This window comes from Streptomyces sp. NPDC059816 (assembly GCF_042732055.1).
Classification (GTDB): Bacteria; Actinomycetota; Actinomycetes; order Streptomycetales; family Streptomycetaceae; genus Streptomyces.
Map to the genome: position 1 here is coordinate 265895 of NZ_JBHWIQ010000006.1, position 57671 is coordinate 323565.

Sequence of the window (57671 nt, forward strand, 5' to 3'; positions counted from 1 at the left end):
GTACGGGGGGGGGGGGGGGGGGGGGGGGGGGGGGGGGGGGGGGGGCGGGGGGGGGGGGGGGGGCGGCGCCCCCCCCCCACGGTCACGGGTGCGGGCGGAAGGCGCGGGACGCTGCGGCGATGGCGTCGGCCAGGCGGTCGAGGACGGCACAGGCCTGTTCGTCGGTGAGGGTGAGCGGCGGCAGGATGCGCACGACGCTGGCGTCCCGGCCGCCGAGCTCCACGATGAGTCCGCGCTGGAGGCAGGCCCGTTGGACGGCGGCGGCCAACTCGGGGGCGGCGGGCGGCGGCCCGGGCGCGGTCAGCACCTCGGCCGCGGGGTCGACCAGTTCGATGCCGATCATGAGTCCACGGCCCCGTACGTCTCCGACACAGGGGTGTTCGGCGGCCAGCGCCTGGAGTTGTCCGACCATGCGGGCGCCGAGGACGGCGGCGCGGTCGGCGAGGCCGTGTTCGCGGACGTACGCGAGGGTCGCGGTCCCGGCGGCCATCGCCAGTTGGTTGCCGCGGAAGGTTCCGGCGTGCGCACCGGGTTGCCAGACGTCGAGGTCCTCGTGGTAGACGATGACGGCGAGGGGGAGGCTGCCGCCGATCGCCTTGGAGAGGACCATGACGTCGGGGGTCACTCCGCTGTGCTCGACCGCCCAGAAGGCACCGGTGCGGCCGACGCCGGTCTGCACCTCGTCCACGATCAGGGGGATGTCCCGGGCCGCGGTGAGGGCCCGCATCCGACGCAGCCAGTCGTCGGGGGCAGGGATGACGCCGCCCTCGCCCTGCACGGGTTCCAGGATCATCGCGGCGGGGTGGGGGACCCCTGACTTGCGGTCGTCGAGGAGGGATTCGGTCCAGCGCGCGGAGAGTTCGGCGCCCCGGGGGCCTCCGGTGCCGAACGGGCAACGGTAGTCCTGCGGGTAGGGGAGCCGGGTGACGCGTACCTCCGGCGCTCCCCCGGATGCGGCGAGCGCTCCGGCCGTCATGCCGTGGTAGGCACCGGTGAACGCGAGGACGCCCTCGCGGCGGGTGGCGGTGCGGGCGAGCTTGAGGGCGGCTTCGACGGCGTCGGTGCCGGCGGGCCCGCAGAACTGGATGCGGGCCCGCCCGGCGAGTCCGGCGGGCAGCGTACGGAAGAGTTCCGTGATGAAGGCGTCCTTGACGGGGGTCGCGAGGTCGAGGACGTGGAGCGGGGCGCCGGAGTCGAGGACCTTGCGGATCGCGGCCAGGACGACGGGGTGGTTGTGGCCGAGCGCGAGGGAACCGGCGCCGGAGAGACAGTCGAGGTACCGACGGCCGTCGGCTCCCTCGATGGTCAGTCCACGGGCACGCACCGGGACGATCGGCAGGGCGCGGGCGTACGTGCGCGCCGCGGACTCCCGGGTCGACTGCCGGTGGAGGATCCCCTCGTGTGCGGTGGTCACCGCCGAGGGCTCGGTCACGGCCACGCCTGTCGTTCCTCCCGCTGCGTAGGGGCCGGTGCCCGCCCCGTCGAGGGGCGGATCGGCACGGGGGCCGAACGCGCCTGTGGCGCGCCCCCCGTACCTACCAACGACGGGAGTTGCCCTGGATCACGGGCCGATCCGAAGATCCTTGCCGTGACGGAACCGTTGCCGTTCCGTCGGTCGTCCTGCACGGCACCGACATAGTGTGGGGGAGCCGTTCGGCCGGAACGGACCCGGTGGCGCCCGCGAACACGGCGCCCCGCTCGAACGGTTCCGCCAATTCCACCGGCCCCGGCAGTACCCACCGTCCCGAACCAGGGGGAGTCACACCATGCGATCCATACGCCCGCTCTTCACCGCGCGCCGTGGAGGGAGCGCGCACCGCAGGAGGCCGGTGACGGTCGTGGTCGCACTCGGCGCGGCGCTCGCACTCACCGCGACGGCCTGCGGCTCCGAGGACGACACCGCGGGTGGTCAGTCGACGGCGCAGGAGACCCCGGCGGACGACGGCAAGATCAAGATCCCGGACGACATCAAGAACCGGCTCAAGGACCACGGGATCGACCTGGACAAGTGGCGGGACGGCGCTTGGAAGGACTGGGACAAGGACACCTGGCTGCGCGAGGCGCAGGACTTCGTCAACCCGATCATCGACGGTCTCTGGGACCCGGACCGGATGCGGGACGCCGAACAGCCCGACCAGGGCGTCGAGGAGGGGGACATCTCCGACGACCAGGGGGTGACCGACCCGACGCCGAAGCCGGTGGACGCACAGCCGGTGAGCGCTCCGTACCAAAAGGACGCGCCGGAGGCGGGCAAGGTCTTCTTCGACGGCCCCGACGGCTCGATGGTCTGCTCGGCGACGGTCGTCAAGGACCCGGCGAACCCCGGCAAGTCCAACCTGGTGTGGACGGCCGGGCACTGCGTGCACGCGGGCAAGAGCGGCGGTTGGTACCGCAACATCGCCTTCGTGCCCTCGTACAACGGTGAGGGAAAGTCGGCGGCCCAGTTGGAGACCGCGTCGCGTGAGGACGTCGCCCCGCTCGGGGTGTGGTGGTCCGACTGGGCGCAGACCTCGACGCAGTGGATCGAGCAGGGCGGCCCGACCGGTGGCGCGGGCGCTCCGTACGACTTCGCGGTGCTGCACGTGACGCCCGAGAAGGGCAGCGGCAAGTCGCTGGAGGAGACGGTGGGGACGGCGCTGGAGGTCGACTTCGACGCCCCGGCGGTGGCGCAGATCGAGAGCCTGACGGCCAAGGGCTACCCGGCCGCTGCTCCGTTCGACGGGCAGCAGATGCGCCAGTGCCAGGACAAGCCGGGCCGGCTGTCGCTCACGGCGGACGCCCCGACGATGTACCGCATCGGCTGCACCATGACCGCCGGTTCCTCGGGCGGCGGCTGGATCGGCCAGGGCTCGGACGGCGAGTCGGTGCTGATCTCCAACACCTCGATCGGCCCGGTCACGGCCGGCTGGCTGGCGGGTCCCCACCTGGGCGCCGAGGCCAAGGGCGTGTACGACTCGGTGAGCAAGAAGTTCGCCGGACAGTAGCGGCAACGACACCGTGCCCCGTCCGACCTCCGGTGGAGGCGGGCGGGGCACGGTCCTGTGGTCAGCCGGTGCGGGTCGCGCTCAGGCGGTGACCTGCTGCGCGGTGGCCTGCTGCGCAGTGGCCGCGGGCACGTACGGCGCCAGTTCGGCGGCGAGCTCCTCGTGGACCCGGACCTTGAGCAGGGTGCCCTCGGCGGTGTGCTCCTCCGAGGTCACCTCACCCTCGGAGTGCGCCCGGGCGACGAGCTTGCCGTGGGTGTACGGCACCAGCGCCTCGACCGCGATCTTGGGCCGGGGCAGTTCGGAGTCGATCAGCGCCAGCAGCTCGGGGATGCCTTCGCCGGTACGGGCGGACACCGCGAGGGAGTGCTTCTCGATCCGCATCAGCCGCTGGAGGACGAGCGGGTCCGCCGCGTCGGCCTTGTTGATCACCACGATCTCTGGCACATGGGTGGCGCCCACGTCACGGATGACCTCCCGGACCGCGGCGAGCTGCTCCTCCGGCGCCGGGTGCGAGCCGTCCACGACGTGCAGGATGAGGTCGGAGTCCCCGACCTCCTCCATCGTGGAGCGGAACGCCTCGACGAGGTGGTGCGGCAGGTGTCGGACGAATCCGACGGTGTCGGCGAGGGTGTAGACCCGGCCGCCGGGGGTCTCGGCCCGGCGCACGGTCGGGTCGAGGGTGGCGAACAGGGAGTTCTCGACCAGGACGCCCGCCCCGGTCAGACGGTTGAGCAGCGAGGACTTCCCGGCGTTGGTGTAGCCCGCGATGGCGACCGAGGGGACCTTGTTGCGACGCCGTTCCTGGCGCTTGATGTCGCGGCCGGTCTTCATCTCCGCGATCTCGCGGCGCATCTTGGCCATCTTCTCGCGGATGCGCCGCCGGTCCGTCTCGATCTTGGTCTCACCGGGACCGCGGGTGGCGAGCCCGCCGCCCTTGCCGCCGCCCATCTGACGGGACAGGGACTGGCCCCAGCCGCGCAGCCTGGGCAGCATGTACTGCATCTGCGCCAGCGCCACCTGCGCCTTGCCCTCACGGGACTTGGCGTGCTGGGCGAAGATGTCGAGGATCAGCGCCGTCCGGTCGATGACCTTGACCTTGACGACGTCTTCGAGGTGGATGAGCTGGCCGGGGGAGAGCTCACCGTCGCAGATGACGGTGTCGGCACCGGACTCGACGACCAGGTCCAGCAGCTCGCGGGCCTTGCCGGAGCCGATGTACGTGGCGGCGTCGGGCTTGTCGCGGCGCTGGATCACGCCGTCGAGCACCTGGGCACCGGCCGTCTCGGCGAGGGCGGCCAGTTCGGCGAGGGAGTTCTCCGCGTCCTGCGCACTGCCCGAGGTCCAGACACCGACGAGGACGACCCGCTCCAGCCGGAGCTGTCGGTACTCGACCTCGGTGACGTCCTCCAGCTCGGTCGACAGGCCCGCGACGCGCCGCAGGGCCGCCCGCTCGGAGCGGTCGAGCTGCTCGCCGTCCCGGGCGCCGTCGATCTCGTGGCTCCAGGCGACGTCCTCTTCCATCAGGGCATCGGCCCGAAGACCTTCGGTGCTGTTCAGCGGGAGTGTCTGCGCGTCCTGGGAAGGGGAAGAAGAGGAGGTCATTTGATCCTTACGTCGATGGGGAGCGGTGCGGGGAAGGGCCTCGGGCCCCACCCCGTGAATGCGCTGACGGAGACGTACCCCGTCAATCGGTGAACGTGCGGGAGCGTCCGGAGATTCCCGGAACCCTCCCGGCCCGGACGGCTTCCCACCGGGCCGGCGCAGCGCCGCCGACCTGACGATGGTCGCACGGGACGGGACGTCTCGTCACTGGGGTTTTCCGTTCGGTCGAACGGAGCCCCGGTCCGCGGCGTCACGACCGGGCGGCCCCCGACTTCTTCTTCGCGGGCGCGGCGGCGCTCCACTCGGGGTGGCCGGGCATGGGCGGGGTGGTGGTGCCGTACAGCCAGTCGCCGAGGAAGCCCCGCAGGTCCCGGGCGGCGACCGCCGACGCGAGGTCGACGAAGTCCTGCGTGGTGGCCGTGGAGTCACGGTGGGTGGTCACCCAGGTGCGCTCCAGCCGTTCGAAGGCGCGGTGGCCGATCTCCTGGCGCAGGGCGTAGAGGACGAGGGCGGCCCCGTCGTAGACGACCGGACGGAAGATGCTGCCGCCCTGACCGGGGGCGGGCACCTTCGGCTTCGCGGGCGGGCCGCCGGCGGCCCGCCAGGCGTCGGAGGCGCGGTAGGCGGCGCGCATCCGCACGTCCAGCGCCTTGTGGCCGTGCTCGTCCGCGTGGAGGGCCTCGTACCAGGTGGCGTGGCCCTCGTTGAGCCACACGTCGGACCAGACGCGGGGGCTGACGCTGTTGCCGAACCACTGGTGGGCGAGCTCGTGCACCATGATCGACTCGATGTACCAGTCCGGGAACCGGCCGCCCAGGAAGAAGTCCCGTTCGAACAGGCTGAGCGTCTGCGTCTCCAGCGCGAACCCGGTGTCCGCCTCGGCGACCAGCACCCCGTACGTCTCGAAGGGGTAGCCGCCGAGCTTGCGTTCCAGCCAGTCGATCTGGTCGGGCGTGCGGCGCAGCCAGGGTTCCAGCGCGGCGCGGTCCTTGCGGGGCACGACGTCCCGCAGGGGCAGCCCGTGCGGGCCGGGGCGGTGCCGGACGGTGGACGCCCCGATGGAGACCTGGGCCAGTTCGGCGGCCATGGGGTGCACGGTGCGGAAGGTGCGGGTGGTGGTGTCGCCGTGTTCCTCGACGCCCGCGGGCAGCCCGTTCGCGACCGTGGTGAGCGCGCGGGGTGCGGTGACGCGGAAGGTGAAGTGGGCCTTGTCCGAGGGGTGGTCGTTGCACGGGAAGACCCGGTGTGCGGCGTCGGGCTGACCCGCCGTCACCAGTCCGTCGGCGGTGCGGATCCAGCCGCCCTCGCCGTCCTCGCCGGGTGACGGGTCGCTGGTGTGGCGCACGGTGACGCCCAGTCGGGTCCCGGGGAGGACGGGGCGGTCGGGGGTGACGACGAGGTCCTCCCCGGCCTTGGCGAAGCGGGCGGGCGCCCCTCCGACCTCGACCGCGTCGACCTCGCCGGCCGTGTGGTCCAGGTGGAACCACTCCAGCCGGGCGGTGGCCCGGGCGTCGATCCGGGTCACGCCCGTCACGGGGTCCTCGGGCGAGCCGGTGTAGGTGAGGGACACGTCGTAGGCGTGCACGTCGTACCCGGGATTGCCGAGGTAGGGGAAGAGCCGGTCGCCGACGCCCGCCGGGGCCAGGGGCGCGGGGGCGCTGGCGGCGATCAGACAGACGGAGGCGGCGACGGCGAGCAGCGCGCCCCTGGTGCGGGGCGCCTTGGGGCCCGGGGGGCGGGACGGTCGGGGGGCCCTGGTGCGGGCGGTGAGCTGCATGGGTCACCGCTACCAGCGGGCGGCCCGCGTGCGCCGGCGACTCGCGCCGCGCCCACCCGAACGGGTCGGTGGGCGCCTGCGCGGGTCGCCGGGCAGGGCGCTACGAGGGGGCGACGGCCGGGTGTTGGGCGCGGCTGACGTCGTAGACCCCGGCGACGTTGCGCATGGCCTTGATCAGGGCGGGCAGCCGTGCCGCATCGGGGAGTTGGAGGGTGTACGTGTGGCGGACCTGTTGGCGGGAGGGGGGTTCGACCGTGGCCGAGACGACGGCGACGCCTTCCTGGGCGATGGCCTCCGTGAGGTCGGCGAGGAGGTGCGGGCGTCCGAAGGACTCGGCGACCAGGGTGACGCGGTACTCGGCGGTGTCGCCCCAGCGCACTCCGACCTCGGGGCGTGAGACCTCCTTCATCCGGGTGACGGAGGAGCAGGCGACCCGGTGGACGGTGACGACTCCCCCGCGCACGGCGAAGGCGGTGATCTCGTCCGGTGGTACGGGGGTGCAACAGCCCGCCAGGCGTACGGAGGCGCCGGGGATGTCGACGAGGGCGCCCGCGCCCGCCGGGCGGGAGGAGGGGGCCGGCTGGGGCGCCCTGGGGGTGGCCTCGGGGGTTTCGGCGACCTCGGGGTGATCGGTGAGCCAGCGTTGGATGGCGATCCGTGCGCCCGGGGCCACGGCGTGGTCCAGCCACTCCCGGGACGGGCCGGACGCCGTGTCCTGGCTCATCAGCAGTTGCACCGTGTCGCCGTCGCGCAGCACGGTGCCGAGGGCCGCCAGGCGGCCGTTGACCCGGGCTCCGATGCAGGCGTGGGCGTCCTCGCCGTACTGCGCGTAGGCGGCGTCCACGCAACTGGCCCCGACCGGGAGGCCGAGGGTGCGGCCGTCGGTGCGGAACACGGTGATCTCGCGGTCCTGGGCGAGGTCCTCGCGCAGGGCGGACCAGAAGGTGTCGGGGTCGGGGGCGGACCGCTGCCACTCCAGGAGGCGGGAGAGCCAGCCCGGTCGGGTGGGGTCGGCCCGCTCGCCGTCGCTGACCCTGGCGCCCTCCGCACTTGCGGCGCCGGCCGGCCCCCCCGGCAGGGCCGTGCCCTCGTCGGCGGCGGTCGGGTAGGGGCTGCCGAGGGCGACGACGCCGGCCTGCGCCGTCCGGTGCATCTGCTGGGTGCGGACCAGGACCTCGACGACCTCGCCGTCCCGGCGGGCCACCGCGGTGTGCAGGGACTGGTAGAGGTTGAACTTCGGTACGGCGATGAAGTCCTTGAACTCCGAGACGACCGGGGTGAAACAGGTGTGCAGTTCGCCGAGGACGGCGTAACAGTCGGCGTCCTCGGCGACGAGGACCAGCAGCCGTCCGAAGTCGGCGCCGCGCAGTTCGCCGCGCTTGTGGCGCACCCGGTTGACGGAGAACAGGTGGCGCGGCCTGATCTGGACCTCGGCCGGGATGTCGGCGTCCCGCAGGACGGCGCGCACCGCTTCGGCGGTGTCGGCGAGGGGGTCATCGGCCCGTGCGGCGTTCTCGCTGACGAGGTGTCTGGTCTGCGTGCACTCCTCGGGGTGGAGGATCGCGAAGACGAGGTCCTCCAACTCGGTCTTGAGGGCCTGGACGCCGAGGCGTTCGGCGAGCGGGATGAGGACGTCCCGGGTGACCTTGGCGATGCGTTCCTGCTTCTCGCGACGCATCACGCTCAGGGTGCGCATGTTGTGGAGCCGGTCGGCGAGTTTGATCGACATCACCCGGACGTCGTTGCCGGTGGCGACGAGCATCTTGCGGAAGGTCTCGGGTTCGGCGGCGGCGCCGTAGTCGACCTTCTCCAGTTTGGTGACGCCGTCGACCAGGAAGCACACCTCGTCGCCGAACTCCCGGCGCACCTGGTCCAGGGTCACCTCGGTGTCCTCGACGGTGTCGTGGAGCAGGGACGCCGTCAAGGTGGTTGCCTCGGCCCCGAGTTCGGCGAGGATCAGGGTGACCGCGAGCGGGTGGGTGATGTACGGCTCGCCGCTCTTGCGCATCTGCCCCCGGTGCGAGGACTCGGCGAGCAGGTAGGCGCGGTGCAACGGTTCGCTGTCGGCGTCCGGGTGGTGGGCGCGGTGGGCCTCGACCACATGGCTGATGGCGTCCGGCAGCCGGTCCCGGGTGGCCGGCCCCAGCAGGGCGGCACGTCCCAGTCGGCGCAGGTCGATGCGGGGGCGACCGCGCTTGCGGTGTGCACCGGGCGTGAAGGACAGGGGGGTCGCAGGGTTTGTGGCCTCCGCGCTCATGGGCACCTCCGGCTGCATCGACCGGCGGTGCGGAACGGTCGCCTCCAGCGTTCAACTGCTGGAGGTGTGCGGGTGTTCTCCCGTCCGGGCCGGTGCTTGATGCTACCGAGCCCACCACGCCCCCAGGACCCGCTCCCGTCGAGCGTGAAACGGATCACCCATTCGAGGGAGGGATCACGGGTTGGCGGTTGTGGAAGCGCGGCAGTCCGTTTCGGCCACCGTACGGGGAATCAGCCGTTCGGAGCAGCCGGGATGGAGCGGCCCCGGGAGCGCCTCAGCGCAGACGCGCCACGCGCCACACCGCGAGCACGACCACCACGCTGACCACGACGACGTACAGGGCGATGATCCGCCAGTCGACCCGTCGGCCCGAGCCGCGCTGCGGGAGCCCGGGCCAGGTGTAGCCGACGCGGCGGGCGGCCATCATGCCCCACCCGGCGGCACAGGAGCAGATCAGCAGCCCGAGCATGGCGACGACCGCACCGCCGTCCCCGAACTCGAAGGCGAGGGGGAAGGCGAACATCAGCGAGCCGAGCGTGCCGAGTCCGACGATGGGGGCGAGCTGCCACAGCCGCAGCTTGCCTCGGGGGCGCAGCTCGACCTCGACCTCGACGCCGGAGTCGAGGTCGAGATCCTGGGGGGCCAGTCCGTCCACGGTGCCGGGCTCGGCCGTCGCGTCGGGGCCGTCGGAGGTGAGCCCGTCGACGGCGGGCGCGGGCACGTGCGGCAGCCGGGCCGCGTCGTCAGGTGCGTCCCGCTGTTCTTCTGGCGCGGTGTCTCGTCGAGGGCCGGCCTCCATCGCCACGCGCCCTCCCACTCCGGACTCCACTGGTCGATCGTCGCTCGATGATGGCACGGCACCGGGGGCCCCGATGACGGGCGGGGCGTCCCGATGCCATCACGTGATCAGGCTGTGACCGCTCGTTCGAGCAACGCCAGCGCCCGTTGCGGGAGTTCCCCGTGGTCCGGCGCGGCGCCACTGAGCCAATGCACCCGGGGGTCGCGCCGGAACCACGAATCCTGACGGCGCGCGAAGCGTTTGGTGGCGCGTACGGTCTCGTCGCGCGCTTCCTGTTCGCTGCACTCCCCCGCGAGCGCCGCGAGGACCTGCTGGTACCCCAGCGCACGCGAGGCGGTGCGGCCCTCGCGCAGACCGTGTTCCGCCAGGGCGCGCACCTCGTCCACGAGGCCGGCGTCCCACATCCGGTCCACGCGCGCGGAGATGCGCCCGTCGAGCTCGGCGCGGGGCACGTCGACCCCGATCTGCACGGTGTCGTAGACCGAGTCGTGACCGGGGAGGTTGGCGGTGAAGGGCTTCCCCGTGATCTCGATCACTTCGAGGGCCCGGACGATCCGGCGCCCGTTGCTCGGGAGGATCGCGCGACCCGCCGGCGGGTCGGCCGCGGCCAGCCGGGCGTGCAGGGCACCGGAGCCGCGCAGGGCGAGTTCCTCCTCCAGGCGGGCCCGTACGTCGGGGTCGGTACCGGGGAACTCCAGGTGGTCGATGGCGCCGCGGACGTACAGCCCGGAGCCGCCGACGAGGATCGGCCAGCGGCCGGCGGCGAGCAGCCGGTCGATCTCGGCACGGGCCAGCCGCTGGTACTCGGCGACGCTCGCGGTCACCGTGACGTCCCAGATGTCCAACAGTCGGTGCGGGACGCCCCCGCGTTCCTCGGGCGTCAGCTTGGCGGTACCGATGTCCATCCCGCGGTAGAGCTGCATCGAGTCGGCGTTGACGACCTCGCCGCCGAGTCTCTGGGCGAGGAAGACGCCCAGATCGGACTTTCCTGCTGCGGTCGGCCCGACGACGGCGATGACCCGCGGCGCGGGGGGTGCGGTACTCACCGCACCAGTCTCGCAAACCTCACGACGCTTCCCGAACGAGTTACGTGACGGTGCGCGTACGACGTCGTTGCCTGTTGCGAGGTCCTGGCGCCGTCGAGCGAGGAACGGGGAACTCTGGCGGCGCAATGGGCCGCACGGGAGCGGCGAGGGATTTCACCAGAACGAGCAGGTTATGGAGCACTTCATGAGCGTTTTCGCACGTTTCCTCCGTAAGTCGAAGAAGGCGGCCGATCCGGCGGCGGGCCGGGCGGACGGAACGGACGGGTCGGGTGCCGACCCGGCGGCCTCCGACGCGTCGGACACCGGGACCGCCGCCGTCACGGAGGTCGCCGGTGACGCTCCCGCCCCCGCGCGGTCCGAGCCGGCTCCCGCGGCGTCGGTGGCCGAGCGCGGCGCCCCGACCGAGTCGGTGGAGATCCCCCAGCAGCAGTCCGCGGAGCGGGCCGCCGACAACGAGGCGGGCGAGGGCGCCCGCAAGTAGGCACGCGTGACCGCCCGGGAGCGTTCCCGGGCGGCGGCACCCTGAGGCTCCCGGGGTCGGTCGGTCCCGGACGGGGAGGCCGTCAGCTCCAGGAGGCCACGAAGTAGCCCACCCCGTAGGGTGCCGCTTCGTACAGGAGCCGCCCGGTCAGCCGGGCGCCGTCCGCGGCGCCGTCGAGCACCTGCCAGGGGGACCGCCCCGAGATCATGAGGTCGCGCGCGAGAGCGGCGTCCAGTGAGGGCAGGAACGTCCCGTCGTCCGTCCGCCCGAGGGCGCGGGCGAGGTCCGCGTCGACCCGTTCGGCCCGCTCGTCCAGGTAGCCGGGTGCCTTGAGGTTCCGGCGGGCGCTGCCGTCCCCCAGTACCAGCAGGGCGACGCGGTCGGCCGACCCCGCCGTACGAGCGCCGTCCCCGTGGTTGGCCCGACGGTCGCGGTCGGACCCCGCCGACAGGCCCCGCACCGGTCCCGTCCAGCCCGCCCGGTCGAGCAGCCAGGCGCCGACGGCCAGCGACAGCGGCAGACAGGGCCCCGGGGCGTCAGCGTCGGGTTCCGCCCGCCCCAGGCTCACGTCCAGCGGAACGCCGAAGGTGCGGAAGGTGCCGCGCGCGCCCTGCGGGTACCCGATCTGATCGTGGCCGTCGGCGGGACCGACGGCCACGATCAGATCGGGGCGGGCCGCCAGGACGTCCCGCAGCGCTTCGTCGCACGCCGCGCGCAGACCGTCGAGTTCCGGCGCGGCTCCCGAGGCGACCTCGGGCACGAGCAGGGGCGGACAGGGGCAGACGGCTGCGGCGACAAGCATGATCGGCAGCGTAGCCCCGGCACGGGGGTGACTCCCAGTCCGCCCGGGGCCGGGCGGCTCAGCCGGCGTCGCAGGCGCTGCCGCAGGCACCGCCCGGTGCGGCGGGCAGGGGCTGGGGGACGCCGATGCCGGGCAGGCCGAGTAGGACCCCGGCCGGCTTCGCGGTCTCCTGCGCGTTCCGCTTCTCCCAGGCGTCGCCCGCACGGGTGCGGCGCACCTTCAGGGCCTCCCCCTCGGCGAGGAGGTGGTGGGGCGCGGCGTAGGTGATCTCCACGGTGACCACGTCACCGGGGCGGACCTCCTCGGCGGGCTTGGTGAAGTGGACGAGGCGGTTGTCGGGGGCGCGGCCGGACAGCCGGTGGGTGGCGCCGTCCTTGCGGCCCTCGCCCTCGGCCACCATGAGGTCGAGGGTGCGGCCGACCTGCGCCTTGTTCTCGTCCCAGGAGATCTCCTCCTGGAGGGCGACCAGGCGCTCGTAGCGGGCCTGCACGACCTCCTTGGGGATCTGGTCGGGCATGTCCGCCGCGGGGGTGCCGGGGCGCTTGGAGTACTGGAAGGTGTACGCCTGCGAGAAGCGGGCCTCGCGGACCGCGTGGAGGGTCTGCTCGAAGTCCTCCTCGGTCTCGCCGGGGAAGCCCACGATGATGTCCGTGGTGATCGACGCGTGCGGGATGGCCGCGCGGACCTTCTCGATGATGCCCAGGTAGCGCTCCTGGCGGTAGGAGCGGCGCATGGCCTTCAGCACGGTGTCCGAACCGGACTGGAGCGGCATGTGCAGCTGCGGCATGACGTTCGGGGTCTCGGCCATGGCGGCGATCACGTCGTCGGTGAAGTCCCGGGGGTGCGGCGAGGTGAACCGGACGCGTTCCAGTCCCTCGATCGCGCCGCACGCGCGCAGCAGCTTGCTGAACGCCTCGCGGTCGCCGATGTCCGAGCCGTACGCGTTGACGTTCTGCCCGAGCAGGGTGATCTCCGAGACGCCCTCGGCGACCAGGGCCTCGATCTCGGCGAGGATGTCGCCGGTGCGGCGGTCCTTCTCCTTGCCGCGCAGTGCGGGGACGATGCAGAAGGTGCAGGTGTTGTTGCAGCCGACGGAGATCGAGACCCAGGCCGCGTAGGCGCTCTCGCGGCGCGTCGGCAGCGTGGACGGGAACGCCTCCAGCGACTCGGCGATCTCGACCTGGGCCTCCTCCTGGATGCGGGCCCGTTCCAGCAGCACCGGCAGCTTGCCGATGTTGTGGGTGCCGAAGACGACGTCCACCCAGGGGGCGCGCCGGACGATGGTGTCGCGGTCCTTCTGGGCCAGACAGCCGCCCACCGCGATCTGCATGCCCGGGCGCTTCGTCTTCATGGGGGCGAGCCGGCCGAGGTTGCCGTAGAGGCGGTTGTCGGCGTTCTCCCGGACCGCGCAGGTGTTGAAGACGACGACGTCGGCGTCGCCGTCGGAGCCCTCGGGGGCCCGGACGTATCCGGCGCCCTCCAGCAGCCCCGACAGCCGTTCGGAGTCGTGGACGTTCATCTGGCACCCGTAGGTGCGCACTTCGTACGTTTTCAATCCGTCCACTGTTCCGCCAGCCACGTCGTTACCGCTCACCCGTCCAGGGTAAGCGCTCCGGTCGACCACCCCGCCGACCCGCCCCGCCCACCAGGGCGCCCCGATAGGGGCGCGAGGAACTGCGCGAGCACCCCCCACCCACCCGCAGGGAACAACGAACCCCCGGGAGGCCCCCCCACGGACCGGCCGCGCTCAGTCGCGGACGTAGTCGCGCAGCGCCGCCGGCTTCAGCCCCGCCGCATCGGCCGCAGCAAGCACCCGCGTCAGATCCTTCGCGAGGTTCGGGGTGAAGTGCAGCAGGACGATGTCACCACGGCGCAGGTCGGGCGCGGCGGGCGCGGTCCCCCAGTCGGTCTGGTCGTGCGTCCAGGTGACCACCGCCTTGGAGCCGCAGGCACGGGCGGCGACCGCGGTGTCCCCGTTGAGCGCGCCGAACGGCGGGCGGGTCAGTCGGGGCTCGGCCCCGAAGGCGGCCAGGTGGCGGTTGCGGGCCCCGCAGAGCTCGGCGCGCTGGCCCGCCGCATCGAGGGTGGTGAGGTCGGGGTGGGTGACGCTGTGGTTCTCCAGGCGGGACGGCCCGTGGTCGAGCAGCTTGCGGTAGTAGGCGGCGTCCCACGAGTACGCGTCCGGCAGCACGAACAGGGACGCGGGCACCTGGCGGTCCAGGAGGATCTTGGCGGCCTCCGGGTCGTGGTACCAGCCGTCGTCGATGGTGATGAAGACGACGGGGTCCCGGGTGTCGACCCGGTTGATGACCGGGGCGGGCGAGGGCCAGGCCGCGGCGGTTGCCCCGGCGGCGGGTGCGGCGACGGCCTGGGTCGGCGCGGTGGGGCCCGCCAGCGCCAGGGCGGCGAGGAGCGGGGCGAGGACGGCGAGTGCTGCTCGGGGTCTCGGCATGGCCCGCATCATTGGTCCAGTCCAACGGTGGTGTCAATGGTCCGTATCCCGGCGGGAGTTGCCGGGTCGCGCACGGGAACGCCCGGGACGGCCACCCGGCGGGGCACGCGGGACCATCTCGGACTTTGAGTAGGCGTACTCATCCCCCGGCCCGGCCGGCGCGCATAGCCTCGGCCCGGTGGAGCGGACGGCGCGGGAGGCGACATGAAGTGGCGGCGGGGATGGGGGGCACCGGTCGCGGTGGCCCTGGCGGTACTGGTGAGCGGCTGCGTGACGTCCACCCGTGAGGACCGCGGGCGGGCCCAGGAGTTGGCCGAGGAGGTCTACCCGGGAGAGCTGACCGTGATCGGCTCGCGTTCCCTCTTCCCCGCCGACAGCGGTTCCGAGGTGACCTTCGCGGTCAAGGACGACCCGGACGCGGTGGTCCGGCTGCGCATCGACGACGAGAAGGGCACCTGTGACCGACGTTCGGCGTGCGGGCCCGCGCTGCGGGCGGCCCGGGGGAAAGCAGAGGCCGAAGCGGGGGCGTGGCGGGCCCTCCAACGGGAGTTCGCGCGCTGCGACTTCGACGTGCTCGGCATCAAGCCCTTCGGCGGCACCCTCACCGAGCCGTGGATCGCGGCCGAGGTGAACGACGGGAACGTCGACGTGCTGCTGCTCAAGATCGGCACCTGTCTGGAGCAGTACGGGCAGCTCGTCCCCCGACAGCGCCCCCGGCCGGCCCCGACCCCCTCCCCCGGCGCGTCGCCGGGAGCCCCGCGGGCGGCGGTGCCCCCCGCGACGATCACGGTCAACATCGTCGACCCCTCGGTGGTCGGGGACCTCCCGCAGGGCAGGAAGGACCGGCCCACCCTGGTCGGCAAGACCTCGACCGAGCTGTACGCGGCCCTGGCCCGGCGCACCTACCACGCGGCGGCCTACCGGTGGGCCGACAGCGGCATCGAACCGCGGCCCGAGTACGCCCGCCCGGTCATGCCGTTCGAGGAGAAGCAGGAGTTCCTGAAGGCGGTGCACACCCACGTCACCGGCTGGCTCAGGCCCCACCAGCCGGACGCCGTGGTCTCCGAGTACGGCGGCGTCTGGCGTCTGGTCGAGGGGCGCACGGACCGGTTGGAGGGGTACGTCAAGTACTGCGACGAGCCCCACGGCGAGCGGCCGGCCTGTGTCGGCGACCACACGCTCCACGTCACCACCGACCTGTCGGGACGGCTGGTCGGAGAACCGGTGGGCACCCGCAAGCCCAGCGCCGGCGGCGGCCCGGGCGGCTCGTCGCCGGCCGCCCGAGCCTGGCCAGCACCGCGGTGACCTGGCAGGATCGCGCCATGCTCCCCGCTCTGCCCCGCATCGACCGTCGCCGTGCCCTCCGCGGCGGCGCGGTGTCGCTCGTCGTGCTCGGTCTGCTGCTGTGGTGGGTGCTCCCGCTGGACGAGGAGACGCCGAGCGGCCGGGTCACGGTGAGCACCGGAGTGCACTCCGGCGTCTACGAACGCTACGGCCGGCTGCTGAAGGCCGCGCTGAAGGAGGACGCGCCGAGCCTGGACGTCCAGCTGAAGCCGAGTGAGGGTTCCCAGCAGAACGTGCAGCGCCTCGCCACCGGGACCGCCGACTTCACGGTGGCCGCCGCCGACGCCGTGGAGGAGTACCGGCTCGCCGGACGCCCCGGCGCGAACCGGCTCCAGGGCTGCGCGCGGCTGTACGACGACTACGTGCAGCTGGTCGTCCCGCGCTCCTCCTCGGTGCTCACGGCCGAACAGCTGCGGGGCAAGCGGGTGGCCGTGGGGCAGGTGGGGTCGGGGGTGCGGCTGATAGCGGACCGGGTACTGACGGCCGCGGGGCTCGACCCCCGGCGCGACATCGAGCCGGTGTCCATCGGCATCGACACGATGACCAGCGCACTGAAGGCCGACGACATCGACGCCTTCTTCTGGTCCGGCGGTCTGCCCACCGCCTCGGTGCGGGAGCTCTCGGAGGAGTTCGACATCCGCTTCGTGGAACTGGGCGACCTGGTGGACGCCCTCCACGACCAGGGCGGGGCCTCGCGCTACTACCGGGCGTCCGTGATGCCCGCCGACGCCTACCCCTCGGCCCAGCAGGGGGCGACGGTGTCCACCCTGTCGGTGGCGAACCTGCTCGTCACCACGGATCGCAGCAGTCGCGAACTGACCGAGCTGCTCACCCGTACCGTGATAGACAGCCGAGACCACATCGGTAGCCGTGTCCACGCCGCCCAACTGGTCGACCTACGCACGGCCTTGTACACGGACCCCCTGCCGTTGCATGAGGGCGCCCGCAACTATTACCGCTCGGTGAAGCCGTGACCGCACCGGGTGCCCGGTCCTTGCGCACGGAGCGCGACCACCGTCGAAGGCAGCGGCCCCGGCCGGTCACTCCTCGCGGGCCCGGGGCACGCTGACCGTCACCCGCAGCCCGGCCGGCTCGCGCCTGGCGTAGGCGATCGTGCCGCCGCCCGGGGCCAGCAGGGCCCGCGAGATGGACAGTCCGAGCCCCGAACCCTTGACGTTCTGGTGCTGGGCGCTGCGCCAGAACCGGTCCCCCACCCGGCCCAGTTCCTCGTCGGTGAGTCCGGGCCCGGCGTCGCACACCTCGATCCGCGAGCGGGCCCCGGCGGCGGCGACCGTGACCGTGACCTCGGCGCCCGGGGGCGAGAACTTGAGCGCGTTGTCGATGACCGCGTCCAGCACGCTGGACAGGGCGATCGGGTCCGCCCACGCGGTGAGCGCGGGCGTCCGCTGCCGCAGCCGAACCCCCTTGTCCTCGGCGAGGGGCCGCCACGCCTCGGCCCGCTCGGCGGTCAGCGCACCCACGTCGACCAGCCTCAGATTCGCCTCGGCGTGCTCGGCCAGCGCCAGGTCCAGCAGATCGTCGAGCACCTGGGCGAGCCGCTTGCCCTCGGTGCGCACCGAGGCGACCTCGGCATTGCCCTCCGGTAGTTCCAGGGCGAGCAGTTCGATGCGCAGCAAGAGCGCGGCCAGCGGGTTGCGCAGCTGGTGGGAGGCGTCAGCGACGAACGCGCGCTGTTGCTCCAGCACGGTCTCGACGTGGTCGGCCATCTCGTTGAACGAGCCCGCCAGCCGCCGCAGTTCCGGCGGCCCGCCCAGGGAGGCGACCCGGGACTTGAGCCGGCCGGTGGCGATGTCGTGGGTGGTGGCGTCGAGGATGCGCACGGGGCGCAGCACCCAGCCGGTCAGCCGGAGCGCCGCCCCCACCGCGACGAGCATCGCGGCGGCCTCCCCCGCGGCGATGAACAGCCAGCCGCGCAGGGTCTTGGCGCGCATCTGCTCGGTCGGCGAGTCGGTGACGACGACCGCGAGGACGTCCCCGTCCCGGATGACCGGGGAGGCCACGACGAGACGGCCGTCCTGCCACGGCCACACCTGGTCGGGGTCGTGCCCCGGGCGCGACAGCAGGGCCTCCTGGAAGGCGTCGCGGATGTCCCCGTGGTCGGGGATGCGCCAACTGGCCGGTGCGTTCGCCATCGGCCCGTCGTCGCGGTAGAAGACGCCCGCTCGGATGCCGTACACCTGGTGGTAGCGGGAGAGTTCCTGGCGCAGGGTCTCCTTCCGTTCGTCGGTGGTCGACACCCGAGAACCGGAACTGCGGGCGGTCACGAACTGGGCCAGCGAGGCGAACCGGGCGGTGTCGTCGATCCGGTCGATGACGACCTTCTGCTGTTGCTGTGCCGCCACGCTCGCCCCCAGCGGGAAGCCGAGGGCGAGCAGGACCCCGGCCATGAGGACGATGAGCAGCGGAAGGAGGCGTGCGCGCACCCGCGGCCTCTACGGCGCCGGGGCGACGAGCCGGTAACCCACGCCCCGCACGGTCTCTATCAGGGCGGGCATGCGCAGCTTGGAGCGCAGGGAGGCCACGTGCACCTCCAGGGTGCGCCCCGTGCCCTCCCAGCTGGTGCGCCACACCTCGCTGATGATCTGCTCACGACGGAACACCACTCCGGGGCGCTGCGCGAGGAGGGCCAACAGGTCGAACTCCTTGCGGGTCAGCGGCACGGGGACCCCGTCGACGGTGACCCGCCGGTTGGGCAGTTCGATGCGTACCGGGCCGAGTGCGAGGTCGTCGGTCGCGGGCGCCGCCTCGTCGGGGACGATGCGCCGGCTGACGGCGTGGATGCGGGCGAGGAGTTCCCCGGTGTCGTACGGCTTCACCACGTAGTCGTCGGCACCGAGGTTGAGGCCGTGTATCCGGGAACGCACGTCGGACCGGGCGGTGACCATGATGACCGGGACGGCGCTGCGCTTGCGGATCTTGCCGCAGACCTCGTAGCCGTCCTGGTCGGGTAGTCCCAGGTCGAGCAGGACCACCGCGAATGGCGGCTTGCCGGGCGCCGCGTCGGGCAGCAGTGCGCGCAGCGCTTCCTCGCCGCTGCGGGCGTGCACGACGCTGATGCCGTGCCGGGCCAGGATCGCGGACAGCGCGGCAGCGACGTGGTCGTCGTCCTCCACGAGGAGGAGTCTCATGCCGGCTCCCTCCGGTTCGTGGCATGCGTGGCGCTCCGTGGGCGCGGAGCGCGCACAGGTGCTCCACAGCATCCATGCGGATCGGAAAGGACCACGTCAAGGGGCATGGGACGCCACACTCCGACCGTTACGTACCCGGTACGCGGCCCGGCACTCCCCCTCACGAAGAGTGAGTATCGGCTATCAGATCGTTATGCTCAAGTTCCGCTCAGATGTACTGACGATGGCATTGACGCATCACTACTGTCCTCACAACCGAGGAGGACGGAGGGATGGCCGATGACTGAAGTATCGGTGACCAAGGACGCCGTACCCGCGGCCGAGGACCTGGTCGTACTGAAGGACGTGAACAAGCACTTCGGCGCCCTGCACGTGCTCCAGGACATCGATCTGACCATCGCCCGCGGTGAGGTCGTCGTGGTGATCGGCCCCTCCGGCTCGGGCAAGTCGACGCTGTGCCGGACGATCAACCGGCTGGAGGCCGTCGACTCCGGCGACATCACCATCGACGGGCGCCCGTTGCCCCAGGAGGGCCGCGAACTCGCCCGGCTGCGCGCCGATGTGGGCATGGTCTTCCAGTCGTTCAACCTGTTCGCCCACAAGACCGTGTTGGAGAACGTGGTGCTGGGCCAGACGAAGGTCCGCAAGACCGACCGGAAGACGGCCGAGGACAAGGCGCGCACGCTCCTCGACCGCGTCGGCGTCGGCAGCCAGGCGGACAAGTACCCGGCGCAGCTGTCGGGCGGTCAACAGCAACGCGTCGCCATCGCACGGGCGTTGGCGATGGACCCCAAGGTGATGCTCTTCGACGAGCCCACCTCGGCCCTCGACCCGGAGATGATCAACGAGGTGCTGGAGGTCATGCAGCAGCTCGCCCGCGACGGCATGACCATGGTCGTCGTCACCCACGAGATGGGCTTCGCCCGCTCCGCGGCCAACCGGGTCGTCTTCATGGCCGACGGCCGCATCGTCGAACAGGCCGCCCCGGAACAGTTCTTCAACAACCCGCGCAGCGACCGCGCCAAGGACTTCCTGTCGAAGATCCTGCACCACTGAGAGCGCCGCGCCACCGCGGGCCGGCCCTTCGGGAGCGACGGCCCGCTCCGCGGTACCCGCCCGTCCGGGCGCCGCGCTCCGGCGCGGTGCCCGCCCCGCCGACGGCGCGGGTCCACCGACCCCGTCGATCCCGCCGACCCGAAGGATCTCTCATGAAGCTCCGCCAGTCCGCCGCCGTGGCGGCGATCGCCGTGCTCGCGCTCACCGCCACCGCCTGCGGCGGTGAGTCCGGAAACGCCGGCGACAAGCCCGGGGGCGGTGCCGAGGGCAAGGACGCCCCGAAGCTGCCGACGTACGTGGTGGCCAAGGACGTCTCCATCGACTCCCCCGTCCTCAAGAAGGCCCAGTCGGCCGGCAAGCTCGTCTTCGGCGCCAAGAGCGACCAGCCGTTCCTCGGCTTCGAGGACACCGACGGCAAGCGCTCCGGCTTCGACATCGAGATCGCCAAGATGGTCGCCGCCGACCTGGGGTTCGCGCCGGACAAGCTGGAGTTCAAGACCGTGGACTCCAACGTCCGCGAGACCGCCATCTCCAAGGGCGAGGTCGACCTGTACGTCGGGACGTACACCATCAACGACGAGCGCAAGAAGCAGGTCGGCTTCGCCGGACCGTACTTCCTCGCGGGCGCCGACCTGCTGGTCCGCAAGGACGAGTCGGCCATCACCGGTCCGGACACCCTCAAGGGCAAGACGGTGTGTTCCATCAAGGGCTCCACCCCGCTCCAGGAGATCAAGAAGCCCAAGTACGGCGCGAAGACGATCGAGCTGTCCAAGTACTCCGAGTGCGTGCAGCAGCTCCTCAACAACGAGGTCGACGCGGTCACCACGGACGACGCCATCCTCAAGGGTTACGCCGCCCAGCGGCCCACCAAGCTCAAGGTGATCGGCAAGCCGTTCACCAAGGAGCCCTACGGCATCGGCATGGACAAGGGCGACAAGGCCCTGCGGGACGCCGTGACCAACGCGCTGGAGGCGCACCAGAAGAGCGGCGACTACAAGAAGGCGTACGAGGCGACGCTCGGCCTGTCCGGCTCCGCCTACGTCGAGCCCCCGGCCCTCGAACGCTACTGACGCCGCTCGCTGACTCGTCGGGCGGCGGCGTCCCATCGCGCCGCCGCCTGACGGCACCGGTCCACCGGCAGCACTCCGGCCGCCCCGGGCCTCCCACGAGGAGCCGCCCGGCGGTGGCCCTCCCTGCCCGCCCGCCGCCCACGAGGACGTCCCCGTGAACGTACTGCTCGACCATCTCCCGGAGTTCCGCGAGGGGTTCATCGGCACCATCCTGCTGACGCTGGCCAGCGGACTGCTCGCCCTGGTGCTGGGGGTCATCGTCGCCGGATTCCGGGTCTCCCCGATCCCGCCGCTGCGACTCTTCGGCACGGTCTGGGTGACCCTGTTCCGCAACACCCCCCTGACCCTGCTCTTCCTGGTCGTCTGGTTCGTGGTCCCGGTCATCTTCATGCCCGGACTGAACCCCTGGACCAAGGCGCTGCTGGCGCTGGGCTGCTACACCTCGGCGTTCGTCTGCGAGGCGGTCCGCTCGGGCATCAACACGGTTCCCCTCGGCCAGGCGGAGGCGGCGCGCTCCCTGGGCATGACGTTCTCCCAGACCCTGCGGCTGATCGTGCTCCCGCAGGCCACCCGGACGGTGCTGCCGCCGCTCAGTTCGATCTTCATCGCGCTGACCAAGAACTCCGCCATCGCCGGTGCGTTCAGCGCCACCGAGTTGTTCGGCGTGCAGAAGCTCCTGAGCGACAAGGGCTTCGACATCGCCTGGATCTTCCTGTGGGTGGCCCTCGGCTACCTGATCGTCACCTTCACCATCAGCGGCTTGTTCCGGCTGCTGGAGCGACGCCTGGGGGTCGCCCGATGAGTTCCAGCGTCCTGTACGACACACCGGGCCCGAAGGCCCGGATCCGCAACCGGCTGTTCACCGTGATCGGTTCGGCGGCCGTGGTCGGTCTGGTCGCGTTCGCGATCTACCGACTGAACGTCAAGGGCCAGTTGGAGCCCGAGGTCTGGAACATCTTCAACAACGCGGGCGTCCGCGCCAGGATCCGCGACGGCCTGCTGAGCACCCTGACGGTGTTCGCCCTCGCGGGCGTGCTGTCGTTGCTCCTCGGGGTGCTCCTCGCGGTGGCGCGGCTCTCCGACCACAAGGCCGTCTCCACCGCGGCCACCTGGTTCATCGAGCTGTTCCGGGCGATCCCGCTGCTGATCACCATCTACGCCCTGTGGGTGCTGTTCCTCTCCTACCGGAGCGACCTCGGGGCCATCGGCGAGAACAGCGCCTTCTGGGGCCTGGTCATCGGACTCACCGTCTACAACGGCTCGGTCCAGGCGGAAGTGCTGCGCGCCGGCATCAACGCCGTACCCCGCGGACAGGTGGAGGCCGCCTACGCGCTGGGCCTGCGCAAGTCGCAGGTGATGGTGATGCTCCAACTGCCGCAGGCGATCCGCTCGATGCTGCCGTCGATCATCAGCCAGCTGGTGGTGACCCTGAAGGACACCTCCCTCGGTTACGTCATCCTCTTCCCGGAACTGCTCTACGAGGCCCGGAAGATGGCCACCACCATCATCGTGAACGACGAGAACCCGATCACCCCGATCGTGATCGTCGTGGGCACCATCTACGTCGCCCTCTGCCTGGCCCTTTCCTCGCTGGCCAGTTGGATCGAGAGGCGGGGCAGCCGGGCCAAGACCGGTCCGCAGATCACGCCCGCCGGCGGACAGCTGGCCGACGGGGCCGTCCCCGGGCCGACGACCGGCAGCGGCACGGGCGCCGCCGCGGCGAGCAAGGTCGATCTCCCCTGAGCGGACTGCGGGCGCCCCGGCCGCCCCGGTGACACCGTGCGTCCCCGGGCGGTCTGGGCGGGTGCCGGCCGGTCGCGTACCGTGGGCCCCTGACGTCGTGCGACCCGTGCGTTGGGCCATGGAGGCAGTGGGGTCATCGCCACTGTCTCCGTCACTTGACGCAAGCACCGGCAATGGGTTGCATACGTTCTGTGATCGTGCACCCCGTTCCTTCGTTCCGCCTCAGTACGTCCCGTACACCTGACCTGACGTCGCGGACTCCACTCCGGGCAGGGGGCGCCACTCCGTGGACCCGGTGATCGTTGTCGGAGCGGGCCCCGTGGGGCTCACGCTCGCCCTCGCCCTCGCCCGGTCCGGCGTCCCCAGCGTCCTCCTCGACGAAGGTCCCGGCAAGGAGGAACCGCGCCCGGCGCGCACGGCGGTGCTGCACGACGACACGGTGCGGTGGGTCGAGCAACTGATCGGCGCGTCCTTCACCGAGGCGGGCACCGGAACCCGCTGGACCGGCTGGCGGGCCCTGCGCCGCAAGCAGTCCGCCCAGCACCTCGCCTTCGATCACACGACCCCCTCTCCGCTCCACCTGGCCCAGCACTCCTTGACGGCCGCGCTGCGCGAGGCGATCGACGGGCAGAGCCTCGTCAAGGTCGCCGTGGACAGCCGGGTCGACGGCGTCGAGCAGGACGGATCGGGGCTGACCGTGCACACCCGCGGCCCCAAGGGCACCTGGTGGCGCGGGAGTTACCTGGTGGGCTGCGACGGCCCCCGGTCCACGGTCCGCAAGCTCCTCGACATCCGCTTCCCCGGCCGCACCGCCGTCGAACGCCACGCGGTGGCCACCCTGCGCACCGAACTCCCCCGCCCCGGCGAGGCATTGGTGCACCGGATGCCGCCGTGGCGACTGTCGGGCACCGAGGTGACCGGCCGCCCCCTGCCCGACGGGTCGTGGCGCCTGGACTGGCTGTTGCCTCCGAAGAACGAGCTGGTCACCCCGGACGCCCTGGTCGCCCGGGTGCACGAGACCCTGACCGGTTGGAACGACGGCAGCGCGCCCGCCTACGAACTCGTCGACACCGGGGTCCACACCGTCCACCACCGGCTCGCCCGCAGATGGCGGGTCGGCCGGGCGTTCCTCGCGGGGGACGCCGCCCATCTGCTCGGCGCCCTCGGCACCCAGGGGCTGGACGAGGGCCTGCGGGACGCGAACAACCTCGCCTGGAAGCTCGCCCACGCCTGGCACCACGGACCCGCCGACGGCCTGCTCGCCAGCTACCAGACCGAACGCCGCGCCGTGGTCGCCGCCCGGCTGCGCGCCGCCGACCAGGCACTGCCCCTGCTGCGCGGCGGAGGCGGGCTGCGGTCCTACGTGCCCGGGGCCGCCCGGGGGCACGACGCCCTGCTCACGGACGGCCACCTGGGGCGCGGTGCGCTGGGCGCGCCCGGCACGTACGCGGGCTCGCCCCTCACCCCCGCGCCGTCCCCGTCGGCGGCCTTGGTGGGCACGGCTCCGGGCGAACCGGTGGCGGATGTGGTGGTGACCGCCGAGGACGGCACCTTCGTGCAGCTCCGGGACCGGCTGGGGCTCGGCCACCTGGTGGTGCTGCTGGTCGCACCGGGCACCGGCGTCTGGGAACGACGGCACTGGGCGAGCGCGGGCCTCATGCCCCGGCTCACGGCCGCCGTGTCCGCGCTCCCCTGCCGGGCCGAACTCCTCGTGACGGAGTCCTACCTCGACGCGGCGGCCCACACCGTGCTCCTCGTCCGTCCGGACGGGCATCTGGCGGCGACCTTCAACGGGGTGCAGCCGGTCGAGCTGTACGCGGCGGCGGACGTCGTGCTGGGCGGGGCCGAGCAGCCGGCGGAGGCCGCCGACCCGGCGTGAGCGCCGGTCGTCGGGTGCGAGCACGGGCCGTCGCGGTGGGAGCACCGGCCGTCGCGGTGGGAGCACCGGCCGTCGGGGTGGGAGCACCGGCCGTCGGGGTGGGGGCGCACGCGGGGGCAGGCGTGCTCAGGACGGCTACCGGGCGTCCGCGCGGCTGCTCCCAGGGGGAACGTCCGCCCCGTGACACTCGGTTGACCGCCTCCCGGCACCGTGGTGTACTCCGGAACGTGACCGACACCGATGTGCGCCTGTGGCGGAGGGTCCACATGGACCTGGTCCGCTACGCGGGCTGCGTGTGTCGCTGGTCCTGACTTTCGCCCCCTCCTGCCACTCCGCCGCCGTTCGGTCCGGTTCCGTACGCGGGCACGTCCTCGTGCACTGCGTCCCGTCGACGGCGGGCGGGTGGTTCCTGCGAACCTTCAGGACGGCACCGTGCCCCCTTCCGCGCCCGTAGCCCCCTCCCCGTACTCCGCCCCGTCCCCGCGGACGCCGATGCAGGCGGAACTCCTCGACTTCGTCCGCCGTGTCGCCGCGGACGAGGACCTCGTCGCTTCCCTCCCCCTCGACCCCGAGGGCCGCACCTGGGTGCGGCTCGAAGGCCCCGGCGGCAGCGAAGCCTGGCTCATCGGCTGGCCGCCCGGCACCGGCACCGGCTGGCACGACCACGCCGAATCCGTCGGCGCCTTCCTCACCGCCCGCGGTGAACTGCGCGAACACTCCGTCAGTGCCCGACTGCCCACCGAGGGCTGGCTGACCCTCGAACTCGGCGAGGGCCTCGACCGCACGCGGCGGCTGACCGCGGGGAAGGGGCGCTCGTTCGGACGGCACCACGTGCACGAGGTGCTGAACGAGTCACCGACCGAACACGCCGTCTCCGTGCACGCCTACTACCCGCCGTTGCCCCGGATCCGGCGGTACAGCCGCTCGGGACGGGTGATGCGGCTGGAGCACGTCGAACTCCCGGAGGACTGGCAGTGAGCGACGCGAACAGCACGACCGGCGCGGTGTCCGTGGACGTGCACCTGGAGCGGGTCCGCTCCGGTCTCGACCGGCTCGCCCCCGAGGACGCGCACGCCGCCGCCGGGGCGGGTGACGCCCTGCTGGTCGACATCCGGTACGCCGCCCTCCGGGACCGGGACGGTCTGATCCCGGGGGCCCTGGTGGTGGAACGCAACGAGTTGGAGTGGCGCCTCGATCCGCTCGGCAGCCACCGTGCGGCCGAGGCGACCGGCCACGACCTGCGGGTGGTGGTGGTCTGCAACGAGGGGTACGCATCGAGTCTGGCCGCCGAGTCGCTGCACCGGCTCGGGCTGCGGCGGGCGACCGACCTGGTGGGCGGCTTCCAGGCGTGGCGCGCCGCGGGGCTGCCCGTCACCGGCCCGGCGGAGCACCTGACGGCCGCACCGGACGGCGGCTGACGCACCCGACGGCCATCGGCCCGGGGCGGCGACCTCCCGCCCCGGGCCGATGGCGTACCCCGGAGCTTCGGCCGGTCAGTCGTTCTCCTCGGGGCCCTGGGGCAGGGCGGCCGTGGCTCCCCGGGGGAGCAGCAGCGCCGAATCCGCGTGGAGCGTGAGGTGCGCCGGGACGAGGTGGGCGGCGTCCAAGGGCGGGTCCCCGGTGCCGGAACCGCGGGCGTACCGGGGGTGGGCGCCCCCGCTGATCTGCCAGCGCAGGCGGTGCCCGACGGCGAAGCGGTGAGCCGTGGCGCTCATCGGCACGGTGATCCGTGTGAGCTCCCCACCCGTCGTGCGCAGGCGCCCCAGCCCGTCGCAGACGTTGACGTCCTCCAGTCGGCCGTTGTCCCGGGCGCCCGCGGTACGGGAGAGCAGTGGGCCGCCCAGGGACGGAGTGGGGTCGGCGGGGTCGTAGCGGAAGGAGGTCAGCGGGAGGGGGTCGGTGGGGGGCTGGCGCGTGAGGTGCCCGTCCCGGGTGGGGAACCACGCGGTGGTGGACGGGTCCGCGGGCCATGCGTCGAGGTCGCGCCAGTCGTCCGCACCGCCGAGGTGCACGCGCACCCCGGTGGGACGCAGACCGGAGCGGTCGGCGTGCAGATGGGTGCGCAGCCAAGCCAGGGTTTCGGTGAACACTTCGGGCCAGCCCTGTTGCAGGACGGAGGTGTGGGTCCAGGGGCCGACGAGCAGGGCCGTCTCGCAGCCGGCCCGACGCAGTCGTGCGTACTGCTCGAAGGTCTGGTCGACCCATACGTCGTGCCATCCGGTGATCAGGCTGGTCGGCACGGTTTGCCGCTCTGCCGCTCTGCTGCCCGTGCCAGCGACGCACCGTCCCAGTACGGGTCCACGGCGTCCGGATGTGTCAACGCCGCGTCCTGTCAGGGCGTTCCACCCCCGAGGGCGGGTGCGTACGATCCGCGCAGCGGCCGGGCGCCGGTGACCTCGCGCAGCCGGCGCGCCAGACGCAGGGTGGCCTTGAGGAACGCCCCCGCCCCCCGGTGCTGGTAGGTCATCCCCACCCCGATGGCGAGGGCGTTCTCCAGGCGGAGCGCGCCGTCGCGGGTGTGGAACAGGGCGTGGGGGTCGTGCAGTCCCACCTGGATCGCCATCGCCTTCAGCTCCGGCGGCGGGGGCCCACTGCACGTAGCCGAGGTAGCTGGGGCCGACCGTACCCAACCGACCGGTGAACCAAGGCTGTTCGCGTTGCCAGGCCGCCGCGGCCCGCCCGTCGGCCGCCTCGTTGCGCCACAGGTCGAACTCGCCGCCCGAGCCGCCGAGCCGCCGGTGCCGCGGCAGCTCTGGATGACCACGTGGAAGCCCTGTTCGGCGAAGAGCAGGCCGTACTGGGCGGACCAGGGCACGCCCCGACCGTAGGGCGAGCGCACCAGGAGGGTGGGCCGGGAGCCGGCGCCAGGTCGACCGCATCGCCCGGGCGGCCAGCGGAGGCTTGCCCGAGGGCAGCGACCAGGTCGGTGCGGACCGGGGGTTGCGCGTGCGCGACGCCATCGCCGCGCGGCGATCACCGCCGCCGCCGTCGCCGTCGCGGACGCCGAGGGGCTGGAGGCGGTCACCATGCGACGGGTGGCGGCAGAGGTCGGAGCGGGCGTGATGTCGCTCTACAGCTACGCCCCCGACAAGGAGACGCTGCTGGAGCTGATGGTCGACCGGGTCAGCGGGGAACTGCCGACCGGGGGCACGCCCTGCGGGCACTGGCGCGCCGAGGCGAAGGCCATCGCGCACCTCCAGCGTGCCCTGATGCTGCGGCACCCCTGGCTGCCGGTCGCCCTGTCCAGCCGTCGGACCCCCGGGCCGAACACCCTGGCCTTCCTGGAGTACGCACTCGCCGCCCTGCGGCCCTCCGGCCTGGACGGTGCGACGCGGGTGGAGGTCTTCGCCCAGTTCACCGCGTTCGTGACCGGGCACGTGACGTACGAGATCGCGCAGGCCGCGGCCTCTCGGTCCTTCGACCGGACCGCGGCCGAAGCCCGCTACCTCGCCGTCGTCGCCGCGGACGGCCACCACCCGGAACTCTCCGAAGCGCTCGCCGCTCCCCAGCGGCCCGTCACCCCCGAAGCCACCTTCGACCGGTTCCTCAACCGGCTGATCGAGGGGCTCGGTGCCCCCGACTCCGGCGCCCGGGGCTCCGACCCCCTCGAAGCCGGCGCCGGTGCTCCTGAATCGGGTGTCCCCCGCGCCGGGACCCGCTGACCCGGAGCGCGGCTCGCCCGCCGGAGCTCGCCCGGGGTCACTCCCCGTAGCCCGGGTCCCACGCCTGCGGGTCCTCGCCCTCTTCCTCCAGGGCCGCCCGGACCACCCGTAGCGCCAGGCCCTCGGAGTAGCCCTTGCGGGCGAGCATGCCCGCGAGGCGGCGCAGCCGTTTGTCGCGGTCCAGCCCGCGGGTGGTGCGCAGTTTGCGGGCCACCAGCTCGCGGGCGGTGGCTTCCTCCTGCTCGGGGTCGAGTTGCGCCACGGCCTCGTCGATCACGGCGGAGTCGACGCCCTTGGTCCGCAGCTCACGGGCGAGCGCGCGGCGGGCGAGGCCCCGGCCGTGGTGCCGGGACTCCACCCAGGCGTCCGCATAGGCACCGTCGTTGATCAGGCCCACTTCTTCGAAGCGGGTCAGCACCTCTTCGGCGACCTCGTCGGGGATCTCCCGCTTGCGCAGGGCGTCCGCGAGTTGCTTGCGGGTGCGGGGGGTCCCGGTGAGCAGACGCAGACAGATCGCGCGCGCCTGCTCGGCCGGGTCCCGGGGCGGCTCCCCCTGCTCGGCCCTCGACGAGGAGGGGGAGCCGCTGTCGTGGTGGCCGCGACGGCCTCGCCGCCGGGGGGCAGGGCCGTCTTCCCCCTCGGCCGGGTCCCCCGGCGGGGCGGCGCGTCCGGGGCGGCCCGCCCCGGACCTCCCGTCCCCCGCCGCGCCCCACCGGCCTTCCCGCTCCGCGGGGCGGAGGGGGGAGTCCTCGGGGTCCGACCATTCGGTTCGCCGTGTCACGGGCTAGCTCTTGGCCGCCGTGGCCTTGGCCTTGGTGGTCTTGGCCGTCGGGGCGGGGACCGTCTTGGTCTCCTCCGCGGGTGCGGTGACGGCCGCGTCCGCCCCCGGCTCACCGGCCGGGACCTCGAGCTTCACTCCGACGCCGAGCTTCTCCTTGATCTTCCGCTCGATCTCATTGGCCAGATCGGGGTTGTCCTTGAGGAAGTTGCGCGCGTTCTCCTTGCCCTGGCCGAGCTGGTCGCCCTCGTACGTGTACCAGGCACCGGCCTTGCGGACGAAGCCGTGCTCCACGCCCATGTCGATCAGCCCGCCCTCACGGCTGATGCCCTGGCCGTAGAGGATGTCGAACTCGGCCTGCTTGAACGGCGGCGCGACCTTGTTCTTGACGACCTTGCAGCGGGTGCGGTTGCCCACCGCATCGGTGCCGTCCTTGAGGGTCTCGATGCGACGGATGTCGATGCGGACCGAGGCGTAGAACTTCAGGGCGCGGCCACCGGTCGTCGTCTCCGGGGAGCCGAACATCACGCCGATCTTCTCGCGGAGCTGGTTGATGAAGATCGCCGTGGTCTTGGACTGGTTGAGCGCGCTGGTGATCTTGCGCAGGGCCTGGCTCATCAGTCGGGCCTGGAGGCCCACGTGCGAGTCGCCCATCTCACCCTCGATCTCCGCGCGCGGTACGAGCGCCGCGACGGAGTCGATGACGATGAGGTCGAGGGCACCGGAACGGATGAGCATGTCCGTGATTTCCAGGGCCTGCTCACCGTTGTCCGGCTGGGACAGGATGAGGTTGTCGATGTCGACGCCGAGCTTCTTGGCGTACTCGGGGTCGAGGGCGTGCTCCGCGTCGATGAAGGCGACCTGACCGCCGGCCTTCTGCGCGTTGGCCACGGCGTGGAGGGTGAGGGTGGTCTTGCCGGAGGACTCCGGCCCGTAGACCTCCACCACGCGTCCGCGCGGCAGTCCGCCGACCCCGAGGGCGACGTCGAGGGCGGTCGACCCGGTGGGGATGACCTCGATGGGCTCGTTCGGCCGCTCGCCCAGGCGCATCACCGCGCCCTTGCCGAATTGTCGTTCGATCTGTGCGAGCGCGGCGTCCAACGCCTTCTCGCGGTCGGTTCCTGCCATGGGTTCCACCCGATTTGCTTGAGTCGATCGCTTCACGTCAAAGACGCTAACGCCTGCCACTGACAACGCGCCCCGACGCCGGTCCGACCTGTGGATAACTCCGGCGACCACGGCCTCCGAGGACACCGCCGAAACCTCTCGGCGGCCCTGGAGACCGCCCCGAAACCGCCCGAGAACCCCGGCGATCGGGGCGGGGAACCGGTCGGCCACGCGCTTCGGACCACCCCCATCAGAATGGATGTTCGATTTTGGTGTCAAGCGCACCACGCGGCACCACCGAGCCTACGTCGCACCCCCGGAACACCCCTGACACGCCCCGACAAGCGCCTGACAAGCCCTGACGTGCCCCGACACGCACGGGGGGCGGTGGTCGGAGCCCGTCCGACCACCGCCCCCCGTGCGGTACCCCCGCGTGCCTCGGGTGCCCCGGCGTCAGCCGCCGGGCACCCCGTCGGCGTCCGCGGAGCGGGTCCGCGCGGTACGGGCCGCCGAACCGCCCAGCAACCCGCGGACCCGGCTGAACGCGCCTCCGGTCGTCTTGCGCGGGTGGCCCTGGACCCGGGGGTCGTCCGTGACGTCGTACCGCCGGACGTACGTGCTGAGGAACGCCTGGAGGGTGGCGACCGCCGGAATGGCGATCAGCGCGCCCACCGCGCCGAGCAGCGCCGTGCCGACGATGACCGAACCGAAGGCGACGGCCGGGTGGATGTCCACGGTCCGGGCGGTCAGCTTCGGCTGGAGCAGGTAGTTCTCGAACTGCTGGTACACCAGGACGAAGATCAGCACCCACAGCGAGTACCAGGGGTCGACCGTGAAGGCGATCAGCATGGGCAGGGCGCCCGCCAGGTACGTGCCGATGGTCGGGATGAACTGGGAGACGAGGCCCACCCACACCGCCAAGGCCGGCGCGTAGGGCACCGTCAGGGCCTCGAACAGGATGTAGTGCGCGACGCCGGACACCAGGGCCATCAGCCCGCGCGAGTACAGGTACCCGCCCGTCTTGTTGACGGCGATCTCCCAGGCCCGCAGCACCTCGGCCTGCCGGGCGGGCGGCAGCACCGAACACAGCGCCCGTCGCAGCCGCGGGCCGTCCGCCGCGAAGTAGAACGCGAACAGCAGCACGGTCAGCAGGTGGAACAGCCCGCCCAGCACCTGCGCGGAGACGTCCAGGACACCGGTGGCGCTGTCCTGGATGTACTTCTGGAGCCAGTCGGAGTGGACGAGGCTGTCCTGGACCTTGACCCGGTTCAGTTCGGTGCCGAACGTCGTGTTGGTCCAGTTGATGACCGAGTCGAGGTACTTGGGGAAGTCCTCGGAGATGCTCGCGATCTGGCCGGCGAGCATCGATCCCATCATCGTGACGAAGCCCGCCGTCACGACCACCAGCCCCAGGAACACGGTCGCCGTGGCGAGACCCCGGCGCATCCCCCGCGCCGCCATCCAACTCACGGCGGGCTCGATGGCCAGCGCCAGGAAGAACGAGATCAGGATGTTGATCAGCAGGCCGGTGAGCTGGTGGAACGCCCAGCTGCCGAGCTGGAAGCAGGCGTACAGGGCGAGGGCCAGCACGATGGCGCGCGGCAGCCAGCGGGGCATCTTGACGCTCCGGTCGTCCACCGGGGCCGCTCCGTCGGACCGGGCCGCGGGCGGCGGTGCCGCCCCGGTGGACGGGGTGGGGTCCCGGGATATCCGTGCCGCCCGGGAGGTGTCCGCGCCGTCGGCCGGACCTGCCGTGCGCGTGCTGTCGTCCGTGTCATCGATGGGTGCCACCGTGCAAGTTTCGCCTACGCCAAGCGGTTTCCGCCCCACCCTTGCGAACCGGACACCCCGACCCGTGCGCGGCGGCGGCCGGTCAGCGCAGGTGCGCCGGCACGCCGACCGCCTCGCACACCGCCCGCCACACGTCCTTCGCCTCCCACCCTGCCGCGAGCGCCTGGTGCACCGTGCGCCCGTCCAACTCCGCCATCACGTGGTCACGGGCGAAGGACTCGGCGTACCCCGCACCGAAGTGGTCCGCCATCCGCTGCCAGAAAACCGTCAACCGCATGCCTCCAGTATCCCGCCCCTGAGGGTGCAGCCGGACCGGTACGGCTCCCCGCACGGCGCTCGGCCTCTACGGTCGTGACATGGCCGAATCCGGAGCTTTCCCCCTGCCCTCGCAGCCCGCCACACGTTCCACCGCCCCGGCTCCCTCAGCCGCGCAGCCCACCCCGGCGCACACCCCGCTCGCCCGCGCGGCGGACTTCCTGTGGCTCACCGCGCGGGTGCTGGAGCAGCGCAGGTTCGCGTACGAGTTCCTGGGCGCGGCCGACGCCGACGCGGTGGAGACCGCCCTCGACGCGTACCGCACCGAGGACGGCGGCTACGGGCACGCCCTCGAACCCGACCTCAGGGGGCCGGTGAGCCAGCCCCTGCACGCCGCGCACGCGCTGCGGGTGCTCGACTCGATCGGGCGGTGCGGCGGACAGCGCGTGGAGCGGCTCGGCCGCCACCTGACGTCCGTGTCCACCCCGGAGGGGGCCCTGCCCTCGGTGCTGCCGACCCAGCGGGCGTACCCGTCGGCGCCGTTCGTGCCGGTCGTGGACCATCCGCCGGGGGACCTGCTGGCGACGGGCCCGGTGGTGGGCCTGCTGCACCGCAACGACGTCTGGCACGCCTGGCTGTTCCGGGCGACGGACTTCTGCTGGCACGCCGTGGAGTCGCTGGAGAAGTCGCACCCCTACGAGATCGAGGCCGCGATCGTGTTCCTGGACTCCGTTCCGGACCGCTCGCGCGCGGAGGCCGCCGCCGACCGGCTGGGACGGCTGGTGCGGGAACAGCGGCTCGCGGTCCTGGACCCGGAGCGGCTCGACGACTTCCCGGTGGCCCCCGGGTACGCCCCCAAGGAGCACCACTACCCGCATCACTTCGCGCGCTCCCCCCGCTCGCTGGCGCGCGCCTGGTTCACGGAGGCGGAGATGGCCCGGTCACTGGACGTGCTGGCGGCGCAGCAGCAGAGCGACGGGGGCTGGCCGATCCAGTGGCGGTTGTGGGCGCCCGGCACGGCGCTGGAGTGGCGCCCCATCGTCACCCTGGAGGCGTTGCGCACCCTGCGGGCCCACGGCCGGTCCATCGGCTGAACGGCCCGGTCCGGGGCGGGCCGGGCGGCTGCCGGTCACCCGGTCAGCGCCCGTACGCCGGCCGTGACGGCCACGGCCGCCCCGACGACGACCAGGAAGGGTGCCCGCAGGACCAGGGCGAGGGCCGCCGCGCCGAGTCCGGCGGCCTTGGCGTCGAGGAGGAGTTCGGCGCCGTCGGAGAAGGTCTGCTGGGCGGTGAGCGCGGCGAGCAGCGCCACCGGCACGAGGGCGGCCAGGCGACGCACCAGAGGGCGTTCCAGGGCGCCCGCGGGCACCAGGAGGCCGAGCAGTTTGACGGCGTAACAACCGACGGCGGTGACGCCGATCGCGATCCACACGGTCGTCTCGTTCATCGGTCCCCGGACCTCCCCCCGGCGTCACGGCCGGCATCGGTGTCGGTGTCGGTGCCACTGGGGTGGTGGGGGCCCTTCCGCGGGTCCGCGGCGGGTCCGTGCGCGGGGCTCCGGCGCCCGCTGACGTACAGGACCACGGGTGCGGCGAGGGCCGAGAGCAGGACCGGCACCCCGGCCGGCAGCAGCGGCAGCAGCCCCAGGCCGAGGAGGACCGCCAGAGCGGCGACGGCGCGTTCGGCGGGGGTGCGGAGCATGGGCGCCAGCAGGGCGAGGAAGACCGCGGGTCCCGCCGCGTCCAGGCCCCAGGCGTCGGTGTCGCCGATGGCCTCCGCGCCCAGCGCGCCGAGCAGCGTGGTGAGGTTCCAGAGCACGTAGAGGGTGACCCCGGTGACCGTGAAGCCGATCCGGGCCGCCCGGCGCGTGGGCTGGGCGAGCGAGACGGCGGTGGTCTCGTCGATGACCCACTGCGCGGCGAACGGCCGCACCGCCCGGGGCAGGGCGAGCAACTGGGACAGGCGCAGTCCGTAGAAGGCGTTGCGCACGCCGAGGAAGAACGCCCCGGCCGCCGCCGTCAGCGGGTTGCCGCCCGCGGCGAGCGCCCCCACCAGGGCGAACTGGGAGGCCCCGGTGAACACCAGGAGGCTCAGGGCGCAGGTCTGGAGGAGGGTGAGGCCGCTGCCCGCCGCGGTCACGCCGAAGGCGAAGCCGGAGAGGCCGACGGCCACGCCGACGCCCAGGGCGTCCCGGACGACGGCGGCGTCGCGCTTGGCGGGCGCACCGGGTCTGACCGGGGAGTCCGTCGGGCCCGCGGAGGCGGGTGCTATCTGTTCTGCCACGCCTTCGACGGTACGACGAGGCCGCCGGACGGTTCTTGTACGTTCTTGCGCTCGCGCTGGTAGGCGCCCGGGGGCACGCCCACGATGCGGGTGAAGTGACGGTTGAGGTGGGGTTGGTCACTGAAGCCGACGGCGATCGCCACGTCCGCGGGGCGCACGCCGGCGTCCAGCAGCCGACGGGCGCGGCGCACCCGCGCATCGGTGAGCCAGCTGTGCGGGGGCATCCCGTAGACGTCGCGGAAGGCCCGGAGCAGGGCGAACGGGGTGGTGCCCAGGTCGGTGGCGAGGCGGTGCAGGGTCGGCGGCCGGTCCAACCGCTCCTCCAGCACGGCACGGGCGCGGGCCGCGGTGCGGGCCCCGGCCGAGCGGACGGGGCGCTGGGGCAGCGGTCCGCCGTTGCGCCGCAGCAGCCGGGTGACCGCGGCCCGCAGGAAGGTGTCGGCGGCCAGCGGGTCGCCCTCGTCGGCGGCGCGCAGCACCCGGTGGACGAGGCCGGCGGCGTACGGGTCGTCCAGGACCGGGCTGGCGAACCCGGGGGCGCCGCGGATGTCGGTGGTCTCGGCGGCGATCTCGGCGACCAGCTCGGGCCCGGGGTAGACGGCACCGTACCGCCAGCCCTCGGGGACGCCCGCCCGACCGGTGTGCGGGGTGTCGGGGTTGACCAGGGCGAGCGTGCCGGGGCCCGCGTACTGGTCGAAGCCGCCGTGGTGGAAGATCTCCACGCCCTCGCTGATCGCGGCGATCACGAAGCCCTCGTGGGTGTGCCGGACGAAGTTCTTGTGGACGTACCGGGCCCGCAGCAGGTCGACCCCGGGCAGCTCCGGGTACTGCCAGTGCCGTGCGCGTTCCGCGTTGCCGCCCATGGGTCCCATTCTGCGCCAGCCGCCCGCTCCGCCGTCCGGGACCGCCTCGCGGGGTGTTCGCGCAGGTCGGGGCGGTTGTCAGTGGCGGGGTGCAGGATGGGGACATGGTGCGGTCTGCTCTCGACGCGTTCTCCCCCGCGACCCGCGGTTGGTTCTCGGGGGCGTTCTCCGCGCCCACGAGCGCCCAGAGCGGCGCGTGGCGGGCGATCGGCGAGGGCTCCGACGTGCTGGTCGTCGCGCCGACCGGCTCCGGCAAGACGCTGGCCGCGTTCCTCGCCGCGCTCGACCAGCTGACCTCGGCGCCCGTCCCCGCCGATCCGAAGAAGCGGTGCCGGGTGCTGTACGTGTCGCCGCTGAAGGCGCTCGCGGTGGACGTGGAGCGCAATCTCCGCAGCCCGCTCACCGGCATCCGGCAGGAGGCGGTCCGGCTCGGGCTCCCGGAGCCGGAGGTCCGGGTCGGCATCCGCTCGGGCGACACCCCGGCCGCCGAGCGCCGGGCCCTGGCGAACCGCCCGCCGGACATCCTGATCACCACGCCGGAGTCCCTGTTCCTGATGCTGACCTCGGCCACCCGGGAGGCGCTGACGGGGGTGGAGACCGTCATCCTGGACGAGGTGCACGCGGTGGCCGGCACCAAGCGCGGCGCGCACCTGGCCCTCTCCCTGGAGCGGCTGGACGAGCTGTTGGAGCGGCCCGCCCGCCGCATCGGCCTGTCCGCGACGGTCCGCCCGGTGGACGAGGTGGCGCGCTACCTCTCGCCGGGGCGCCGGGTCGAGGTGGTGCAGCCCCCTTCGGGCAAGGAGTTCGACCTGTCGGTGGTCGTCCCGGTGGAGGACCTGGGGGAGCTGGGGGGCTCGCCCGCCTCCCAGGCCGGCGCGGACGGCGAGCGCCCCTCGATCTGGCCGCACGTCGAGGAGCGGATCACCGATCTGGTGCTGGCCCACCGGTCCACGATCGTGTTCGCGAACTCCCGGCGCCTCGCCGAGCGCCTGTGCAACCGGCTGAACGAGATCGCGTACGAACGGGCCACCGGCGTCCCCTTGGGGGAGGACCACGCACCGGCCGAGCTGATGGGCGGTTCCGGGGCCGCGCGGGGAGCGCCGGCGGTCATCGCGCGGGCCCACCACGGTTCGGTGTCCAAGGAGCAACGGGCCCTGGTGGAGGAGGACCTGAAGGCGGGTCGGCTGCCCGCCGTGGTCGCCACGTCCAGTCTGGAGCTGGGCATCGACATGGGCGCCGTCGACCTCGTGGTCCAGGTGGAGTCGCCGCCGTCGGTGGCGTCCGGGCTCCAGCGGGTGGGCCGGGCCGGGCACCAGGTGGGTGCCGTGTCGACGGGGGTCGTGTTCCCCAAGTACCGGGGCGATCTGGTGCAGTCCGCGGTGGTCACCGAGCGGATGCGCGCGGGCGCCATCGAGTCGCTGCGGGTGCCCGCCAATCCGCTGGACGTCCTCGCGCAGCAACTCGTCGCGGTGACCGCGATGGACACCTGGCAGGTGGACGACCTGTTGGCACTGGCGCGCCGGGCGGCGCCCTTCGCCTCGCTCCCCGAGTCGGCGTTCACCGCGGTCCTGGACATGCTCGCGGGCCGCTACCCCTCCGACGCCTTCGCCGAACTGCGTCCGCGCGTGGTGTGGGACCGGATCGCCGGTACGGTCACCGGCCGCCCCGGCGCGCAGCGGCTCGCCGTCACCTCCGGCGGGACCATCCCCGACCGGGGCCTGTTCGGGGTGTTCCTCGCCGGGGCCGACCCGAAGAAGGGCGGCGGCCGGGTCGGCGAGCTGGACGAGGAGATGGTCTACGAGTCACGGGTCGGGGACGTGTTCACCCTCGGCACCAGTTCCTGGCGGATCGAGGACATCACCCGGGACCGCGTGCTGGTCTCCCCCGCGCCGGGCGTGCCGGGCCGGCTCCCGTTCTGGAAGGGCGACCAGCTCGGCCGCCCCTTGGAGCTGGGCCGCGCGCTCGGCGCGTTCCTGCGCGAGGTGGGCGCCCTGCCCAAGGACGACGCCCGGGCACGGCTGACGGCCGCCGGACTCGACGCCTGGGCCGCCGACAACGTCCTCGCCTATCTGGAGGAACAGCGCGCGGCGTGCGGACACGTGCCCGACGACCGCACGATCGTGGTGGAGCGGTTCCGCGACGAGCTGGGCGACTGGCGGGTGGTCGTCCACTCCCCCTTCGGCGCCCAGGTGCACGCCCCCTGGGCGCTCGCGCTGGGAGCCCGGCTCGCCGAGCGGTACGGCATGGACGCCCAGGTCATGCACGCCGACGACGGGCTGGTGCTCCGCCTCCCGGACGCCGATCTGATGGGCCTCGACCTCCTCGACGCCGAACCCGGCCGCACGGGCGACGCGTTCGACGCGGAGCAGGCCCCCGTCGGCGCCGCCGACGTGCTGTTCGACCAGGGCGACGTCAACCAGGTCGTCACGGACCAGGTCGGCGGCTCGGCACTGTTCGCGTCCCGGTTCCGGGAGTGCGCCGCGCGGGCGCTGCTCCTGCCCCGCCGCAGCCCCGGCAAGCGCACCCCGCTGTGGCAGCAGCGCCAGCGGGCCGCGCAACTCCTCGAAGTGGCGAGCGACTTCGGCTCCTTCCCCATCGTGCTCGAAGCGGTCCGCGAATGCCTCCAGGACGTGTTCGACGTGCCGGGGCTCACCGAGCTGATGGGCGACATCGAGTCCCGCCGGGTCCGACTGGTGGAGGTCACCACTCAGGAGCCGTCCCCCTTCGCCCGCTCGCTGCTCTTCGGGTACGTCGCCCAGTTCCTGTACGAAGGCGACTCACCGCTGGCCGAGCGCCGGGCGGCAGCCCTGTCCCTCGACTCACGGCTGCTCGCGGAACTGCTCGGCCAGGCGGAACTGCGGGAACTGCTCGACGCGCAGGTGCTGACCGAACTGGAGGGCGAACTCCAGTGGCGCACCGAGGACCGCCGGGTCAAGGACGCGGAGGGCGTCGCGGACCTGCTGCGCCTCCTGGGCCCGCTGACACCCGGGGAGCTGGCCGAGCGGGGCGCCGACGAGCGGTGGGCGACGGACCTCGCCGCCGCCCGGCGGGCGATCCGGGTGCGGATCGCCGGGGCGGACCACTGGGCGGCCGTCGAGGACGCGGGTCGGCTACGGGACGCGCTGGGCACCGCCCTGCCGGTCGGAGTGCCGGAGGCGTTCACGGAACCCGTGGGGGACCCCCTCGGTGACCTCCTGGCCCGCTACGCCCGCACCCACGGCCCGTTCACCTCCGCGGCGGCGGCGGCCCGGTTCGGGCTCGGCAGCGCGGTCACCGACGGGGCGCTGCACCGGCTCGCGGCGGCCGGACGGGTCGTCCAGGGCGAGTTCCATCCGGCGGGCATCGGCCAGGAGTGGTGCGACACGACGGTCCTGCGCCGGCTGCGCCGCCGCTCGCTGGCCGCCCTGCGCCAGGAGCTGGAGCCGGTTCCCCCGGCGGCCCTCGCCCAGTTCCTCCCCCGGTGGCAGCACGTCGGTGAGCGCGGCGGGCTCCGCGGGACGGACGGGCTGGTACGGGCCGTCGAGCAGTTGCAGGGAGCTGCCGTGCCCGCATCCGCGCTGGAGAAGCTGGTCCTGCCCTCCCGGGTCGGCGGGTACGCCCCGGCGGTGTTGGACGAGTTGACCGCATCGGGCGAGGTGGTGTGGGCGGGCGCCGGCGCGCTCCCGGGCAAGGACGGCTGGATCAGCCTCTACCTGGCCGACGCGGCGCCCCTGTTGCTGCCTCCGCCCCAGCCGCTGGAACTGACGGAACTGCACCGGTCCGTGCTGGACGTCCTCGCCGACGGGTACGGCCTGTTCTTCCGTCAGATCGCCGACCGGGTGCGGGCCGGCACCCACCCGGAGGCCACCGATCCGCAGCTCGCCGACACCGTCTGGGACCTCGCCTGGTCGGGCCGGCTGACCAACGACACGCTCGCCCCGCTGCGCGCGCTGCTGGGTTCGGGCCGCACCGCCGGTTCAACGGCCCACCGCGCCCGCCGGACGATCCCCCGCGGCCGGTACGGATCGCTGACGGGCGCCGCCCGCCCGGCCTCCCGGGGCGGGCCGCCCACGGTCGGCGGACGGTGGTCGCTGCTCCCCGCAGCCGAGCCCGACCCGACCCTGCGCGCCCACGCACTGGCCCGCACCCTGCTGGACCGGCACGGGGTGGTGACCCGCGGGGCGGTCGCGGCGGAGGGCGTCGAGGGCGGGTTCTCCGCGGCGTACCGGGTGCTGTCGGTGTTCGAGGAGAGCGGTCAGGCGCGACGGGGTTACGTGGTGGAGGGGCTGGGCGCGGCGCAGTTCGCGATGGACGGGGCGGTGGACCGGCTGCGGGCGATGGCCGCGGCGCGGGAACGCGGCGCTGCCGCCGACGCCGGTGACCTCCACGGGGGCCGCGCCCCGGACGACGTCCCGGACTTCCTCGACGCGGTCTCCCCCGCCGTGGGTACGGGCGCCGCGCACGCCTTCCCGACGCCGTACGGGGGCGGGCCCGGCCGGTCGTCCGTGCCCGGTGCCGGCAAGCCGACGGCGGGTGGCCCACGGGCGGTGGTCCTGGCGGCGGCGGACCCGGCCAATGCGTACGGTGCGGCCCTTGCGTGGCCCGAGCCGCCGACCGGCGCCGGCCACAAGCCCGGGCGCAAGGCCGGTTCGCTGGTCGTCCTGGTCGACGGCGAGTTGGCGCTGTACATGGAGCGGGGCGGCAAGACCCTGTTGGCCTGGCCGACGCATCCGCCGACGGAGGCCGAGGTGCAGGACCCGACCGGGCGGGCCCGGGCCGCCGGGCAGGACGCACGGCTGGTGGCGGCGGCCGAGGCGGTGGCCGGCGCGGCCCGGGAGGGGGCCCTGGGCACCATCACCGTGGAGCGGGTCAACGGGGCCCCCGCGCTGACCTCGGCACTCGGCGAGGTCCTGGAAGCGGCGGGATTCCACGCCACGCCCCGGGGGCTGCGGCTGCGCGGGTGAGGCGAACGCTTCGGCCCGGGTCGGCGGCGGGGGCGTGCGACCCTTGACGCATGCCCGAGGGTGACACGGTCTGGCAGGCCGCACAGCGGCTGCACCACGCGTTGACGGGACAGCTGCTCACCCGCTCCGACCTACGGGTGCCGAGGCTGGCGACGGTGGACCTGACGGGACGCACGGTCCTGGAGGTCGCGCCGCGCGGCAAGCACCTCCTCACCCGGGTCGAGGGCGGCCTGACCCTCCACTCGCATCTGCGCATGGACGGTTCATGGCGGCTCTACCGACCCCGGGAACGCTGGAGCGGGGGACCCGCGCACCAGATCCGCGCGGTGCTGGGCACCCGTGTCTGGACGGCCGTCGGGTACCGGCTGCCGGTGCTCGATCTGTTGCGCACCGCTGACGAGCACCGGGTCGTCGGACACCTCGGCCCCGATCCGCTGGGCCCCGACTGGGACGCGGACCGCGCCCTGGGGAACCTGCTGGCGGCGCCGGACCGGCCCCTCGGCGAGGCCCTGCTCGACCAGCGCAACCTGGCCGGCGTGGGGAACGTCTACAAGTCGGAGCTGTGCTTCCTGCTCGGTGCCACCCCGTGGCTCCCGGTCGGTGCCCTGCCCGCGGAGCGGCTGGCCGCCGTACCCGTCCTGGCCCGGCGGCTGCTGGAGGTCAACCGCGACCGTCCGCACCGGGTCACCACGGGCCGCCGGGACCAGCCGCTGTACGTGTACGGCCGGGCGCCCCGCCCGTGTCTGCGCTGTGGCACCCCGGTCCGCCGGGGAGAGCAGGGCGACGGTTCCCGTTCCCGTCCCACGTACTGGTGCCCGTCCTGCCAGCAGGGCCCGGCCCCTCCACCGCCCGGCCGGTGAGCACCCGGATCAGGGGCGTGGGAGCGCGGTCAGCGTCCGGTACGGCGGGGGCCGTCCCGAGGTGAGGTGCCCCGTACCCGGGAGGAGGCGGGCGCGGGCGCGCAGTGCACCGGCAGCAGGCTCAGACCCCAGCCACCCGCCGCGACGGCGCCCTCCAGCAGCCCGGCCGAGGGGACGAGGGCGAGCCTCAGCACGGCCCAGCACCACAGGGCCCCGCACACCGCGGCGGCGACCCGGGCGAGCGTGCGCCCCGACACCGGCCGTCGTCCTTCCACCCGCCCGCCACCCGCCCGACCGAGCGGGCTCAGCCGTTCTCGGCTTGGAACATCCAATGGTGCTTTTCGAGGTCAGCGGTGATCTGGATGAGGATGTCCTGGCTGACGGGGTCGGCCTCGGCGGTCGCGTCGACCCGTGCCCGCATCCGGGTGATCACCGCGGCGAGCGCGGTCACCAGGGTGCCGACGGCCTCCACGTCCTTGATCCAGCCCTCGGGCACCGTGCCGATGCCGCTGGTACCGGCCACGGTCCCGGCGCGACCGTCCGGGGACACCCCCAGCGTGGACGCGCGCTCCGCGACCGTGTCCGAGTGCAGCCGGGCGGTGTCGACCACCTCGTCCAACTGGAGGTGGACCGAGCGGAACCGTGGACCGACGACGTTCCAGTGGATCTGCTTGGAGATCAACGACAGGTCGACCAGGTCCACCAGGGCGCCCTGGAGCGCTTCGGCCACGGTCTTCATGTCGGCGTCGGACAGCGGACTCTTCACGACGTACATCCCGGTCCTCCGGTTCCACGGTGGGGATCATGCCTCTTCAACCATGGCACACCTACCCGAAAGGGGGCATCCACACCTGTTCCCCCGATACCCCTCCCGGAGGGCTCGCAGACAGCCGCGTACCGCCGCCCGCCCCCGTCGCCGTGGCTCCCCCGGACACACCACAGCCCCGGCCCGGACGCCCCCGCACCTGAAGCGGGGACGTTCGAACCGGGGCTCGGAGACGTCAGCGGACGCCGTGGGACAGCGGGTGGCGGCAGCGGTCAGGCCGCGACCACGTCCACTGCCTCCGCGGGCGCCTTGATCGTGACCCGTTCCGGTGGCACGCCGGTCACCGAGACGGAATTGAGCATCGGGCGCACCGGTGCGGGCACCGGCTCGTTGGCCGCAGACTCGGCCAGCTCAGCGAGGGCGAGCTCATCGCTCACCTCACGCATCAGCTCGGACATCCGTACGTCAAGCGCGTCGCAGATGGCGGAGAGCAGCTCGGAGGAAGCCTCCTTCTGCCCCCGCTCCACCTCGGAGAGATAGCCGAGTGACACTCGGGCGGACGAGGAGACTTCGCGCAGAGTACGGCCCTGGCGCTGGCGCTGCCGACGCAGCACGTCACCCAACAGGCGACGGAGCAGAATCATCGGTTGCTCCCTCCTCGGACCGTGTAGCCGCATCCTTCACGCCCCACCGTACCGCCTAGTGCCGCGGCCGTGCGGGGAGCGATGTCGTGTTCACTCAGGGCTGCAAACATCAAGTCCCCCCGTTCTGTTCCGTATCCTGTGCGCGGTCGTGTCCGGGCCCGTCGGACAGCCGCTCCAGCAGCAGACCGAGCACGCTCCGTACGCTTTCCCTACGGATTTCCGCCCGGCCGCCGTTCAACCGCAATGCGACCACTTTGCCGCCGTCCCGTGGCCCGCGCACCGCGAGGTACACCGTTCCGACGGGCTGACCGTCCTGGGGCGCCGGGCCCGCGACACCGGTGGTGGCGATTCCCCAGTCGGCCCCGAGGGCGGTGCGCACCCCGTCCGCCATCTGGAGGGCGACCTCTGCGGTCACGGCACCCGCCGAGGCGAGGAGGTCGCCGTCGACCCCGAGGAGCCGTTCCTTGAGTCCGGTCGCGTAGGCGGTCACCGAGCCCCGGAAGGCGTCGGAGGCGCCAGGCGTGTCCGTGATCGCTGCCGCGACCAGGCCGCCGGTCAGCGACTCCGCGACCGCGAGGGTCTCGCCCCGCTCCCGCAGCAGCCGCAGTGCCGTGGCGGCCGGCTCGCTCACCGCTCGGTGTCCCGTTCGCCGGCGAAGCGGGTGGCGCTGCCCGCGGCCTCGGGGGGCGCGTCCGCCCGCTCGTGCGTTCCCGGGTCCGACGAGGCGGTGTCCCCTGTGGGTACCGCGCTGTCCTCGGTGGCCCGCGTGCGGCCCGTGGTGTCCCCGGCCGGGCCGGGTTCCGGGGCGACCGGTGTCCGCTCCTCGGCGGCGCGGGCGCGCTCGACCCGGGCCGCCTCGCGGTCCACGGCGTGCAGGGTGTCGGCCGCCTGCGCCCGGCGCTCGGCGATGCCCTGCCGGCGGAGCACCACGGCCTGGCGCACGTAGTCGAGCCCGGTGACGACGGTGAGGACCACCGCGACCGCCATCACCCAGAACCGCAGGGTGGCGAGCGGGCCGGTCAGCGCCAGCACGTACATCCCGACGGCGGTGCCCTGGGCGAGCGTCTTCAGCTTGCCGCCGCGGCTGGCCGGGATCACTCCGTAGCGGATGACGATGAAGCGCAGCAGCGTGACGCCCAGCTCACGGCCGAGGATCACCCCGGTCACCCACCAGGGCAGGTCACCGAGCGAGGAGAGACAGAGCAGCGCCGCGCCCATGATCGCCTTGTCGGCGATCGGGTCGGCGATCTTCCCGAAGTCGGTGACCAGGTTGTACGTCCGGGCGAGGTGCCCGTCGAACAGGTCGGTGATCATGGCGACGGCGAACGCCGCCCAGGCGAGGGAACGCCAGGCGGGGTCGTATCCGCCGCCGGCCAGCATCAACGCCACGAAGCCGGGCACCAGCAGCAGCCGGACCATGGTGAGGATGTTGGCGATGTTCCAGAGACTGGCCTGGTTGACGGCCGCAGCGCCCAGCTTGCCGCCGGGCGCCGGCCTACCGGAACCGCCCGCCGTGGATGCCGGGACTCCGGTCATCTGGCCGCCTCCTCAGTACACACGCCGCTCGTGGTCAGTTCCGCGACCTCTGCCAACAGGTCAACGCCTTCGGTGCCCACCACCTTCGCCCTGACCATACGGCCGACGGTGAGTCCGGCGGCGCTGGTGAAGCGCACCTGGCCGTCCGTCTCCGGCGCCTGGTGGGCCGCGCGCCCCACGGCACCCTCGTCCTCGTCGAGGTCGTCGGCGGAGCCGAGGGACTCGACCAGTACCTCAAGTGTCTCGCCGAGACGCTCGTCGGCGCGCTGGGCGGTGAGCTCGTCGGCGAGCTGGGACACCCGCGCGAGACGGTCCGCGACGGTGTCCACGTCGTGCTTGTCCTGGTAGGTCGCCGCCTCGGTGCCCTCCTCGTCGGAGTACCCGAACACACCGATCGCGTCGAGCCGCGCATGGGTGAGGAAGCGCTCCAACTCGGCGAGGTCGTCCTCGGACTCGCCGGGGAACCCGACGATGAAGTTGGACCGCACGCCCGCCTCGGGTGCCTTGGCGCGGATCTGGTCGAGCAGCTCCAGGAACCGGTCGGTGTCCCCGAAGCGGCGCATCGACCGCAGCACCGCGGGTGCGGAGTGCTGGAACGACAGGTCGAAGTAGGGCACGACCTTCTCGGTGCAGGTGAGCACGTCGATCAGGCCGGGCCGCATCTCGGCGGGCTGGAGGTAGCTGACCCGCACCCGTTCGATGCCGTCGACGGCCGCGAGCTCGGGCAGCAGCGTCTCCAGCAGGCGGATGTCGCCCAGGTCCTTGCCGTAGGAGGTGTTGTTCTCGGAGACCAGCATGACCTCCTTGACGCCCTGCTCGGCCAGCCAGCGGGTCTCGCCGAGCACGTCGGAGGGGCGGCGGGAGATGAAGGAGCCGCGGAACGAGGGGATCGCGCAGAAGGTGCAGCGGCGGTCGCAGCCGGAGGCGAGCTTCACCGACGCGACGGGCGAGGAGCCCAGCCGGCGGCGCAGCGGGGCGCGCGGCCCGGACGCCGGGGCGAGCCCGTCGGGGAGGTCGCGCGGCGCCGGGGCGGCTTCCACCGGGGCGTGGCCGGGCAGGGCCACGGCGGCTCCGGCGGCCTGCCGCTCGGCCGGGCTGATGGGCAGCAGCTTGCGGCGGTCGCGGGGGGTGTGGGAGGCGTGGACGCCTCCGCTGAGGATGGTCTGGAGGCGGTCGGAGATGTCCGCGTAGTCGTCGAAGCCGAGGATGCCGTCGGCTTCGGGCAGGGCCTCGGCGAGGTCCTTGCCGTAGCGCTCCGCCATGCAGCCCACGGCCACGACGGCCTGCGTTCTCCCGTGTCCCTTGAGGTCGTTGGCCTCCAGGAGGGCGTCGACGGAGTCCTTCTTGGCGGCGTCGACGAATCCGCAGGTGTTGACGACGGCGACGTCCGCTTCCTCGGCGTCCTCGACGAGCTGCCAGCCGTCCGCCTCCAAGCGGCCTGCCAGCTCCTCCGAGTCCACCTCGTTACGGGCGCAGCCGAGAGTGACGAGAGCGACGGTGCGGCGTTCGGGCATGGGCTCAAGACTACTTCGTCCAAGTGACCGCACTCGCGCCTCGGGGCACCGTTGGGGACCGCCGGGCGGCGCGCGGCCCCGTACCGCTCCTCGGGCGGGGTGCCGCAGCCCCCCGCCCGCCCGGGTCAGCCCGCCTGGGGGTCGCCCTTGGTATAGGTCAGGCGTTCGATCTGGCCCGGCTGGAAATCGTCCTCGATGGCCTTCCCGTTGACGAACAGGTCGATCGCGCCCGCGTTGCCGAGGACGAGGTCGATCTGCTGCTTGTCCTGGAAGGTCTTCGAGTCGCCCTGTTCGAGGGTGCCGTCGAAGAGGGTGCGGCCGTTGACGTCCTTGGCCGAGATCCAACTCCGTCCGTCGGGGGCGCTGACCTTGACGGTGACCTTGTCCTGGGGCACCGCGGCGATCGCGCTGCCGGACGGGTCGGGCTTGGGGTCGGCGGGCTTCGGCTTGGACTTGGTGGTGTCGCCGGCGGGGGTGGAGCCGCTGCCCGCGACGGGCGTGCGGCTGTTGTCCCCGCCGCCGTCGCCCTTGAACGCCGTGAAACCGACGAAACCGATCACCGCGACGATCGCGGCGACCATGGCCGCGGTCCAGTTGGGGCGGCGCGGCTCGGGCCGGATGCGCTCGGCCTCGAACAGCGGCGCGGCGGGGGTCGGCGCGGGCCGCCCGCCGTGGTCGGCGTCGAAGCGCTCCAGCAACTCGGCGGGGTCGAGGCCCACGGCGCGGGCGAGCGTCCTGAGGTGCCCGCGGGCGTAGACGTCGCCCCCGCAACGACTGAAGTCGTCCTGCTCGATGCCGTGGATGATCGGGATGCGCACCCGCGTGGCGGTGCTGACCTCGTCCACGGTCAGCCCGGACTCGATGCGCGCCTGCTTCAGGACGCGACCGATCGAGGGACGGTCTTCTGCCGGGAGATCGACGGGACCGAGTGCGTCGGCCGGCCGGTCGTCTTCAGGGGAGTTGCCGATGGACACGGGGGCGCCTTTCGAGCGTGAGCCACCTGCTGGAGGTTCAGTCTAGGGGGGGTACGAAAGAGTGGGGCAACCGGTCGTGACGACTTTGTACGCCATTTGCACGGTGCGGCGATGGCCACCCACCCGCAGGAGCCGAGGTGCTGGTTGTCCCTCCCCTCAACTTGACGAACAGCGTGGGGAAACGGTTGCCCTGCACCCCCGAACGGGTGAGAACCGACGGGAGCCGCCCCCCGAACGGGAGAGGGCCCGGCGCGGAGCCGTCCCGGAGCACCCCCTCCGTTCGGGGGGAGTTGGGCGTGTCGTGTTTCAGCGGGCCCCGAGCGTCGGAATCCGGGACCGGCTAGTCGCCAGCTTCCCCCCGGATCACCGCCAGCACCCCGTCCAGCTCGTCGGACTTCACGAGAACGTCACGTGCCTTGGACCCTTCGCTCGGGCCCACGATGTTCCGCGACTCCATCAGGTCCATCAGACGACCCGCCTTGGCGAAGCCGACGCGCAGCTTGCGCTGGAGCATCGACGTGGAGCCGAACTGGGTGGACACGACCAGTTCGGCGGCCTGGCAGAGCAGGTCGAGGTCGTCCCCGATGTCCTCGTCGATCTCCTTCTTCTGTTTGCCCCCGACCACCACGTCCTCGCGGAACACGGGGGTCATCTGCTCCTTGCAGTGCCGGACCACCTCGGCGACCTCGTCCTCGGTGACGAAGGCGCCCTGCATACGGGTCGGCTTGTTGGCGCCCATCGGGAGGAAGAGGCCGTCGCCCTTGCCGATGAGCTTCTCCGCGCCCGGCTGGTCCAGGATGACCCGGCTGTCCGCGAGCGAGGAGGTGGCGAACGCCAGCCGCGAGGGCACGTTCGCCTTGATCAGCCCGGTGACCACGTCCACCGAGGGCCGCTGGGTCGCGAGCACCAGGTGGATGCCGGCCGCCCGGGCGAGCTGGGTGATGCGGACGATGGCGTCCTCGACGTCCCGGGGGGCGACCATCATCAGGTCGGCCAGCTCGTCCACGATCACCAGCAGGTACGGGTACGGCTGGAGCTCGCGCTCGCTGCCCTCAGGCGCCGTGACCTTGCCGCTCCGTATGGCGGCGTTGAAGTCGTCGATGTGCCGGAACCCGAAGGCGGCCAGGTCGTCGTACCTCAGGTCCATCTCCCGGACGACCCACTGGAGGGCCTCGGCGGCGCGCTTGGGATTGGTGATGATCGGCGTGATCAGGTGCGGGATGCCCTCGTAGGCGGTCAGCTCCACGCGCTTGGGGTCGACGAGCACCATGCGGACGTCCTCGGGGGTCGCCCGCACCATGACCGAGGTGATCAGACAGTTGATGCACGACGACTTGCCGGAACCGGTGGCGCCGGCCACCAGGATGTGCGGCATCTTCGCCAGGTTGGCCATCACGTAGCCGCCCTCGACGTCCTTGCCCAGCGCGACGAGCATCGGGTGGTCGTCCTCCGCCGCATCGGCCAGCCGCAGCACGTCACCGAGGTTGACCATCTCCCGGTCGGTGTTCGGGATCTCGATGCCGACCGCGGACTTGCCGGGGATCGGGCTGATGATCCGCACGTCGGGGCTGGCGACGGCGTAGGCGATGTTCTTGGTGAGCGCGGTGATCCGCTCGACCTTGACGGCGGGTCCCAGCTCGACCTCGTAGCGGGTGACCGTCGGCCCCCGGGTGAAACCGGTGACGGCCGCGTCGACCTTGAACTCCGTGAACACGGTGGTGAGCGAGGCCACCACGGCGTCGTTCGCGGCGCTGCGCGCCTTGCCGGGGCCGCCGCGCTCCAACAGGTCGAGGGAGGGCAGGGCGTACGTGATGTCGCCGTGCAGTTGCAACTGCTCCGCGCGCGGGGGCAGCTCCCGGTGCGCCTCGGGGGCGGACTTGGTCAGATCGGGCACCGGGGCGCCGGGCTTGCCCGCGCGGGCACCGGGCGGCGCCGTCCCGCGCCCCCGCGCGGGGGGCACGGACGGGGTCGGCTCGGGGTCGCGGTCCACGGTGACGCCCTGGGTGAGGTCGGCGACCAGGGGCGAGGCCGGCACCCCGTTCAGCACGGCGCCGTCCAGCGCCGCGGCAGCGGCGGCGGCCACGTCCACCGGGTCCGCGCGGCCGTCCAGGTCGACGGGGAGCGCGGGCTGCCTACGGGGCCTGCGACGGCGGGTGAGGGCCGCGTCCTGCGCCCCCTCGGGGTCGTACTCCCCCGGCGCACCCGTCCGCCGCCCGGAGCGCCCCGGCAGCGCCTCGCGCCACTGCTCCTCGTACCGCTCGTCGTCGTCCGCTCCCCGGTCCGCGTAGTCCTCGACGGGCTCCACGAGGCCCAGCCGCACCCCGAGTTGCCGCAGCCGCCGCGGGATCGCATTGACCGGCGTGGCGGTGACGACGAGCACGCCGAACACGGTGAGCAGCACCAGCAGCGGTACGGCGAGCACCTCGCTCATCGTGTACGTCAACGGGGTCGCCGCGCCCCAGCCGACGAGTCCACCGGCGTCCCTTATCGCCTGCATGCCCTCGCTGCGGGCGGGCGAGCCGCACGCGACGTGCACCTGACCGAGGACGCCGACGACGAGGGCGGACAGTCCGATGACGATGCGGCCGTTGGCGTCGGGCTGCTCCGGATGGCGGATGAGGCGCACCGCGACGACCGCGAGCAGTATCGGCACCAGCAGGTCGAGGCGCCCGAACGCGCCGGTGACCAGCATTTCCACCAGGTCGCCGACGGGGCCGCGGAGGTTCGACCAGGTGCCCGCGGCGACGATCAGCGCGAGGCCCAGCAGCAGCAGGGCGAGGCCGTCCTTGCGGTGGGCCGGGTCGAGGCCCTTGGCCCCGCGCCCCACGCCCCGGAACATCGCTCCCACGGTTCGGGCGGTGCCCAGCCACAGGGCCCGGACGAGGCGGTAGAGGCCGCCGGTCGGGTTCGGTGCCGGCTTGGGGGCGGGCTTGGGCGCGGGCCTGCGGCCGGCCGGCTTCCTGGCGGGCGCCTTGGCGGCCGGCTTCTTCGCCGGGGCCTTCTTCGGTGGCGGCTTGCGGGGGGCCGCGGCCTTCTTCGCCGAGGCCTTCGCCGGTGCTGCCGCCTTCTTGGCGGGCGACTTCTTGGCTGAGGGCTGACGTGAGGCCATGGGTGTGAGGTTACCGGTGTGGGACACGGGGGACACGCGCCGTGCAGCTTCACCCGTTCGTGTCGTGGCTGCGTCGGACGGGCCTTGACGCCTCGGCGGGAAGCCGCTGATGTCCCTCAAGGCCCTGGTGACGCCCCTTCAAAACCCCGCGAGCCGCCCCGGGGGTCCCACGAACGCACAACAGGGACCAGTTCTCCCCACCCCCGGCCCGCGGGACCTCCCCTCACGACCCCACAGGTCCGCGCAGTCCCGCACGCCACCGGTCACACATCACCACCACGGGTGCAGCGCGCCCCGGCGCACCCATCCGTCGCACCGTGCGCTCCCACGACATCGGCGAAGGCCAGCCGTGCGCCAACACCCCCGCGCACATGAAGCGCGCGGTAGCGGGAACACGCCCCGCGTACGCGCCTGCGCCGCACCACCCGGTCGGCAGCGCACCAGCGGACACACGGCGCACGGGCCGGGGCGAACGGGGGACGGCACGCGGGCCCGCCACAGCCACACGGACTTCACCACACGGCGCGAAGTCGCCGGGCGACCGCGGACCTGCAAGAACCCCGCTCGGGGCGGCGGTCATCCCGGGAAGTCGCTGGTGGAACGGGAACTCAGCTCTGGGAGGGCAGCGAGGCCGCCCCGGCGCCCGTTCCGGGCTCCAGCGCGTCGAGCGCCCTGCGCAAGCCGGTCAGCTTGCGTTCGAGGTGAGCGGCGGTCGCCACGGCGGCGGCGTCGCCCGCGTCGTCGTCGAGCTGCTTGGACAGGGCCTCGGCCTGCTCCTCCACGGCCGCGAGCCGCGCCGACAGTTCGGCGAGCAGCCCCGCGGGTTCCTTGCCGTTGCCCGAGCCGCCGCCTTCGAGCTGGAGCCGCAACAAAGCGGCCTGCTCACGCAGTTGACAGTTCTTCATGTACAGCTCGACGAAGACCGACACCTTCGCACGGAGCACCCACGGGTCGAACGGCTTGGAGATGTAGTCCACGGCGCCGGCCGCGTAACCGCGGAAGGTGTGGTGCGGACCGTGGTTGATCGCGGTGAGGAAGATGATCGGGATGTCCCTCGTCCGCTCCCGCCGCTTGATGTGCGCCGCGGTCTCGAAGCCGTCCATGCCCGGCATCTGGACGTCCAACAGGATGACCGCGAAGTCGTCCGTGAGCAGTGCTTTGAGCGCTTCCTCCCCGGACGATGCCCGCACCAGCGTCTGATCGAGCGCGGAGAGGATGGCCTCCAGCGCCAGCAGATTCTCCGGCCGGTCATCGACCAGGAGGATCTTGGCCTTCTGGACCATCGCCCGTCCTCCTCGTCCCGGCAGTGCACCGGGCGCCGCCCCAGGGGACGACTCTGTTGCGCCGTCCGTTCTTGTGCCGGTCATGGTAGCCGCACCCCGCCTATCGCCACACCCTGTCACCGCGATGTCACTGTGCACGTAGCAGAAACGTCGCGGGGGACCAGAAGGTTCCCCGAATCCCGCACTTCTACACGGGATCGGCCACAGTCCGTCAGCGTAACTTGGCGGTGGGACAAGCTTTTCGGCCCCTCCCGCATCCGTTCACTCGTCGCGCATCCACTGCTCCATCACGGTCAGCAAGTAGTCAGGGTCGACCGGTTTCGTTACGTAGTCGGACGCGCCGGAGTCGATCGCCTTCTCCCGGTCGCCCTTCATGGCCTTCGCCGTCAGCGCGATGATGGGCAGTCCGGCGAACTGCGGCATCCGACGGATCGCCGTGGTCGTGGCGTAGCCGTCCATCTCCGGCATCATGATGTCCATCAGCACCAGGGTCACGTCGTCGTGCTGTTCGAGGACCTCGATGCCCTCCCGACCGTTCTCCGCGTACAGCACCGACAGACCGTGCTGCTCCAGGACGCTGGTCAACGCGAACACGTTGCGGATGTCGTCGTCGACGATGAGGACCTTCTCCCCGTCGAACCCGAAGTTCCGCCGCTCCGTGCCGTCCTGCGCGCCCAGGTCGTAGTCCGTCTCCGCGCCCCGTCCGCTCCCCGCGCCGCCGCCGGCACGGGCCGAACGGTCCACGGGGGGCACCGGCTGCGCGGGCGCGGGCAGTACGGGACGCGGCGCCGCGCCCTGGACGGGCGTCGCCGGCCGGCGACGCCGGCGGAAGTTGGCGGCGGGGCCGTTCTGCGCGTCCCGGTACGAGCGCACCTCCGGCGGCGTATCGGTGACGGCCGGCTGCTTCGCCCCGGACTCCAGGGCCGCGCCCGGCTCGCCCGCGGACGGCAGTTGGCCGTACCCGTGCGGCGGCAGACCGCTCGGGTGCAACGGCAGGTAGAGCGTGAACGTCGAGCCGCGCCCCGGTTCGCTGGCCGCGTGGATCTCACCGCCGAGGAGCCGTGCGATCTCCCGACTGATCGACAGACCGAGCCCCGTGCCGCCGTACTTGCGACTGGTCGTCCCGTCGGCCTGCTTGAACGCCTCGAAGATCACCCGCATCTTGCCGGAGGCGATCCCGATGCCCGTGTCGGCGACCGAGAACGCGATCAGGTCGGCGTCCGCGTCGGTGAGGGAACCCGACTCCAGGAGCTGTTCCCGGATGGCGACCGGCACGTCCGCCCCCGCGGTCCGGATCACCAGTTCGACCGCACCCGAATCGGTGAACTTCACCGCGTTCGACAGCAGGTTGCGCAGCACCTGGAGCAGCCGCTGCTCGTCGGTGTGCAGGGTCGCGGGCAGCTCCGGCGAGACCCGGACCGAGAAGTCCAACCCCTTCTCCGCGGTGAGCGGACGGAAGGTGGCCTCCACGTAGTCGACGAGCTGCACCAGCGCGATCCGGGTCGGCGAGACGTCCATCTTGCCCGCCTCGACCTTCGACAGGTCGAGGATGTCGTTGATGAGCTGGAGCAGGTCCGAACCGGCGCCGTGGATCGTTTCGGCGAACTCCACCTGCTTCGGCGTGAGGTTGGTGTCGGCGTTGTCCGCGAGCAACTTGGCCAGGATCAGCAGCGAGTTGAGCGGGGTCCGCAGCTCGTGCGACATGTTGGCCAGGAACTCGGACTTGTACCGCATCGACACCGCGAGCTGTTCGGCGCGCTCCTCCAGCACCTGGCGGGCCTCTTCGATCTCGGTGTTCTTCACCTCGATGTCACGGTTCTGCCGGGCCAGCAGTTCGGCCTTCTCCTCCAGCTCCTCGTTGGACTCCTGGAGCGCCTTCTGCCGGTTCTCCAACTCCGCTGACCGCTCACGCAGTTGCTCGGTCAGCTCCTGCGACTGTTCGAGCAGGACCTCCGTCTTGGTGTTGACGCTGATCGTGTTGACGCTCGTCGCGATCATCTCGGCGATCTGGTTGAGGAAGTCCTTCTGGATGTGCGTGAACTGCTGGAACGCCGCCAGCTCGATCACCCCCAGCACGGTCCCCTCGAACAGCACCGGCAACACGATGACGTGCGCGGGCGGCGCCTCGCCCAGCCCGGAGGAGATCTTCAGATAGCCGGGCGGAACGTTCTCCACCAGGATCGTCCGCCGCTCCTTCGCCGCCGTCCCGATCAGCGTCTCACCGGGCCGGAACGAGGTCGGCATCGTCCCCATCGAATAGCCGTACGAGCCGAGCATCCGCAGCTCGTAGCCGTCCTGCCCGTCCTCCTGCGCGGCCACCAGGTCCTGGCCGTCGTCCGCCACCGCCAGGAAGAATGCGCCGTGCTGCGCGGACACCACCGGGGTCAACTCGCTCATGATCAGCCCGGCCACGTCGTCCAGGTCACGGCGGCCCTGCATCAGACCCGAGATACGGGCCAGGTTGCCCTTGAGCCAGTCCTGCTCCTTGTTGGCGATGGTCGTGTCCCGGAGGTTCGCGATCATCGTGTTGATGTTGTCCTGGAGGTCCTGGATCTCCCCCGCCGCGTCCACGTCGATCTTCAGATTGAGGTCACCGCGGGTCACCGCCGTGGCGACCGCGGCGATGGCGCGCACCTGACGAGTCAGGTTGCCGGCCATCTCGTTGACCGACTCGGTCAGGTCCCGCCAGGTGCCGTCGACGTCACGCACCCGCGCCTGACCGCCGAGCTGGCCCTCCGTCCCCACCTCACGGGCGACCCGGGTGACCTCCTCGGCGAACGAGGACAGCTGGTCCACCATCGTGTTGATGGTCGTCTTGAGTTCGAGGATCTCGCCGCGCGCGTCGATGTCGATCTTCTTGGTGAGATCGCCCTTCGCGATCGCCGTGGTGACCATGGCGATGTTGCGGACCTGGCCGGTCAGATTGGACGCCATCGAGTTCACGGACTCGGTGAGGTCCTTCCAGGTGCCCGAGACGCCCGGCACCCGGGCCTGACCGCCGAGGATGCCGTCCGTGCCCACCTCACGGGCCACCCGGGTCACCTCGTCCGCGAACGACGACAGCGTGGTCACCATGGTGTTGACGGTGTCGGCCAGCTGCGCCACCTCGCCGCGCGCCTCCACCGTGACCTTCTTGGTCAGGTCGCCATTGGCGACGGCCGCGGAGACCTGCGAGATGTTCCGCACCTGACTGGTCAGGTTGTTGGCCATCAGATTGACGTTGTCGCTGAGGTCCTTCCAGATGCCGGTGACCCCGGGCACCCGGGCCTGACCGCCGAGGTTGCCCTCGGTGCCCACCTCACGGGCCACCCGGGTCACCTGCTCGGCGAAGTTCGACAGCTGGTCCACCATCGTGTTGACGGTGGTGACCAGCTCCAGGATCTCGCCCTTGGCGTCCACCGTGATCTTCTTCGAGAGGTCACCCCGGGCGACCGCCGTCGTCACCTCGGCGATGCTGCGCACCTGGATCGTGAGGTTGTTCGCCATGAAGTTGACGGACTGGGTGAGGTCCTTCCAGGTCCCCGACACCCCCTGCACCTCGGCCTGACCGCCGAGGATGCCCTCGGTGCCCACCTCGCGCGCGACCATGGTCACCTGCTCCGCGAAGTTCGAGAGCTGGTCCACCATCGTGTTGAGGGTGTTCTTGAGCTCCAGGATCTCGCCGCGCGCATCCACGTCGATCTTCTGCGACAGATCGCCCCGCGCCACCGCCGTGGCGACCTGCGCGATGTTGCGGACCTGGGTGGTCAGATTGCCCGCCATGCTGTTCACCGAGTCGGTGAGGTCCCGCCAGACCCCCGCGACGCCCGGCACCTGGGCCTGCCCGCCGAGCCGGCCCTCGGTACCCACGTCCCGGGACACCCGGGTCACCTGGTCGGCGAACGCGGACAGTTGGTCCACCATCGTGTTGATGGTGTTCTTGAGCTCCAGGATCTCGCCGCGCGCATCCACGTCGATCTTCTGCGACAGGTCACCCCGCGCCACCGCCGTCGTCACCTGGGCGATCTGCCTCACCTGGGAGGTGAGGTTCCCGGCCATGAAGTTGACGGAGTCCGTGAGCTCCTTCCAGGTGCCGCTCACCCCGTCGACGCGCGCCTGCCCCCCGAGGCGCCCCTCCGTACCGACGTCCCGCGCCATCCGCGTGACCTGGTCGGCGAAGCTCGACAGCTGGTCCACCATCGTGTTCACGGTGTTCTTCAACTGGAGCATCTCGCCGGAGACGTCCACGGTGACCTTCTGCGACAGGTCACCGTTGGCGACCGCCGTCGTCACCTGCGCGATGTTGCGCACCTGACCGGTGAGGTTGCGGAACGCCGTGTTAACGGAGTCCGTCAGGTCCTTCCAGGTACCGGCGGCACCCTGCACATGCGCCTGACCACCGAGTTCACCCTCGACGCCGACCTCGCGCGCGACCCGCGTCACCTCCGCTCCGAACCCGGAGAGCTGGTCCACCATGGTGTTCACGGTGTTCTTCAGCTCCAGCATCTCCCCCGCCACGTCAACGGTGACCTTCTGCGACAGGTCACCGTTGGCGACCGCCGTCGTCACCGCGGCGATGTCCCGCACCTGCGTCGTCAGGTTGCGGAACACCGTGTTGACGGAGTCCGTCAGGTCCTTCCAGGTGCCCGCGGCGCCCGGCACCTGGGCCTGACCACCGAGCCGGCCCTCCGCACCGACCTCGTTGGCGACCCGCGTGACCTCGTCGGCGAACGTCCGCAGCGTCTCGGTCATCTGGTTGATCGTCTCGGCGAGCTGCGCCACCTCGCCGCGGGCGCTCACCGTCACCTTCTGCGACAGGTCACCGCTCGCCACCGCCGTCGTCACCTGGGCGATGCCACGGACCTGCGCGGTGAGGTTGCCGGCCATCAGGTTGACCGAGTCCGTCAGGTCCTTCCAGACGCCCGCCACACCCGGCACCCTGGCCTGACCGCCCAACTCGCCCTCGGTCCCGACCTCACGCGCGACGCGGGTCACCTCGGACGAGAACGAGGACAACTGGTCCACCATCGTGTTGACGGTGTTCTTCAACTCCAACATCTCACCGTCGACGTGCACGGTGACCTTGCGGGACAGGTCCCCCTTGGCCACCGCCGTCGTCACCAGCGCGATGTCCCGCACCTGGGCCGTCAACCGGTCCGCCATCGTGTTGACGGAGTCCGTGAGGTCCTTCCACGACCCGGACATCCCCCGGACCCTGGCCTGCCCACCGAGCTTGCCCTCGGTCCCCACCTCGCTGGCCACCCGGGTGACCTCGTCGGTGAACGTCGACAACTGGTCGACCAGGTTGTTGACCGTGCGCCCGACCTTCAGGAACTCACCGCGCAACTGCGGCCCCGCCCCGTTCGCACCGGGGGGACGCAGCTCCATCCGCTGGTCCAGGTCCCCCTCGGCGACCGCGGACAACACCCGGCCCACCTCGGACACCGGCCGCACCAGATCGTCGACCAGGGCGTTCGACGCATTGATCGCGGTCGCCCAGGAACCCTCGCACGGACCCGGATCCAGCCGCTCTGTGATCTTTCCCTCACGTCCGACCATCCGACGGACCCGAGCCAGTTCACCCGTGAGGTGGAGATTGCGCTCGGCGACCTCGTTGAAGGCGGCCGCGATCTCCGCGAGGACGTCGTCGCCGGTGACCGGGAGCCGCTTGCGGAAGTTCCCTTCCCGCATCGACTCCAACGCCGCCAGCAGACGGTGCAGCTCCGCCGTCTGGACGGCGGTCGTCCCCCGGTGCGCTGAACGCGCCTTCCTCACGGGCTGTCCGCCCTTCGCGCGCGTGCTGGTGCCACGCGCCGACGCGCCAGACTCCACCGTGATCCCTCCCGCAGGGGTCGACCTCTGTGCATTGGACCGTCCTCATGAAGCCTGCCCAGTGTTTCACCCCGACGGAACCAGGCCATAACAGTTCGGCAGCTTCGCACAACCTCCGCCCGTACCCCCCTGGGGGCGGAAACTCCCTCGGGCGGCATCCGCATGGACCGCGAAGGTAAGTAACCTGGCATGCGGCTGTCCACCCACCCGGTCCGCCCGGCCAGGACGGTGGCAAGAGTACGAGCGGGCATCGGAGGGCGGCCCCAGCATGACCACCGGACTGCAACCGCCCGGGGGGCAATCCCCGGACCCCCGGCCGCACCAGGCCGACGACGGGGAAGCACAGTACGTCGAAAACCGGACGAGGAGTTCTGTGATCACCGCGCGCGCGGCAGCCGCATTCCCACCCGCGAGCCGGTCCGTGGCCACGGCCCGTTCCTTCGTCCGGGACACGCTCCAGGGTTGGGGATTCACCGACGTCATCGACGACGCGGTCGTCCTGACCAGCGAACTCGTCACCAATGCGGTGATCCACGCAGGCACCTCGGCGGAAGTGCAGTGTCTGCGTTCCGGCGACACGGTCCGCATCGAGGTGTCCGACCGCTATCCCGAACGGGAGATCCCGCTCCAGCAGGCCCACGCCGCCCTGCGCAGCCCCGACCGCGAAGGCGGCCGGGGCCTCCAGCTCTGCGCCGCGCTCGCCGGCCGCTGGGGCGTCGAGTACACGCCCACCCACAAACGGGTGTGGTTCCAGATGGAGTTGCCCGACCGCCCCGTCGGCACCCGCACCGCGGGCCCCCACCTCCCCACCGGCCTGCTCCCGGTCACCGACGGGCGGGTCAGGGTCGCGGTGCTCCAGGTCGACGGCGCGGGCGCCGTCAACGCCTGGAACGAGGACGCCGGGGAACTCTTCGGCCACAGCGCCGAACACGTCATCGGCAAACCGCTCACCGACCTCGCCGCCTGGCCCCACACCCCCGGCACCAGCACCGGCATCGTCGAAGCCCTCCAGCTCTCCCGCTGGGAGGGCAGCTACGGCATCCGCAGC

47 protein-coding genes and 2 pseudogenes (1 of these 49 cut by a window edge) are annotated in these 57671 nt (G+C 72.4%); 17 read left to right on the top strand and 32 right to left on the bottom strand.

The features are described from left to right. Positions 1 to 82: 82 nt before the first annotated feature. Positions 83 to 1438, bottom strand: a complete 1356-nt coding sequence (locus tag ACFV88_RS11055; RefSeq protein WP_385488581.1) for a diaminobutyrate--2-oxoglutarate transaminase family protein — start codon at positions 1436 to 1438, stop codon at positions 83 to 85. A gap of 328 nt (positions 1439 to 1766) precedes the next feature. Between ACFV88_RS11055 and ACFV88_RS11060 the strand changes: the two genes are divergently transcribed. Beyond that, positions 1767 to 2984, top strand: coding sequence for a trypsin-like serine peptidase (locus ACFV88_RS11060; protein ID WP_385488583.1), 1218 nt, complete (start codon positions 1767 to 1769; stop codon positions 2982 to 2984). An 81-nt stretch (positions 2985 to 3065) separates the two neighbouring features. Here the strand turns inward: ACFV88_RS11060 and hflX are convergent, their stop codons facing one another. The 5 genes from hflX to miaA all read right to left on the bottom strand — a co-directional run bounded on the left by hflX (position 3066) and on the right by miaA (position 10468). Beyond that, positions 3066 to 4589, bottom strand: coding sequence for a GTPase HflX (gene hflX, locus ACFV88_RS11065; protein WP_385488585.1), 1524 nt, complete (start codon positions 4587 to 4589; stop codon positions 3066 to 3068). Between the two features lie 250 nt (positions 4590 to 4839). Beyond that, positions 4840 to 6366, bottom strand: coding sequence for a M1 family metallopeptidase (locus ACFV88_RS11070; RefSeq protein ID WP_385488587.1), 1527 nt, complete (start codon positions 6364 to 6366; stop codon positions 4840 to 4842). 100 nt (positions 6367 to 6466) lie between these two features. Continuing rightward, positions 6467 to 8623 (bottom strand): RelA/SpoT family protein, encoded by a 2157-nt coding sequence (locus ACFV88_RS11075; protein WP_385488590.1) that lies wholly within the window; start codon positions 8621 to 8623, stop codon positions 6467 to 6469. A gap of 274 nt (positions 8624 to 8897) precedes the next feature. Further along, positions 8898 to 9422, bottom strand: coding sequence for a hypothetical protein (locus tag ACFV88_RS11080; protein WP_385488710.1), 525 nt, complete (start codon positions 9420 to 9422; stop codon positions 8898 to 8900). A 107-nt stretch (positions 9423 to 9529) separates the two neighbouring features. Continuing rightward, positions 9530 to 10468, bottom strand: coding sequence for a tRNA (adenosine(37)-N6)-dimethylallyltransferase MiaA (gene miaA, locus ACFV88_RS11085; protein WP_385488592.1), 939 nt, complete (start codon positions 10466 to 10468; stop codon positions 9530 to 9532). A 184-nt stretch (positions 10469 to 10652) separates the two neighbouring features. Between miaA and ACFV88_RS11090 the strand changes: the two genes are divergently transcribed. Continuing rightward, complete coding sequence (locus tag ACFV88_RS11090; protein WP_385488595.1) at positions 10653 to 10949, top strand: hypothetical protein; 297 nt, start codon at positions 10653 to 10655, stop codon at positions 10947 to 10949. 82 nt (positions 10950 to 11031) lie between these two features. Here the strand turns inward: ACFV88_RS11090 and ACFV88_RS11095 are convergent, their stop codons facing one another. The 3 genes from ACFV88_RS11095 to ACFV88_RS11105 all read right to left on the bottom strand — a co-directional run bounded on the left by ACFV88_RS11095 (position 11032) and on the right by ACFV88_RS11105 (position 14203). Further along, positions 11032 to 11751: a class III extradiol dioxygenase subunit B-like domain-containing protein gene (locus ACFV88_RS11095; protein ID WP_385488597.1), complete on the bottom strand. Its 720-nt coding sequence runs from the start codon at positions 11749 to 11751 to the stop codon at positions 11032 to 11034. Between the two features lie 58 nt (positions 11752 to 11809). Next, on the bottom strand, positions 11810 to 13315 hold the full coding sequence (miaB, locus tag ACFV88_RS11100; protein WP_385488713.1) for a tRNA (N6-isopentenyl adenosine(37)-C2)-methylthiotransferase MiaB: 1506 nt from the start codon (positions 13313 to 13315) through the stop codon (positions 11810 to 11812). A gap of 183 nt (positions 13316 to 13498) precedes the next feature. Further along, positions 13499 to 14203, bottom strand: coding sequence for a polysaccharide deacetylase family protein (locus ACFV88_RS11105; protein WP_385488599.1), 705 nt, complete (start codon positions 14201 to 14203; stop codon positions 13499 to 13501). 204 nt (positions 14204 to 14407) lie between these two features. Here ACFV88_RS11105 and ACFV88_RS11110 point away from each other — a divergent pair, with 204 nt between their 5' ends. Beyond that, positions 14408 to 15508 (top strand): SCO7460 family lipoprotein, encoded by a 1101-nt coding sequence (locus ACFV88_RS11110; RefSeq protein ID WP_385488601.1) that lies wholly within the window; start codon positions 14408 to 14410, stop codon positions 15506 to 15508. A gap of 17 nt (positions 15509 to 15525) precedes the next feature. Next, entirely contained in the window at positions 15526 to 16521 is a 996-nt protein-coding gene (locus ACFV88_RS11115) for a TAXI family TRAP transporter solute-binding subunit (protein ID WP_385488604.1), read from the top strand. A 66-nt stretch (positions 16522 to 16587) separates the two neighbouring features. Here ACFV88_RS11115 and ACFV88_RS11120 read toward each other — a convergent pair whose 3' ends face one another. Continuing rightward, positions 16588 to 17991: an ATP-binding protein gene (locus ACFV88_RS11120; protein WP_385488606.1), complete on the bottom strand. Its 1404-nt coding sequence runs from the start codon at positions 17989 to 17991 to the stop codon at positions 16588 to 16590. 9 nt (positions 17992 to 18000) lie between these two features. After that, positions 18001 to 18696 (bottom strand): response regulator transcription factor, encoded by a 696-nt coding sequence (locus ACFV88_RS11125; RefSeq protein ID WP_385488608.1) that lies wholly within the window; start codon positions 18694 to 18696, stop codon positions 18001 to 18003. A 279-nt stretch (positions 18697 to 18975) separates the two neighbouring features. Between ACFV88_RS11125 and ACFV88_RS11130 the strand changes: the two genes are divergently transcribed. The 8 genes from ACFV88_RS11130 (at position 18976) to ACFV88_RS11165 (ending at position 25862) form a co-directional block, all read left to right on the top strand. Next, positions 18976 to 19752 (top strand): amino acid ABC transporter ATP-binding protein, encoded by a 777-nt coding sequence (locus ACFV88_RS11130; protein ID WP_385488611.1) that lies wholly within the window; start codon positions 18976 to 18978, stop codon positions 19750 to 19752. 152 nt (positions 19753 to 19904) lie between these two features. Further along, positions 19905 to 20822, top strand: coding sequence for a glutamate ABC transporter substrate-binding protein (locus ACFV88_RS11135; protein WP_385488612.1), 918 nt, complete (start codon positions 19905 to 19907; stop codon positions 20820 to 20822). A 154-nt stretch (positions 20823 to 20976) separates the two neighbouring features. Beyond that, on the top strand, positions 20977 to 21624 hold the full coding sequence (locus ACFV88_RS11140) for an amino acid ABC transporter permease (RefSeq protein WP_385488615.1): 648 nt from the start codon (positions 20977 to 20979) through the stop codon (positions 21622 to 21624). Next, positions 21621 to 22565, top strand: coding sequence for an amino acid ABC transporter permease (locus ACFV88_RS11145; protein WP_385488616.1), 945 nt, complete (start codon positions 21621 to 21623; stop codon positions 22563 to 22565). The genes ACFV88_RS11140 and ACFV88_RS11145 overlap by 4 nt, the downstream gene beginning before the upstream one ends. A 286-nt stretch (positions 22566 to 22851) precedes the next feature. Further along, positions 22852 to 24444, top strand: coding sequence for an FAD-dependent monooxygenase (locus ACFV88_RS11150; RefSeq protein ID WP_385488619.1), 1593 nt, complete (start codon positions 22852 to 22854; stop codon positions 24442 to 24444). A gap of 242 nt (positions 24445 to 24686) precedes the next feature. Then, positions 24687 to 24755: a putative leader peptide gene (locus ACFV88_RS11155; protein ID WP_385488716.1), complete on the top strand. Its 69-nt coding sequence runs from the start codon at positions 24687 to 24689 to the stop codon at positions 24753 to 24755. Between the two features lie 121 nt (positions 24756 to 24876). After that, positions 24877 to 25422 (top strand): cysteine dioxygenase, encoded by a 546-nt coding sequence (locus ACFV88_RS11160; protein WP_385488621.1) that lies wholly within the window; start codon positions 24877 to 24879, stop codon positions 25420 to 25422. Further along, complete coding sequence (locus ACFV88_RS11165; RefSeq protein ID WP_385488623.1) at positions 25419 to 25862, top strand: rhodanese-like domain-containing protein; 444 nt, start codon at positions 25419 to 25421, stop codon at positions 25860 to 25862. Before ACFV88_RS11160 ends, ACFV88_RS11165 begins: the two co-directional genes overlap by 4 nt. A gap of 75 nt (positions 25863 to 25937) precedes the next feature. Here the strand turns inward: ACFV88_RS11165 and ACFV88_RS11170 are convergent, their stop codons facing one another. From ACFV88_RS11170 to ACFV88_RS11185, 4 genes and pseudogenes are all read right to left on the bottom strand, one after another. Then, a complete protein-coding gene (locus tag ACFV88_RS11170; protein WP_385488718.1) occupies positions 25938 to 26684 on the bottom strand; it encodes a CocE/NonD family hydrolase C-terminal non-catalytic domain-containing protein in 747 nt (248 codons plus the stop codon). A 92-nt stretch (positions 26685 to 26776) separates the two neighbouring features. Then, complete coding sequence (locus ACFV88_RS11175) at positions 26777 to 27007, bottom strand: hypothetical protein (RefSeq protein WP_385488722.1); 231 nt, start codon at positions 27005 to 27007, stop codon at positions 26777 to 26779. 73 nt (positions 27008 to 27080) lie between these two features. After that, a pseudogene (locus tag ACFV88_RS11180) lies at positions 27081 to 27254 on the bottom strand (hypothetical protein); the annotation flags it as partial. After that, positions 27233 to 27283, bottom strand: a pseudogene (locus ACFV88_RS11185) (hypothetical protein); the annotation flags it as partial. The pseudogenes ACFV88_RS11185 and ACFV88_RS11180, both read right to left, overlap by 22 nt. 7 nt (positions 27284 to 27290) lie before the next feature. Here ACFV88_RS11185 and ACFV88_RS11190 point away from each other — a divergent pair. Continuing rightward, positions 27291 to 28106 carry a TetR/AcrR family transcriptional regulator gene (locus ACFV88_RS11190; RefSeq protein ID WP_385488626.1) on the top strand — a complete coding sequence of 272 codons (816 nt, stop codon included), beginning with the start codon at positions 27291 to 27293 and terminating at the stop codon, positions 28104 to 28106. A 37-nt stretch (positions 28107 to 28143) separates the two neighbouring features. On the opposite strand, the gene recX is transcribed toward ACFV88_RS11190, so the two are convergent. From recX to ACFV88_RS11210, 4 genes are all read right to left on the bottom strand, one after another. Further along, positions 28144 to 28887, bottom strand: coding sequence for a recombination regulator RecX (recX, locus tag ACFV88_RS11195; protein WP_385488628.1), 744 nt, complete (start codon positions 28885 to 28887; stop codon positions 28144 to 28146). Positions 28888 to 28890: 3 nt separating this feature from the next. Continuing rightward, on the bottom strand, positions 28891 to 30012 hold the full coding sequence (gene recA, locus ACFV88_RS11200) for a recombinase RecA (protein WP_385488630.1): 1122 nt from the start codon (positions 30010 to 30012) through the stop codon (positions 28891 to 28893). 432 nt (positions 30013 to 30444) lie between these two features. After that, positions 30445 to 31701, bottom strand: coding sequence for an AI-2E family transporter (locus tag ACFV88_RS11205; protein ID WP_385488720.1), 1257 nt, complete (start codon positions 31699 to 31701; stop codon positions 30445 to 30447). A 163-nt stretch (positions 31702 to 31864) separates the two neighbouring features. Next, positions 31865 to 32059 carry a DUF3046 domain-containing protein gene (locus ACFV88_RS11210; protein WP_385488633.1) on the bottom strand — a complete coding sequence of 65 codons (195 nt, stop codon included), beginning with the start codon at positions 32057 to 32059 and terminating at the stop codon, positions 31865 to 31867. A gap of 79 nt (positions 32060 to 32138) precedes the next feature. On the opposite strand from ACFV88_RS11210, the gene ACFV88_RS11215 reads away from it, so the two are divergent. Continuing rightward, positions 32139 to 33131, top strand: coding sequence for a hypothetical protein (locus ACFV88_RS11215; protein ID WP_385488636.1), 993 nt, complete (start codon positions 32139 to 32141; stop codon positions 33129 to 33131). Between the two features lie 35 nt (positions 33132 to 33166). Here the strand turns inward: ACFV88_RS11215 and ACFV88_RS11220 are convergent, their stop codons facing one another. From ACFV88_RS11220 to ACFV88_RS11230, 3 genes are read right to left on the bottom strand one after another with little or no spacing between them, the layout of a single operon-like run. Further along, positions 33167 to 33484 carry an AzlD domain-containing protein gene (locus tag ACFV88_RS11220; RefSeq protein WP_385488637.1) on the bottom strand — a complete coding sequence of 106 codons (318 nt, stop codon included), beginning with the start codon at positions 33482 to 33484 and terminating at the stop codon, positions 33167 to 33169. Continuing rightward, positions 33481 to 34320, bottom strand: coding sequence for an AzlC family ABC transporter permease (locus ACFV88_RS11225; protein WP_385488639.1), 840 nt, complete (start codon positions 34318 to 34320; stop codon positions 33481 to 33483). Before ACFV88_RS11225 ends, ACFV88_RS11220 begins: the two co-directional genes overlap by 4 nt. Beyond that, positions 34305 to 35183 carry an AraC family transcriptional regulator gene (locus ACFV88_RS11230; protein ID WP_385488641.1) on the bottom strand — a complete coding sequence of 293 codons (879 nt, stop codon included), beginning with the start codon at positions 35181 to 35183 and terminating at the stop codon, positions 34305 to 34307. The genes ACFV88_RS11225 and ACFV88_RS11230 overlap by 16 nt, the downstream gene beginning before the upstream one ends. A gap of 104 nt (positions 35184 to 35287) precedes the next feature. On the opposite strand from ACFV88_RS11230, the gene ACFV88_RS11235 reads away from it, so the two are divergent. Beyond that, entirely contained in the window at positions 35288 to 40126 is a 4839-nt protein-coding gene (locus ACFV88_RS11235; RefSeq protein ID WP_385488643.1) for an ATP-dependent helicase, read from the top strand. Between the two features lie 50 nt (positions 40127 to 40176). Continuing rightward, complete coding sequence (locus ACFV88_RS11240; RefSeq protein WP_385488646.1) at positions 40177 to 40986, top strand: Fpg/Nei family DNA glycosylase; 810 nt, start codon at positions 40177 to 40179, stop codon at positions 40984 to 40986. Between the two features lie 29 nt (positions 40987 to 41015). Here ACFV88_RS11240 and ACFV88_RS11245 read toward each other — a convergent pair whose 3' ends face one another. The 10 genes from ACFV88_RS11245 to ACFV88_RS11290 form a co-directional block, all read right to left on the bottom strand. Further along, positions 41016 to 41243: a hypothetical protein gene (locus ACFV88_RS11245; protein ID WP_385488649.1), complete on the bottom strand. Its 228-nt coding sequence runs from the start codon at positions 41241 to 41243 to the stop codon at positions 41016 to 41018. A gap of 47 nt (positions 41244 to 41290) precedes the next feature. Further along, positions 41291 to 41761 carry a Dps family protein gene (locus ACFV88_RS11250; RefSeq protein ID WP_385488652.1) on the bottom strand — a complete coding sequence of 157 codons (471 nt, stop codon included), beginning with the start codon at positions 41759 to 41761 and terminating at the stop codon, positions 41291 to 41293. 263 nt (positions 41762 to 42024) lie between these two features. After that, positions 42025 to 42396, bottom strand: coding sequence for a helix-turn-helix domain-containing protein (locus tag ACFV88_RS11255; RefSeq protein ID WP_385488655.1), 372 nt, complete (start codon positions 42394 to 42396; stop codon positions 42025 to 42027). Between the two features lie 109 nt (positions 42397 to 42505). After that, on the bottom strand, positions 42506 to 43027 hold the full coding sequence (locus ACFV88_RS11260) for a CinA family protein (RefSeq protein ID WP_385488656.1): 522 nt from the start codon (positions 43025 to 43027) through the stop codon (positions 42506 to 42508). Then, positions 43024 to 43932: a CDP-diacylglycerol--glycerol-3-phosphate 3-phosphatidyltransferase gene (pgsA, locus tag ACFV88_RS11265; RefSeq protein ID WP_385488659.1), complete on the bottom strand. Its 909-nt coding sequence runs from the start codon at positions 43930 to 43932 to the stop codon at positions 43024 to 43026. The genes ACFV88_RS11260 and pgsA overlap by 4 nt, the downstream gene beginning before the upstream one ends. Next, positions 43929 to 45446, bottom strand: a complete 1518-nt coding sequence (gene rimO / locus ACFV88_RS11270; protein WP_385488661.1) for a 30S ribosomal protein S12 methylthiotransferase RimO — start codon at positions 45444 to 45446, stop codon at positions 43929 to 43931. The genes pgsA and rimO overlap by 4 nt, the downstream gene beginning before the upstream one ends. Positions 45447 to 45571: 125 nt before the next feature. Beyond that, positions 45572 to 46420, bottom strand: coding sequence for a helix-turn-helix domain-containing protein (locus tag ACFV88_RS11275; RefSeq protein WP_385488663.1), 849 nt, complete (start codon positions 46418 to 46420; stop codon positions 45572 to 45574). Between the two features lie 340 nt (positions 46421 to 46760). Next, on the bottom strand, positions 46761 to 49529 hold the full coding sequence (locus tag ACFV88_RS11280; protein WP_385488666.1) for a DNA translocase FtsK: 2769 nt from the start codon (positions 49527 to 49529) through the stop codon (positions 46761 to 46763). A gap of 608 nt (positions 49530 to 50137) precedes the next feature. Then, on the bottom strand, positions 50138 to 50812 hold the full coding sequence (locus ACFV88_RS11285) for a two-component system response regulator (protein WP_385488668.1): 675 nt from the start codon (positions 50810 to 50812) through the stop codon (positions 50138 to 50140). A gap of 261 nt (positions 50813 to 51073) precedes the next feature. Then, positions 51074 to 56623 (bottom strand): HAMP domain-containing protein, encoded by a 5550-nt coding sequence (locus ACFV88_RS11290; RefSeq protein WP_385488671.1) that lies wholly within the window; start codon positions 56621 to 56623, stop codon positions 51074 to 51076. A gap of 268 nt (positions 56624 to 56891) precedes the next feature. On the opposite strand from ACFV88_RS11290, the gene ACFV88_RS11295 reads away from it, so the two are divergent. Continuing rightward, positions 56892 to 57671 carry the beginning of a SpoIIE family protein phosphatase gene (locus ACFV88_RS11295; RefSeq protein ID WP_385488673.1) on the top strand. It continues 1893 nt past the right edge of the window, so 780 of the gene's 2673 nt are visible here — the first part of the coding sequence; the start codon lies at positions 56892 to 56894; the stop codon falls past the right edge of the window.

Bases quoted from the DNA above. Each gene is read 5' to 3' on its own strand.
- ACFV88_RS11080 (WP_385488710.1), bottom strand. From the start codon at position 9,422: ATGGAGGCCGGCCCTCGACGAGACACCGCGCCAGAAGAACAGCGGGAC.
- ACFV88_RS11250 (WP_385488652.1), bottom strand. From the start codon at position 41,761: ATGTACGTCGTGAAGAGTCCGCTGTCCGACGCCGACATGAAGACCGTG.
- ACFV88_RS11255 (WP_385488655.1), bottom strand. From the start codon at position 42,396: ATGATTCTGCTCCGTCGCCTGTTGGGTGACGTGCTGCGTCGGCAGCGC.
- ACFV88_RS11090 (WP_385488595.1), top strand. From the start codon at position 10,653: ATGAGCGTTTTCGCACGTTTCCTCCGTAAGTCGAAGAAGGCGGCCGAT.
- ACFV88_RS11135 (WP_385488612.1), top strand. From the start codon at position 19,905: ATGAAGCTCCGCCAGTCCGCCGCCGTGGCGGCGATCGCCGTGCTCGCG.
- ACFV88_RS11070 (WP_385488587.1), bottom strand. From the start codon at position 6,366: ATGCAGCTCACCGCCCGCACCAGGGCCCCCCGACCGTCCCGCCCCCCG.
- ACFV88_RS11220 (WP_385488637.1), bottom strand. From the start codon at position 33,484: ATGAACGAGACGACCGTGTGGATCGCGATCGGCGTCACCGCCGTCGGT.
- ACFV88_RS11115 (WP_385488604.1), top strand. From the start codon at position 15,526: ATGCTCCCCGCTCTGCCCCGCATCGACCGTCGCCGTGCCCTCCGCGGC.
- ACFV88_RS11105 (WP_385488599.1), bottom strand. From the start codon at position 14,203: ATGCCGAGACCCCGAGCAGCACTCGCCGTCCTCGCCCCGCTCCTCGCC.
- ACFV88_RS11175 (WP_385488722.1), bottom strand. From the start codon at position 27,007: ATGGCGATCCAGGTGGGACTGCACGACCCCCACGCCCTGTTCCACACC.
- ACFV88_RS11095 (WP_385488597.1), bottom strand. From the start codon at position 11,751: ATGCTTGTCGCCGCAGCCGTCTGCCCCTGTCCGCCCCTGCTCGTGCCC.
- ACFV88_RS11110 (WP_385488601.1), top strand. From the start codon at position 14,408: ATGAAGTGGCGGCGGGGATGGGGGGCACCGGTCGCGGTGGCCCTGGCG.
- ACFV88_RS11215 (WP_385488636.1), top strand. From the start codon at position 32,139: ATGGCCGAATCCGGAGCTTTCCCCCTGCCCTCGCAGCCCGCCACACGT.
- ACFV88_RS11240 (WP_385488646.1), top strand. From the start codon at position 40,177: ATGCCCGAGGGTGACACGGTCTGGCAGGCCGCACAGCGGCTGCACCAC.
- ACFV88_RS11210 (WP_385488633.1), bottom strand. From the start codon at position 32,059: ATGCGGTTGACGGTTTTCTGGCAGCGGATGGCGGACCACTTCGGTGCG.
- rimO (WP_385488661.1), bottom strand. From the start codon at position 45,446: ATGCCCGAACGCCGCACCGTCGCTCTCGTCACTCTCGGCTGCGCCCGT.
- ACFV88_RS11285 (WP_385488668.1), bottom strand. From the start codon at position 50,812: ATGGTCCAGAAGGCCAAGATCCTCCTGGTCGATGACCGGCCGGAGAAT.
- pgsA (WP_385488659.1), bottom strand. From the start codon at position 43,932: ATGACCGGAGTCCCGGCATCCACGGCGGGCGGTTCCGGTAGGCCGGCG.
- ACFV88_RS11130 (WP_385488611.1), top strand. From the start codon at position 18,976: ATGACTGAAGTATCGGTGACCAAGGACGCCGTACCCGCGGCCGAGGAC.
- ACFV88_RS11060 (WP_385488583.1), top strand. From the start codon at position 1,767: ATGCGATCCATACGCCCGCTCTTCACCGCGCGCCGTGGAGGGAGCGCG.
- recA (WP_385488630.1), bottom strand. From the start codon at position 30,012: ATGGCAGGAACCGACCGCGAGAAGGCGTTGGACGCCGCGCTCGCACAG.
- hflX (WP_385488585.1), bottom strand. From the start codon at position 4,589: ATGACCTCCTCTTCTTCCCCTTCCCAGGACGCGCAGACACTCCCGCTG.
- ACFV88_RS11125 (WP_385488608.1), bottom strand. From the start codon at position 18,696: ATGAGACTCCTCCTCGTGGAGGACGACGACCACGTCGCTGCCGCGCTG.
- ACFV88_RS11145 (WP_385488616.1), top strand. From the start codon at position 21,621: ATGAGTTCCAGCGTCCTGTACGACACACCGGGCCCGAAGGCCCGGATC.
- ACFV88_RS11280 (WP_385488666.1), bottom strand. From the start codon at position 49,529: ATGGCCTCACGTCAGCCCTCAGCCAAGAAGTCGCCCGCCAAGAAGGCG.
- ACFV88_RS11235 (WP_385488643.1), top strand. From the start codon at position 35,288: ATGGTGCGGTCTGCTCTCGACGCGTTCTCCCCCGCGACCCGCGGTTGG.
- ACFV88_RS11230 (WP_385488641.1), bottom strand. From the start codon at position 35,183: ATGGGCGGCAACGCGGAACGCGCACGGCACTGGCAGTACCCGGAGCTG.
- ACFV88_RS11075 (WP_385488590.1), bottom strand. From the start codon at position 8,623: ATGAGCGCGGAGGCCACAAACCCTGCGACCCCCCTGTCCTTCACGCCC.